This window comes from Polaromonas sp. P1_H6, from assembly GCF_056405195.1.
This window is the reverse complement of the sequence record NZ_JBFUCN010000022.1, coordinates 67672-123674: the sequence shown is the minus strand read 5'-3', so window position 1 is coordinate 123674 and position 56003 is coordinate 67672. Positions and strand designations below refer to the sequence as shown.

Genomic DNA, 56003 nt, shown 5'->3' with positions numbered 1-56003 from the left:
CACCATGCGCGCCGGCCGGCCGGGGCTCAGCCCGGCACAAGCTCGCAAGGCCACACTGCGCGAAATGGGGCGCCAGCCGAACGCCGTGCCGCACCGGAAAGGCGGCGACTTTGACAGCATCTATGTGGTGACCGTGCGGCGCTGCGCGGCGAGGGCATGGCCGTCGCTCGTCCCAGCCGCGAAGCTAGGCCGCGGCCAGTGCGCCGTCCTCAAACACCTTGAGTTCGCCCGGCGCGAACGCCGTCCAGGTTTCGTTGGTGGTCAGTGGTGCCGTGACCACCACGGCCACCTTGTCGGTGGAGCGCGTGTGCTCGGCGAAGTTCACGCTCACATCCTCATCACTCAACGTGGCATGTGCGAAGGGGTGCTTGCGTTCCACGTAATAAAGATTCGTGGAGGCATGCGCCCACAGCGCCTGGCCGTTGCTCAGCAGGAAGTTGAACGTCCCGTGGCCGGCGATCTGCGCGGCCAGCTCGCGCAGCGTGATGCTGAGTTCCTTCACGCTGGGCACACCCGCATGCGACTTGGCCATCTCCTGCATGATCCAGCAGAAAGCACGCTCACTGTCGGTGGTGCCGACGGGCCGGAAGCTGCCGTGCAGGCGCGGCGCAAAGTCCTTCAGGTCGCCGTTGTGCGCGAACACCCAATAACGACCCCAGAGCTCGCGTACAAAGGGGTGGCAGTTTTCCAGCGCAACGCGGCCCTGCGTGGCCTTGCGGATATGCGAGATCACGTTGCGGCTTTTGATGGGGTAGCGGCTGATCAGCTCGGCCACCGGCGAGCTGCAGGCCGGCTGGTGGTCGACAAAGTGGCGCAGGCCCTTGTCGCTGGCGCCGGCCACGCTGTCGTCGCCTTCAAAAAAAGCGATGCCCCAGCCGTCGGCATGGTGGTCGGTGTGGCCGCCGCGCTGTGCGAAACCGCGAAAGCTGAAGGTCACGTCGGTGGGCGCATTGCAGTTCATGCCCAGGAGTTGGCACATGGTCAGCCTGCTTTCTGTTCGTCGTTGGAGATGCCGGCCACAGGCACGCGAAGCTGCCAGGCCGCCACCATGGCCAGCAGGCACAGGGCGGCCAGCATCAGGAATGCCTCGTTGAAAGCCGCCAGCCGCGCCGGGCTGCTGGTGCTGTTGGCCAGGGAATCGCCATGCGCGGCGAGCCGCCACTCGAGCACGATGCCGCACAGGCTCACGCCGATCGCACCGCCCAGCATGCGCAAGAAATTGATGGCGCTCGCGCCTTGCGAGAGCAAATGCTCATGCAAGGGCCGCAGCGAACCCAGGTTCAACGATGGCAGGATAAAACCCAGGCCGATGCGGCCCAGCGTGGCCCAGGCCACCAGCATCCACAGGCCCGAGGCCAGGCTCACCGTGAGCATCAGCGCGAACGAAGCAGCCAGCAGCGCCAGCCCTGTGCTGACGAGCAGCCAGGTCGGGTGTTTGTCGGCCAGTCGGCCCACGCCGGCGATGGTGGCGGCCAGCACCAGGCCGGCGGGCAGCAGGATAGTACCGACGTGCGAGGCCGACAGATTCAGGCCCAGTTGCAGGTAGACCGGCAGCAGGTAGGTCGAGCCAAACAAGGCCGTGCCATAGATAAAGGCCACGATACTGCCCATGGCGAAAGGCCGGTAGCCGAACAGCGCCAGGTTCATCAACGGCGCACCGCCCGTGGCGGCCAGGCGGCGCTGCCACCAGACAAAGGCTGCCAGCGCGGCGACCGCGCCACCCAACAAGACCAGCGCCCGCGCGCCGCCGGTGCCGTGCAACTCGACCATGCCGTTGAGCAGGCACAGCGTGCCCACCGCGCCCAGCAACAGGCCGCGCCAGTCGATCATGGCGGTATTGCGGTTCGCCGGCACGCCGCCCGGCGCGGTGTCGGGCACATAGCGGTAGGCCATCCATAGCGAGAGGAGGCACAGCGGGATCACCATGAAAAAAATCGAGCGCCAGCCGAACAAATCGACCAGCACGCCACCTATGCTGGGCCCCACGGCGGGTGCCAGCACCACGCCCATGCCGAAGAGGCCGCTGGCGCGGCCCTGCTCATGCGGCCCGAAGGCTCGCATGATGATGATGGCGGGAATCGGCTGCACCACGCCGGCCGCCAGTCCCTCGGCCACGCGCGCGCCCAGCACCAGGCTGAAATGGTTGGCCAGGCCGCCGACGATGCCGCCGGCCATCAGCAGCAGCATGGTGCCCGCATAGGTTCGGCGGTAGCCGTAGCGCGCCAGCAGCCAGGGCGTGGTCAGCATGGAAACGGTCATGGCCACCATGAAGCCCGAACTCACCCATTGCGCGCGCTCCTGCCCCAGCGTGAAGTGGTGGCTCATGTCGGGAATCGCCACGTTGACGATGGTCGACGACATGATGGAAGCCATCGTGCCTATCATGACCGACAGCAGCAGCAGCCAGCGATAGCGCGGGCCGTGCCGCGCCTGCAGGTCGGCGAGGGAAGCGGGCACGCGCGAACCCGGGCTCAATCCCTGGGCTCGGACCAGAGCTTGCCGCCGGTGGCCCAGTTCTCGCGCTTGACGTCGGTGATCAGGATGTCCACCGAGTCGGGCTGGCCGCCCAGGATTTCAACGCTGACGCGGGTGATGGCCTCGACGAGCTTTTTCTTCTGCTCGATGGTCCGGCCTTCCATCATTTCGACGTGGTACGTGGGCATGTTTTCCTCTGGATGAAACGCTTGCGGCGGGATTGCCGAGGGGCGCGTGAATACCCGATGATAAAAGCAAGCGTAAAAGCAGGCGGCGGCCGCTGGCTTGTCGGCCTGCGCTGACAGGCGCACGGGGATTGCCGCCGCAGGCCCGCACGGCAAACCATGGGACACTGGTCTTCCTCTGGGCGTCCCGCACCCATGCCTGCGGGCTTCATCCGGGCCACACTTGTTTCTCACCACCTCCGTCCCTTCCACCGAGCCGCCCCTTCCCCTGCTGGCGGGCCGCAACTACCGCTGCCAGTGCGGGCAGCCGGTTTTCTTTCGCAACAGCAAGTGCCTGGCCTGCAACACGCCGCTGGGCTACGACTGCGAGCGCGGCCTGCTGCTGCCGCTGATGCCGGGGCCGCGCGAAGGGACCTGGCGCGAGTGGCAGGCGGGCGCCGCGCCAGCCGCGCCGCCGCCCGACGACACACAGCCACCCCGGCTCGAGGCGATTCCCGGCCAGGAGTCCGCGCCGGGCGCCGCCACGACCGAGGCGGCGCCACCCGCCGAAGCCGCTACCCCCCAAACCACCGAAGAAGACACGGACGACGGCGAGCCGACCTACAAACGCTGCCTCAACCTCTCCACCCCCTCCTCCTGCAACTGGCTGGTGGACGAGCACGACCCCGCCGACATGTGCCGCGCCTGCCGGCTGAACCGCACGATTCCCGACCTGACCAATCCGGAGCAACCCGACAACGGCTACCTCTGGGGACGCATAGAGCTGGCGAAGCGGCGGCTGGTGTCCTCGCTGATCCTGCTCGGACTGCCGGTCGCGTCGCGCATGAGCGAGGATCCGGAACGCGGCCTGATGTTCGACTTCCTGCGTTCACCGGTCAACGGCCCGCACATCATGACCGGGCACAACACCGGCCTGATCACGCTCAACATCGACGAAGCCGACGACGCCAAGCGCGAGGCGGTGCGCAAGGCCATGCGCGAGCCCTACCGCACCCTGCTCGGGCATTTCCGCCATGAAGTGGGCCACTACTACTGGGACCGCCTGGTGGCCGGCACGCCCTGGCTGGAGGGCTTTCACCAGCTCTTCGGCGATGAAACGCTGGACTACAAGGCCAGCCTGCAACGCAATTACGACGAAGGCCCGCCCGCGGACTGGCCCCTGCATTTCGTGAGCGCCTACGCCAGCACCCATCCGTGGGAGGACTGGGCCGAGTGCTGGGCGCACTACCTGCACATGCGCGACACGATCGACACCGCGCTGAGCTTCGGCCTGAGCGTGGACCGCTTCGACCTGGAGTTCACCCCCTTCACGCTGGACGCGCTCTACCAGCCCGAGCACCCCGATGCCGAGCAGTTCCTGGGCTTCATCAACCACTGGACCCGTTTGACCACCATGCTCAACGAGATGTCGCGCAGCATGGGCCAGCCCGACTTCTATCCTTTCGTGCTGCCGGCGGAAGCCGTCGGCAAGCTGCATTTCATCCACCTGCTGGTGAACTCGCGCAGCTGGCTTCAGCCTGTGGAAAGCGCCCCACAGGCACCATCGCAAATACAGGCACAGACGCAGGACAGCACCGAAGGCCATGCCGGCACACAGCAGGGTGCAGGGACCGCCGCTTCAAGCTGAAAGCGTCAAGCTCCTTCCAGCTTGTCCACCCCTTCCAGGTCCTTCATACCCCAGACGATGCGCGCGAACTCTTGCCTGAGCTGCAGGCGCGCTTCGGCATCCAGGCCGCGAAGGCTGGCGGCCGGGTTCATGCGGCGCGGTGAGATCGCGGCGCCGCGTGAAGCAAACACAATGCAGTTGCTTTTTTCAAGCGCACAGATTTCCACCGCGTTGCCGCCAAAGCTGCGCTGGATACGCCCAACCCAGACGGCATAGTCGGGGTCGTCGTAGTGCAGGTTCACGGCCAGGATACCGCCGGGCGCCAGCGCCGCGAAGCAATCGTCATAAAAGCCTTGCGAACACAGCTGGGCAGGCTGGCCTTCATGGTCAAAGCCGTCGACCAGCAAGGTGTCGAAAGTGCCCGTGTGCGAGGCCACGAACACCGCGCCATCCGCTTCAATCACCTGGAAGCGACCGTCATCTTCAGGAACCTGGAAGTCGGCGCGCAGGGCGATCACGTGCGGGTTGATTTCCACCACCAGGATCCGGGAGTCCGGCAACTGGCGGTAGCAGAATTTGGCCAGTGAGCCGCCGCCCAGCCCCACCATGGCCATACGCGCCGGCGCGGGCTTGAACAGCAGGAAACCCATCATCGTGCGCGTGTAGTCCACGTCCAGTTGCCAGGGGCTCAGCAGGTTCATCCGGCTTTGCAGCTCGCCCATCGTGAAATGCAGCGAGCGGGCCGTTCCGTCATCACGCACAAAAGGTTTGGGGCAACGTTGCACGGGAGTGCTTCCCGCGGCCGCGCCGGTTTCGCCGGGCGCAAGCACGGGAAGGCTCGGCCACGGCGTCATGCGCGCGCCGGGCAAAGGCTGAACAGACGGGAAGCGCAGAAAGTCAAAGGCATGCGGCAGGTTCCGGAAGACGGTTGAGTGGGGACCGCAAAGTCCTTCATTGTATTGGCGGGCTCGGTCACAATTGGCTATGGCTTCAGCAGCACTTTCACCCAGGCACCGGCCGGCAGCAATGATTGCGCCGCCGCGCTTGTCGGCGTAAAAAACGGCCATGGCAAGCAGGCAACGCGGCCACCACTACAGCGTCTACGTGATCGAGCTTGCGCCCGAGGTCTGGGACGTGGCGCGCTTTCGCCGCGCCAACCCGGACTACCAGCTGGGCAAACCCTTTGTCTACGTGGGCATGACCGGGCTGGACCCCGACGTGCGTTTCGACAAGCATAAGGCAGGCATCCAGTCCAACCGCTTCGCGCGCGATTTCGGTGTGCGCCTGCTGCCCCGGCTTTACGAGATGTACAACCCCATGCCCTATGACGCCGCGCGCGACATGGAGGTCGAACTGGGCATAGGCCTGCGTGAGGCGGGCTATGGGGTCTGGCAAGCCTGATCGCGGCCGGCCGCACAACCTTATTCCAGCGCGCTGACCGTGACGCCATGCCGGCCGGAGAACGCCTGCAGGATGCCGGCGATCTCGCCGTCGGGCAGCGTGGTGACCAGTTCGATGATCTTGTTGTCGCCGCCTTTGTGGCTGTCGCTCACCGTCACGGTGGCTGACGGGTCGCCTGCCGCAAACAGTTCTTGCAGCGACGGGCCCAGCGAGGCCATCACGCCGTCGCGTTCGCCCTTGCCGGCGGCCGTACCTTCCACATACTGCACTTCAAACGAGAAATTGGTTTTGGCACTCATGGATGTGTAGTCCGGTGTGTAGCCGTGAGGCTTATGTGCGCAGCGTGGCCACGAGGGTGATCTCCGGGACGCCGGCCAGCGCCTTAGAGAGCGGGCAGGCCTTCTTGGCGCCCTCGGCAAGCTCCTGGAATTTCGCCTCTTCAATACCCGGGATGGCGGCCTCCAGCGTCAGCGCGATGCGGTCGATCAGGAAACCGTCGCCTTGCGGCACCAGCCGGACCTGCGCCCGGGTATCGATCGAGCTGGTGGCGAAACCGGCCTTGTCGCAGGCAAAGGAAAACGCCATCGTGAAGCAGGCCGCATGGGCCGCGCCCAGCAATTCCTCCGGATTGGTGCCGCTGCGGTCGTCTTCAAAACGGCTGCCGAAGCCGTAGGGATAGCTCTTGAGCGCGCCGGTGTCGGTGCTGATGCGGCCCTGGCCTTTTTTGCCGGCGCCTTCCCAGTGAACGGAAGCGGTTTTTTCAATCATGGCAGCCCCTTGAAGATGAAAGATGAAAGCGAATTCATCAATGTGCGCGCCGGGCGTGCGCGGGGGCGTCAGACAGCGCCGCGTGCGGCACGCGGGGCGCTTCCTACAGAACCGGGGGGTTTACGCGGTTTCCGGCTCGGCCTGGCTGGCCGGCGCCGTCTGGGACGCGACTTCCGAAGCGACCGCGTCCAGCGCCTGCGCCACCACGCCCTGGTTGTCGACCGGCCTGAGCAGGCGCTCCCGGAGCAGGCGTTCGCAGCTGCGCTTGGTCATGGAATGCGGCTGGCCGCCGTGGCTCACGAACATGAACAGCGTGCCCCGGGTGCTGGCCCAGATCAGCTGCGCGCGCAGCCAGCGGCGGCGCGAGTACAGGTCGACCCAATGGCCGGCCCGCAGGCCCGCCAGCAGGCGCTCGGCATCGCTCTGGGCCAGGGCCGGCGCGGCATTGGCGGAAGCCTCCTGCTCGGCGAGGAGTTCGGCATGGGAAGAATCGACCTCTTCCTCGACGGGCTGCGCGGCCTGCACCGCGGCGGCAGCGGGTTGTTCGTGTTCTTCTTCCAGCGGCATGAGCTCGCCGGGCACTGTCGGCAGCGTGTCTTCAAAGCCCGCCGCATCGAGTTCGTCGCGCGCCAGCCAGGGATGGGCGGCGGCCTTGGCGCGGCGCTGCTCCGGCGTGGCCGGGAGTTCTTCGGGTTCCAGCGGCATGGACCCGGAGTCCAGCGGCGCCACGCCTGACTCTTCGGCATCGCGCTGGCTTTTCAGGCGGCGCAGCTTGAGCACCGGCCGGTGCAGCTTCATCAGGCCTTCAAAAAACGGCTCGCTCTCGCGCGGGTCCTGCCCCAGCAGGTCCAGCCCTTCGTGCAGCTTGGCCAGCAGGCTGGGAATCATTTCGATCAGCTTGGCCGGGCGCTTGAGGGTGACCTCGCGCTTGACGCTCCAGAGCAGGTCGGGCACCACCGAGCCGAAACCCATGGGGTCGATCTGGTTGCGCGTATCGGCGAGCTTGGCATGCGCCATGGCCAGCGCCCAGGGCCCGAACAGGAAATCGAGCACCAGGCCCGGCACCTTGTCCAGGTCCGAACGCGTGCTCAGTTCAAACGCGATCTGGTCGGCCTGGGTCTGCCGCTCTTCGGCAAAACGCAGGGCCTGCAGCACGTTGTTGCGGTTTTCCGCCTCGAGCTGGTCCTGCTCGTCCCAGCCGTATTCCAGCGCGGCCAACGCCATGCCGAAGGGCTGGGCATCTTCGATCGTCAGGCCGTTCAGTTCGTTGAAGGCACGCGTGACCGGCTCGAAGAAAGCCAGGAACTCGGGGCTGAATTCGTCGTTGTACTTGAAGCTGCGCTGGGCCACCCGCTCCATGACGCGGCGGCCGGCATGGCCTTCGTCGCTGAAGAATCGCGGGTCCACCATGGCCAGGCGCAGCAGCGAAGGCTCCAGCGCTACGATGGCCTCGCGCACCGGCACCAGCAGGCGCGGGTCTTGCGCCACCTGGTTGACCAGTTTGCGCACCACCTCCAGGCCCAGCACCTGGCCGACCTGGCGGGCCTCCTTCTTGAGCTGGGTGCGCACAATGGCGCGTTCCCGCGGCTTGGCATACGAACCCCAGACCTGCGAGCTGAGCTGGCTGCGCTCGTCGACCAGGCGCTGCGGGCGATCAACGGCCGGCATGTCCTCATAGTCGGACAGGTAGCCGGGGCGTGACTCGGCCAGCGGCGCGGAACCGGAGTCGGGCGCGGCGTGAAGGGCGGCCAGTTCTTCCTCAACGGTCTCGTAATAGGAGGGCGTCAGGCCGTGGTGGGCATTGCTGCCGCCGTGGAACAGGAAGTCCTGGAACAGTTCGTCGCGTATTTCGTAGTTGGACAGGTCGGCGTATTGCGGCGCCGGCTTGCCGCCACCCTCACCGAAGCCGCCTTCAGCGCCACCACCGGCACCTTCGCCGTTTCCGCCGCCCCCGGCACCGCCGCCGGATCCGGAAGCCGCCGCGCTCGAACCGTTGCCGCCCTGCCCGCGCCCACGGCCCACGCTGGCCGGCGTCTGCAGCACGCGGTAGGTCGCACCCTGCACGTTGGCGAGTTCAAGCTGGTTGACCAGCCGTTCATAGAGCCGCTTGAGCTCACGCCCCAGCGGGTCGGCCATGTATTTGAGCCACAGCGAGACCACCGCCGGCTCGGCCTTGCTCGCCACCGCCATCTCACGCAGGGTCTGTGCGAAAACCTCGGGGCGCAGCGGGTTGAGTTCGGGCCGCACGTTGGGCAGGCCCTGCACCGTGCTGATCAGCTTGTTGAGTTCGGCCAGGACCTGGTCGACGGCCGGCAGCACCAGCTGCAGCAGCCGTGAAGACTCGATCGCCTTCGACACGTCCCGGTCGTCGACGAGCGAGAAGCTGGCGTGCGTCAGGCTTGCGAAAGCGCTGGAGGAGGCCGCGGCCGGCTGTTCTCCGGAAGAGGATTCGGGGGCCCGCGCCGCCTGCGCCGCGGCGGCCGCATTGGCCTTGAAATGGACCATCAGGTCGGCCGGGTACTGCTGGGCCCAGGCGGGCTTGTTTTTCAGCAACTCGCGCCAGGCCGTGGCCAGTTCGTCGCGTTCGGCCACTTTCATGCTCTGCGTCTCGCCCACCTGCAGGCCCGCCACCGCATCCTCCATGCACTTTTCCAAAGCCGGCCGCGCCGCTGTGGCTGCCGACTGGAGGCAGGATTGAAGAACGTCAGGTTGCGAAGCCATCTGGAGCCAGGATTTCCGGAAATATGAGGTGAGAGCGCTCAGCCAGCCAGCTTGCAACCATACGTGCCGGGGGGCCAGAGAGATGTCTAGCGTAAAGGCCAACCGTGTTTCCATCGGGACGCTTGCAAAGTGTTTCACTTGGTTTCGCCTGCACACATATGATTCCTGCGGCGCTCTTCCCTCAACGCAGCGCAAGCTGCCGCTTAAATGCCCCGAATGCACGCTTGGAGGAGGGTTTTTTGTAAGATCGGCGCTTCTTTGTAAAGGTCGGTTTGGCGCAACACTTTTGGCGCCCGGACGGCCGTCCCCTTCCCCGGAGCGTGTTTTGGCGTCACTTGGGCCTATTTTTTTGGGTTTTCGGCCTCAATGGCTGCTGGCCGGTGCGCTGTGGCTCAGCTCCGGCGCCTGGTCCCACACCGTGCTGGAAAACACCGCCCTGCTGGGCATGAGCCAGGAACAGGTCGCGGCAACCCTCGCGGATGCGCAGCCCGTCAGGTCGCCGCGGCGCCTGTCATCGGGCGCGCTGGGTTCGCTGCGCGTGCCCGACGCGCTGTGCGAAGACGCGCATTTCGAGCAGACCCTGTTTTTTGCGCACGAGAAACTCGCGCAGATGGACCTCGTGCTGCTCAACCCCGTCTCCGGCCCCGGCGCCGAAGAAGCGCTGGGCCGGACACAGACAGCCTTGCTGCAATCGCTGCGCGCGAAGCTGGGCCCGGAACTCGCGGCCTTCGGCGCCGCGCCTGGCACGGCGCCCGACACCGCATCGTGGGCCGGCGTGGCCGCCGACGTGATGCTGTTCCGCTCGGGCCGGCCGGGGCATCCCAGCCTGCGCCTCGTGATCAGGCAGCGGCAGCTGGTGGATGCCGGCGAGCTTTAAGCGTCAGGCCGTCCCGGCCTTGACCTTCAAGCGCCAGGCATGCAGCAGCGGCTCGGTGTAGCCGCTGGGCTGCTCCAGGCCTTTGAAGACCAGGTCGCAAGCAGCCTTGTAGGCGGCTGAGGTCTCAAAGTTACCGGCCATGGGTTTGTACAGCGCGTCGCCGGCGTTCTGCTTGTCGACCACCGCAGCCATGCGTTCAAAGGTTTCCTTGACCTGCGCTTTTGTCACCACGCCATGCAGCAGCCAGTTGGCCATGTGCTGGCTCGAAATGCGCAGCGTGGCGCGGTCCTCCATGAGGCCGACGTTGTGGATGTCGGGCACCTTGGAGCAGCCCACGCCCTGGTCTATCCAGCGCACCACGTAGCCCAGGATGCCCTGGGCGTTGTTGTCGAGCTCCTGCTGTTTCGCCTCCAGGCTCCAGGCCGGCGTGCGCGTCACGGGGATTTGCAGCAGGCCGTTGAGCAGGGCGTTGCGCTCCTTGCTGGCGCTGGTCTTTTCGAGCTCTTTCTGCACCTTGCTGACCTTGACCTGGTGGTAGTGCAGCGCGTGCAGCGTGGCGCCCGTGGGGCTGGGCACCCAGGCGGTGTTGGCGCCGGCCTTGGGGTGGGCGATCTTCTGCTCCATCATGGCCTTCATGAGGTCGGGCATGGCCCACATGCCCTTGCCGATCTGCGCCTTGCCGCGCAGGCCGCAGGACAGGCCCACCAGCACGTTGTTCTTTTCATAGGCGGCAATCCAGGCGCTGGCCTTCATGTCGCCCTTGCGGATCATGGGGCCGGCATGCATGGCCGTGTGCATCTCGTCGCCGGTGCGGTCCAGGAAGCCGGTGTTGATGAAAGCCACACGGCTGGAAGCGGCGGCGATGCAGGCCTTGAGATTGACGCTGGTGCGGCGTTCCTCGTCCATGATGCCGAGCTTGACGGTGCTGTCCGGCAGGCCCAGCATTTTTTCGACGCGGCTGAAGAGTTCGGCGGCAAACGCTACCTCGGCCGGGCCGTGCATCTTGGGCTTGACGATGTAGACCGAGCCCTTGCGCGAGTTCTTGATGCCGGGTTTGCCCTTGCGCTTGAGGTCGTGGATGGCGATCGTGGTGGTGACCACGGCGTCCAGGATGCCTTCGGGGATTTCATGCGTGGAACCGTCCGCCGCCGTGTACAGCACCGCCGGGTTGGTCATCAGATGGCCGACGTTGCGCACGAACATCAGCGAACGGCCGTGCAGCGTGACGGGCAGGCCCTTGGGCGAGGTGTATTCGCGGTCCGGGTTCAGGCCGCGGGTGAAGGTCTTGCCGTCCTTGCTCACGCTTTCGGTCAGCGTGCCCTGCAAAATGCCCAGCCAGTTGCGGTAGGCCAGCACCTTGTCCTGGGCGTCGACCACGGCCACCGAGTCTTCCAGGTCCAGGATGGTCGACAGCGCCGCTTCGACGACCAGATCGCTCACGCCGGCCGCGTCGGTTTTGCCGATGGGCGTGTCGCGGTCGATGCGGATGTCCAGGTGCAGGCCGTTATGCCGCAGCAGTACTGACGAGGGCGCGGAGGCCTTGCCCTGGTAGCCGATGAACTGGGCGGCGTCTTCCAGCGTGGTGGTCACCGCGCCCTTCTTGCCGCCCTTGAGCGTGACGACCAGTTTGCCGCCCTTGACGGCGTAGCCGGTCGAGTCGATGTGCGAGCCCTTTTTGAGCGGCACGGTGCGGTCCAGCACGTAGCGCGCGTATTCAATCACCCTGGCGCCGCGCACCGGGTTGTAGCCCTTGCCTTTTTCGGCGCCATCGGTTTCGGCGATCACGTCGGTGCCATAGAGCGCGTCATAGAGGCTGCCCCAACGCGCATTGGCGGCGTTCAGCGCGTAGCGCGCGTTCAGGATGGGCACCACAAGCTGCGGGCCGGCCTGCAGCGCCAGTTCGTCGTCCACCCTGGCCGTGGTGATGCCGACCTTTTTGGGCTGCGGCACCAGGTAGCCGATGCTTTCAAGGAAAGCGCGGTAGGCCGGCATGTCGGCGATGGGGCCGGGCTTGGCCTTGTGCCAGCTATCCAGTTCGGTTTGCAGGCGGTCGCGCTCGGCCAACAGGGCGATGTTTTTCGGGGCCAGGTCGGCCACGACGGCGTCAAAGCCTTTCCAGAAGGCGCTGCTCGCCACCCCGGTGCCGGGCAGTACCTGGTCTTCGATGAAGCGGTAAAGCTCGGTCGCCACCTGGAGGCGATAGCTGGCGGTGCGCGCGGTGTTGGGGGCGGTGCTGGTGCTCATGTGATGTCCCTTTTTTCGTGAAACCAAAATAAAACGTCAAATCAATTCAATGGAAAGGCAGCGCGAGCACATCGCGCAGGCTGCTGCCGGTGTACACAGGCTGCGTGCCCAGCTCTTCAAACGGCAGCTGATAGCGGTTGACCCATAGCGTCTGGTAGCCGTACCAGGTGGCCGCCAGCGCGTCCCAGCCGTTGCAGCTCACAAAGGCGATCTGCCTGGCCTCGAGCCCGGTGGCTGCTAGCCCCAGTGCATAGGCCTCGGGGGCGGTCTTGTATTTGCGGATGCTGTCCACGCTGATCACGTGGTCCAGCAGGCCCTCAAGCCCGGCCGAGCGGACAGCCACCCCCAGCATGGCCGGGTCGCCGTTGGACAGGATGCCGGTGGCCACGCCGCGCGCCTTCAGCGCCTGCAGCACCTCCCGGTTTTCCGGAAAGGCCGACAGGTGGCGGTACTGGTTCATGAGCTGGTCTTCCTGGCCCGGGCCCAGGTCCAGCCCCAGCCGCTTGCAGGCATAACGCAGGCCGGCGCGTGTGAGGTCCCAGAACGGCTGGTAGTGTGCGCCGCCGTTGCTGGTGGTCACCAGGCGGGTGTATTCAATCTGTTTGTCGCGCCACAACAGGCCCAATGCCTGGCCTTTTCCCGGGAACAGCTGTTCGGCCAGCAGGCCCACGCTGTAGACGTCGAACAGCGTGCCGTAGGCGTCGAACAGCACGGCGCGCAAAGGAGCCGGGGAGCCGGGGCGGGTTTTTTCCATGGCTCCTACTTTATTTGATACAGCCTCGCCGATTAATGAACGCGAAATTGTTTTATTAATGACTTAAATATATGGAATGAAAAAGGGAATGCTTCCGAACGGAGCCCGACACGCTCGAAATCGAAGTTAAAGCAGGAGACAAGACAAGCGGCATGCGGATGGCACAGCTCTTGCATCTCATCTTGTACACAAGCATGGATGCCTTCAAGTGGTGCACACCTCCTCAACATTGAATCCCTCCACGGAGCCCCTTGCGCCTGGGCCGGCAACGCCCACCGCGGGCGCGGACAGCGCGCTCGCGCCGCAAGCCTGGATCACCAAAACGCCATCCCTCCTCCCCGGAAACAGCGGCGCACTCGCCGGCCTGTCCTTCGCGGCCAAAGACAACATCGACGTCTCGGGCGTGCCCACCACAGCCGCCTGCCCCGCCTTTGCCTATACCCCCAAGGCACACGCCGCCGTGGTGCAGAAGCTGCTCGATGCGGGTGCGCAACTGCTGGGCAAAACCAACCTCGACCAGTTCGCCTGCGGCCTCAACGGCACACGCTCCCCCTACGGCGCCGTTCCCAACGCGATCAACCCGGCCTATATATCAGGCGGGTCGAGTTCCGGCTCCGCCTATGTGGTGGCGACGGGGCAGGCGGACTTCGCGCTGGGCACCGACACGGCGGGCTCAGGGCGTGTGCCGGCGGGCCTGAACAACATCGTGGGCCTGAAACCCTCCAAAGGCCTGGTCAGCGCGCGCGGCGTGGTGCCGGCCGCGCAGAGCGTGGACTGCGTCTCCATCTTCGCGCGCACCGTGGCCACGGCCGCCCGCGTGCTCGAAACGGCCATGGGCTACGACCCGCTGGATCCCTACTCGCGCGTGCTGGCGATGGCCGACACCGCCTTGCCCGCGGGCTTTCGTTTCGGTGTGCCTTCAACACTGAGCTTCTGCGGCGACGCGCTGGCCGAGCAGGCCTTTAACGAGGCCATCACCCGCATGCAAGCCCTGGGCGGCGTGCCGGTGGCCATCAATTTCGCGCCGCTGGCCGAGGCGGCCGCGCTGCTCTATGAAAGCGCGCTGGTGGCCGAACGCTACACCGCCGTGCGCGATTTTTTCGACGCGCATGAAGACGCGGTGATCGAGCCGGTGCGCAGCATCATCGGCGCCGGCAGGCAATACAGCGCGGCCGACCTGTACGCGGCCCAGACAAAATTGCGCGCGCTAGGCCAGCAGGCGGCCGCGATGTGGCAAGACATTGACGTGCTGCTGCTGCCGACCGCGCCCACGCACTACACGCTGCAGGCCATGCAGCAAGACCCCGTCACGCTGAACCGCCACCTGGGCACCTACACCAACTTCGTCAACCTGCTGGACTACGCGGCGCTCTCCGTGCCCAGCAGCCTGCGGCCCGATGGCCTGCCTTTCGGCATCACGCTGGTGGGACTGGCGGGCAGCGACTGGCAACTGGCCGAGCTCGGCCAACGCTACCACCACGCCACCGGCTTGCCGCAGGGCGCATTGAGTGAAGCACTGCCCGCGCCCGTGGCTTTGCCGGGCATCAAGCCGCCGGCCACCGTCAGGCTCGCCGTCGTGGGTGCACACCTGTCGGGCATGCCGCTGAACAATCAATTGACCTCGCGCGGAGCCACCTTGACCGGCCCGGCGCGCACCGCGCCCGACTACCGCTTTTATGCGCTGCCCGGCACGGTGCCGCCCAAGCCGGGATTGCTGCGCGTGGCGGCCGGCGAAGGCGCGGGTATCGCGCTGGAAATCTGGGAGATGCCGGTGCAGCACTACGGCTCCTTCGTGGCGCTGATTCCCGCGCCGCTGGGCATAGGTACGCTGGCGCTCGAAGGCGGTGGCAGCGTCCAAGGCTTCCTCTGCGAGGCGCACGCCTTGCAAGGCGCCGAGGACATCACACACCTGGGCGGCTGGCGCGCTTATCTCGCATCACTGAAGTCCGCCGCACCGGTCTGAATTTTCCATTCACTTTCACCCCATCAATCCACCGCTTATCCATCACCTGCAGGAGCATTCCATGAAGCCCGTCCCCACACCGCTATCCGCCACCTCCGGCCCGGCACGCCGCACGCTGATCAAGGCCACGGCCGGCGCGGCGCTGGGACTGCTGGGCATGCCCGCCATCCTGCGCGCGCAGGGCGGGCCGAAGATACGCATCGGCTATTGGCCCATCGCGGCCGGTTTGCCGTTTTACTCGGCGATCGAGCTGGGCTACTTCAAGGAAGCCGGCCTGGATGTGGAACCGCTGAAGTTCGCCGGCGCGCAACAGGTGATGGAGGCGGTGCTCTCGGGCCGCGCCGACGGCACCGCCAACGGCACCGGCTCGGCCAACATCGCCATCGGCGAAATCGCCCAGCCCGGCACCTTCAAGATCTTCTGCTCCAACCCCAGCAACGTGAAGAACGTGCTCGACGAGGTCATCGTGCCGGCGGCCAGCCCTGCCAAGGTGATGGCCGACCTCAAGGGCAAGCGCGTCGGCTCCGGCCCCGGCATCCAGAACGTGACGCTGGCCAAGACCGTGCTGGAACGCGGCGGCGCCACCGGCGCGACCGTGGTCGAGCTGCCCATAGGCCAGCATGTGGCCGCGCTCGCCGCCGGCCAGATCGACGGCGCCTACACGCTGGAGCCCACCGGCACCATAGGCCGCATGAACGGCACCACCCGCGTGCTTGAAGCCGGCGTGATCGCGCGCTACGTGCTGGGCGACCCGATGGCGCCGTGGTTCGGCGGTTCGGCCTCGCTGTCCTCGGACTTCATCAAGAAGAACCCCGACGCCGCGAAGAAATTCGTCGCCGCCTACGGCAAGGGCGTGGCCTATGTGCGAAGCAAGTCGGTTGAGGCGCGCCAGTACCTCAAAGGCTACACCGCGATTGAAGGCCCGCTGACCGGCGAAGTGCCGCTGGCCGCCTACACCATGTACAACGAGTTCACGCCGGCCGACGTGGCGCACTTCCAGAAATTCTTCGACCTGTTCTCCGAAAAAGGCATCTTCAGCTCGCGCCTCATGGTCGACACCATGCTCTACAAGGGTTGAACATCATGGATACCGCCTCCTCAACAACGGCGACGCCCGCCAAACCCTGGACGCCTCCGGCCGCGCCGGCGGCCGCCGTGCAGCGCAAGCCGGCGCTGGACAAGGCCCTGCCCTTCATCGGCCCGCTGGTGCTCTTCATCATCTGGGACCTGGCCGTGCGCCTGGGCTTCATCAAGGCCATCCTGCTGCCACCGCCCATCGATGCGCTGGGCGCACTGCTCAGCGGCCTGGCCGGCGGGCCGCTGCTCAAGGACTTCGCGGTCACCGTGTGGCGCACGGTGCAGGCCTTCATGATCGCCGCCGCGGTCGGCATGCCGCTGGGCGTGCTGCTGGGCAGCAATGAAAAAGCCTATCGCAGCGTGGAGTTCCTGATCGACTTCTTCCGCTCCACGCCGTCCTCGGCGCTGATCCCGCTGTTCCTGATGATTTTCGGCGTGTCGGACATCAACAAGGTGGCGATTGCCGCCTTCGGCGCGCTGCTGATCGTGGTCTTCAACAGCGCTTACGGCGTGATCAACGCGCGCAAGCAGCGCGTGATGGCAGCGAAAGTCATGGGCGCCTCGCGCTGGCAGGTGTTCAAGGACGTGCTGATCTGGGAAAGCCTGCAGCCGAGTTTTGTCGGCCTGCGTTCGGCGGTGTCCATGGCACTCGTCATCGTGATCGTCGCTGAGATGTTCATCGGCGCCGACTCCGGCCTGGGCAACCGCATCATCAACTCGCAGCAGGTCATGAATGTGAAGGACATGTACGCGTCCATCCTGGCGGCGGGAGCTTTGGGGTACGCACTGAATATCCTGTTTTTAGTCGCGGAGCGCCGCATTGTTCACTGGAGCGGAAGATGACTGAAGTACTCACCATCCCCGGCGGCGTCTATGCCGACGTCCCGGTGCGCGAGTTCCAGCCCGGCCCGGCCGGCACGCACATCACCATACGCGGCCTGACCAAGTACTTCGCCGGCTGGCCGCTGTATGAAGACTTCAACCTCGACATCCCCAAGCACAAGATCGTCTCGGTGTTCGGGCCCAACGGCTGCGGCAAGTCCACGCTGATCAACATGATCGCGGGCCTGATCCCCATCGACGCGGGCGAAATCCTGTTTGACGGCAAATCGCTCAAGGACACCAAGATCGGCTACGTCTTCCAGAACTACCGCGAAGCCATGTTTCCGTGGATGCGCACCATCGACAACATCGCCTACCCGCTCAAGCTTGAAGGCAGGTCCAAGGCCGAAGTCGACAGGCGCATGGCGGAACTTGTAGCTTCCTTCGACGTGAAGTTCGACCTGAACCGCTACCCCTACGAACTTTCGGGCGGGCAGCAGCAGACGGCCTCCATCATGCGGGCGCTGGCGCCCAATCCCGAGGTGCTGTTCCTGGACGAGCCGTTCTCGGCGCTGGATTTCGAGATGACACTGTTCATCCGCGAAAAGCTGCAGGAGGTCTTCATGCAGACCGGCACCACCATGCTGCTGGTGTCGCACGACCTCGAAGAAGCCGTCTACCTGGCCGACCAGGTGCTGCTGCTGACCAAACGCCCGACACGCGTGGCCGAAATCCTGCCTTACGGCGATGCGCGCCCGCGCACGGTGGAGACCTTGTCCGAAGCGAGTTTCATCCGCACCAAAAAACTCAGCCTGGAAATCTTCCAGCGCGAAGTCAGGCGCTGAACCGCATGACGCCCGCGCAAACTGAGGCCTATGTCGACGCTGCCGCGGCCGCGCTGGACTTGCCGCTGAGCCCGGAGCACCGGCCCGGCGTGTTGCAGTACTTCGCGCTGGCCGCCGGCTTTGCAGAGCAATTGCAGGCGGTGCCGCTGGATGCGCATGACGACCCGGCGCCGGTGTTTGTGCCTGTTGAACCCTCCGCAAAGGCCGCCGGATGAGCAACGCCGCCGAATGTCTGCGCGGCGACGCGACGGCCATGGCCCATGCGGTAAGCACGCGCGAGATCAGCGCCGGCGCGCTGGTGGAAGCCAGTCTCGCGCACATAGCCGCCACCAACGGCCGCGTCAACGCGTTCACTGAAGTCACCGCTTCGCGTGCACGGCAACGCGCGGCTCTGCTGGACCGGCAACTCGCCGACGACTCGCCGGGCCTCGCGGCACAACCCCTGCTGGGCGTGCCTTTTGCCGTGAAGAACCTGTTCGACATCCAGGGCGTGACCACCCTGGCGGGCTCGGCCATCGAACGGCATCGTGCACCCGCCACCGCCGACGCGCTGCTGGTGCAGCGGCTGGAGGCGGCCGGCGCGGTGCTGGTGGGCGCGCTCAACATGGATGAATACGCCTACGGCTTCACCACCGAAAACAGCCATGCCGGCCCGACCCGCAACCCACACGACCTCACGCGCATCGCCGGCGGGTCGTCCGGCGGCTCGGGCGCCGCGGTGGCCGCGGGCCAGGTGCCGCTAGCGCTGGGCTCGGACACCAACGGTTCCATCCGCGTGCCGGCCTCGCTGTGCGGCGTGTTCGGCCTCAAGCCGACTTTCGGGCGGCTGCCGCGTACCGGCAGCTACCCTTTTATTTCCGGGCTGGACCACCTCGGGCCCTTCGCGCGCTCCGTGCGCGACCTGGCGCTGTGCTACGACCTCATGCAGGGGCCTGAAGTTGCGGGCCGCCGCGACCCCGGCTGCGCGCAGCGCACCGCCGAGCCGGTATTGCCCTCGTTGATGCAAGGCATGGACGGCTTGCGCGTGGGCATTCTGGGCGGCTACTTCCAGGACCACGCGCAGCCCCAGGCCTGGGCCGCCGTGCAACACGTGGCCAAGACGCTGGGCGCTCGGGACACGGTGGAGCTTCCTTGGGTCGAGGCCGGGCGGGCCGCCGCCTTCCTGATCACCAACGCCGAGGGCGGCGCCCTGCATCTGGACGACCTGCGGCGCCGCGCCGGCGACTTCGAGCCCCTGTCGCGCGACCGCTTCCTGGCCGGCGCCCTGCTGCCGGCCGCCTGGATAGACCGCGCCCAACGCGTGCGCCGCCTTTATGCGCAAGCCGTGGCCGGCCTGTTCGAACACTTTGACGTGCTGCTGGCCGCCGCCACCCCCTGCGCCGCCACGCCCATAGGTGCGCAATGGCTGGAGCTCAACGGCAAGCGCCTGCCGCTGCGTCCCAGCATGGGCCTGCTGACCCAGCCTTTCTCCTGCATAGGACTGCCGGTCTGCGCGGTGCCGGTATGGCCTGAAGAGGGCCTGCCCACAGGCGTGCAGCTGATCACCGCTCCCTGGCGCGAAGACCGCGCGCTGCGCGCGGCGGCAGTGTTGGAGGCCGCCGGCATCGCCCGCGCGCCGCTGGCTTCGCTGACAATCGGGGAATCATGATCGACACCATCAACCTGCCCGACGTTCATGTCGAAGTGGCGGCCGTGTTCGCCCGTTACGAAGACGCGCTGGTCAGCAATAACGTGAAAGTGCTTGACGAGCTGTTCTGGAACAGCGAACACACGCTGCGATACGGCGCCACCGAGAACCTCTACGGCTACGACGCCATACGCGCGTTCCGCGCCGGCCGGCCCTCGCAGGGCCTGGCGCGCACCTTGTCAAACACAGTGATCACCACCTACGGCCGCGACTTCGCCACGGCGAACACCGAGTTCGCGCGCGCCGGCAGCGACAAGACCGGCCGCCAGAGCCAGACCTGGCTGCGCACGCCGGATGGCTGGCGCGTGGTGGCCGCCCACGTGAGCCTGCTGGCATGAGCCGCGCACCGTCATCACCTGTTGCCGGCGCGGCCTTTCATTCGCGCGCCGACGAGGCCTATGCCGAACTCAAGCGCGACATCGCCGCCTTCAAGCTGGTGCCGGGTGACCGTTTCACCGAAACCGAGGTCAGCGAGCGCCTGGGCGTCTCGCGCACGCCGGTGCGCCAGGCGCTGTTTCGCCTGCAGCAGGAAGGTTTTGTCGAGGTGCTGTTCCGCAGCGGCTGGCGCGTCCTGCCCTTTGACTTCGACAAGTTCGAGCAACTCTACGACCTGCGCATGGTGCTGGAAACCACGGCCGTACAGCGCCTGTGCGCCGGCAGCCAGGCAGTGGACACGGCGCTGCTGGATGAACTGGCCGCCATCTGGCTGGTGCCGGTGGCCCAGCGCAGCACCGACCACGTGCAGGTGGCCCAGTGGGATGAAGCCTTTCATTGCGCGCTGGTGGCGGCTGCCGGCAATGCCGAGATGGCCCGGGTGCACCGCGACGTGACAGACCGCATCCGCATCATCCGCCGGCTCGACTTCATCAAGCAGCCGCGTGTCGACGCGACCTATGAGGAGCACGCCAAGATCCTCAAGGCGGTCCAGGCCAAGCGCGGCGACCAGGCGGCCATGCTGCTGCGCGCCCATATCGAGACCAGCCAGGCCGAGGTGCGCAAGATCACGCTGCACCAGGTTCACCTGGCGCGCCAGGCCGGGTCCGGAACGCCTCCTTGAAAGCCGGGTAGGCTTGCCTATCGCGCCCAGCGCAGCACCAGCGGGTCCAGCCGCCTGGCGGTCGCCAGCAAGCCTTCGCGTGTGTCCGGGTGCAGGGCCGGGAAAGGATGGCGAGGCGCCTCGCAGGCGATCACGCCCCCTTCCTTCATCAAGGCCTTGGCGGCCAGCAGCCCCGCCTGGCGGTTTTCGTAATTGATCAAGGGCAGCCACTGCTGGTAAAGCGCGTAGGCCTTGTCGTGGTCACCCGCGCGGTGTGCCTCGATGATGGGGCGGATGCCGTCGGGGTAGCCGCCGCCGGTCATGGAACCGGTCGCGCCGGCATCAAGGTCGGGCAGCAGCGTGATGGCCTCCTCGCCGTCCCACGGCCCTTCCACCGCATCGCCTCCCAGGCGGATCAGCTCGCGCAGTTTGGAGGCCGCGCCGGCCGTCTCGATCTTGAAATAGGCGATGTGCTCGATCTCGCGGGCCATGCGCGCGAGGAAGCAGGCCGACAGCACCGTGCCGCTGGCGGGGGCGTCCTGGATCATGATGGGAATGTTGACCGCATCCGACAGGCGCGCATAAAACTCGTAAATCTGCGGCTCGCTCACGCGAAAAGTGGCGCCGTGGTACGGCGGCATGACCATCAGCATGGCGGCGCCCATGTCCTGCGCGCGGCGGCTGCGTTCAGCGCAAATCTTCGTGCCGTAATGGGTGGTGGTCACGATCACGGGCACACGCCCGGCCACGTGTTCGAGAATGCTGCGGGTCAAGGTTTCGCGCTCTTCATCCGACAGCACAAACTGCTCGGAGAAGTTGGCCAGGATGCAGATGCCGTCGGAGCCGGCATCGATCATGAAGTCGATGCAGCGCTTCTGGCTTTCGAGGTCCAGCTCGCCGGACTCGGTGAAGGTAGTGGGGGCGACAGGGAAGATGCCGCGGTAGCGCGGCCGGCGGGAGGTGTTCATGGTAGGGGCGGGTTGGGTGATTCAGTGTGCGTGTCAATGGGAATGGCGAGGAACCTCGGAGCCGCGGCAACCGACCAGGAAATCGAAATCGCAGCCCTCGTCGGCTTGCAGCACGTGGTCCACATACAGGCGCTGGTAGCCGCCCCGCATGCCTTCGGGGGCTTTGCCGTCCAGGGCGGCGAGGCGTTCAGCCAGTTCCGCATCGCTGATGTCCAGGTGCAGCCGGCCGCCTTCACAGTCCAGTTCTATCCAGTCTCCGTCGCGCACGGCAGCCAGCGGCCCGCCGGCCGCGGCTTCGGGCGCCACGTGCAGCACCACGGTGCCGTAGGCGGTGCCGCTCATGCGGGCGTCCGAAATGCGCACCATGTCCTTGACGCCCTGGCGCAGCAATTTGGGCGGCAGGCCCATGTTGCCGACCTCGGCCATGCCGGGGTAGCCCTTGGGGCCGCAATTTTTCATGACCATGACGCAGCTCGCGTCGATGTCGAGGTTCTCGTCGACGATGCGCTCCTTATAGTGCTCCAGGTTTTCAAACACGACCGCACGGCCGCGGTGCTTGAGCAGTTCGGGCGAGGCCGCGGAAGGCTTGAGCACCGCGCCGCGCGGCGCCAGGTTGCCGCGCAGGATGCAGATGCCGCCGTCGGCGATCAGCGGGTTGTCGAGCGGGCGTATCACCTCGTCGTTGTACTGCGGGGCTTCGCGCACGTTGTCCCATATCGACCGGCCGTTGACGGTGAGCGCATTTGGATGCGGCAGCAGGCTGTTCTCACCCAGGCGGCGCAACACGGCGGGCAGGCCGCCCGCGTAGTAGAACTCCTCCATCAGGAAGCGGCCGGAAGGCTGCAGGTCGACCAGGGTGGGGGTGCCGCGTCCGATACGCGTCCAGTCCTCCAGGTCCAGCTGAACACCGATGCGGCCGGCAATCGCCTTGAGGTGGATCACCGCGTTGGTGGAGCCACCAATGGCGGCGTTGACGCGGATCGCGTTTTCAAAGGCTTCGCGCGTGAGGATCTTCGACAGCGTGAGGCCCTCGCGCGCCATCTCGACGGCCCGCGCGCCCGACATCTGCGCCAGCACATAACGGCGCGCATCCACCGCGGGGATCGCCGCGTTGTGCGGCAAGGAAGTGCCCAGCGCTTCGGCCATGCAGGCCATGGTGGAGGCCGTTCCCATGGTGTTGCAGGTGCCGGCTGAGCGCGACATGCCGCCCTCGGCCGCCAGGAACTGGTGCAACTGGATTTCGCCGGCCTTCAGTGACTCATGCAATTGCCACACGGCCGTGCCCGAGCCGATATTCTTTCCCTCAAGCTTGCCATTGAGCATGGGCCCGCCGGTGACCACGATGGCCGGGATGTCGCAGCTTGCCGCGCCCATCAGCAAGGCGGGGGTGGTCTTGTCGCAGCCCGTGAGCAGCACCACGGCATCAATGGGGTTGCCGCGAATCGCTTCTTCCACATCCATGCTGGCGAGGTTGCGCGTGAGCATGGCGGTGGGCCGCAGGTTGGACTCACCGTTGGAGAACACCGGAAACTCAACCGGAAAACCACCGGCCTCGGAGATGCCGCGCTTCACATGCTCGGCGATTTTCCGGAAGTGGGCATTGCAGGGCGTGAGTTCCGACCAGGTGTTGCAGATGCCGATGATGGGCCGGCCGTCGAATTCATGGTCGGGAATGCCCTGGTTCTTCATCCAGCTGCGGTACATAAAACCGTTTTTGTCGGCCGAGCCGAACCATGCGGTGGAGCGTAGTTTTCGTTTGGAGTCTGTCATGGGGAGTGTCTGGTCAATGAGGTTTCAGGAAGATTTGGGGCCGCGGTTTGCCAGCAGCCTTTGCAGCAGGCAAAAAACAAACAGCAGCACACCGACGACAATGCGTGTCCACCAGGAACTGAGGGTGCCGTCAAAAGAGATCAGGGTCTGGATGATCCCGAGCATCAGCACCCCGAACAGGGTGCCGGCCACATATCCCACGCCGCCGCTGAGCAGCGTGCCGCCGATCACCACGGCGGCAATGGCGTCAAGCTCCATGCCGGTGGCGTGCAGGCCGTAGCCCGAGAGCATGTAGAAGGTGAAGACCACGCCGGCCAGCGCCGAGCAAAAACCCGAAAGCGTGTACACCCCCACCAGCGTGCGGCGCACCGGCAGGCCCATCAGCAAGGCCGACTGCTCGTTGCCGCCGACGGCATACACGGCGCGGCCGAAAGGCGTGCAGTGCGCGATGAACACCGCGGCGAACAGCACCGCCATGGCGATGACGGCGCTGACCGAAAGCGAGGCGTCCGCCCACAAGGGAATACGCAGCTGCGAGACTTCCGAATAAAACTCGTTGGTGATGCTGATGGAGTCCACGCTGATCAGGTAACACAGGCCGCGCGCGAGAAACATCCCGGCCAGCGTGACGATGAAGGGCTGCAGGCGAAAGCGCTCGATCAGAAACCCCATGAAGGCACCGAAAGCCGTTCCCATGAACAGCACCAGCGGAATCACCGCGGCCGGGCTCCAGCCGTGGTGCTCCACCAGCGCGGCCGACACCATGGTGGTCAGCGCAATCACGGAACCGACGGACAGGTCGATGCCGCCCGAGAGAATGACAAAGGTCATGCCCACGGCGATGATGACCAGGAAGGCGTTATCAATCAGCAGGTTGAGAAAGACCTGCGCCGAGAAAAAACCGCTATAAAGCACCGAGCCCAGGGTCGCCATGGCGATGAAGAGCGAGACGGTGGCCGCCAGCGGCAGGTATTTCGGATTGAAACGGGACACCGGCGCCGGCGCTGCCGGTGGCACGGGCGCGGCGGCCCCAACGGAATTGGCCAGCACCCGGCTCATGGCCGCATCCCCCGCGCGGCCGGCCGCCGCATCCAGATGCCGACCTCGGTCCGGAATTCAGGCGACTGCAACAACATCACGGCAAACACCACCACGGCCTTGACCACCAGGTTGATCTCGGGCGGCACGCCCAGCGAATAGATGGCGTAAGTCAGGGCCTGGATGATCAAGGCGCCGATCACGCTTCCGACCAGGCTGAAACGGCCGCCGGTGAGCGCCGTGCCGCCCAGCGTGACCGCCAGGATCGCGTCGAGTTCCAGCAGCTGGCCGGCGTTGTTGCCGTCGGCGCTTTTGACGTTGGAGCTGATCAGCAAGCCCGCGATGCCCGCGCACACACCGCAGAAGGCGTAGGCCGCAACCACCAGCCGCCGCGCCTGCACACCGGCGACGCGCGCCGCGGTCGGGTTGATGCCCACGGCCTGGATGAACAGGCCCAGAGCCGTACGCGTCACTGCCAGGTAAAGCAGGGCAAACACCACCGCCACGATAAACAGCGAGAAAGGCAGGCCCAGCAGGTAACCGCTGCCCAGGAAGAAAAATGGCGCGTAGTAGATGGTGATGATCTGCCCGCCGGTGATGAGCTGTGCGATGCCGCGGCCGGCTACCATGAGGATCAGCGTGGCAATGATGGGCTGCATGCCCACCCTGGCAACCAGCAGCCCGTTCCACAGCCCGCACAGCAGCGCGATGCCCAGCGCCGCGAGGATCGCCAGCGGCATGGGGAAGCGGCTCACGCTTCCCGCCACCGATCCGCCAATCATCCAGGCGGCTACCGCCGCCGCGATGGCGACCACGGCGCCCACGGAGATGTCGATGCCGCGGGTGGCGATCACCAGGGTCATGCCCAGCGACACCAGCACCAGCGGCGCGGCACGGTTGAGGATGTCGATCAGGCTGCCGTACAGATGGCCGTCACGCCACTCGATGTGCAGGAAACTGGCGTTAAACACCGTGTTCACGGCGAGCAGCAGGAACAGCGTGATGAGCGGCCAGGCCAGGCGGTGCCGAAGCAGCGCTGTCAGGGGGGAGTGGGAAGCGTCAGACATGTTCAGCCGCAATCAGCTCATAGACGGTGTCTTCGCTGCTGCCGGCGGGCAACTCACCCACCTTGCGGCGGTCCCGCAGCACCACGATGCGGTGCGCCACGCGCACCACCTCGCTCATTTCGGAAGAGATGAAAATCACGGCCATGCCGGCCTGGGCCAGGCGCAGGATCTGCTCCATGATTTCCTGCTTCGCGGCCACGTCGACGCCGCGCGTGGGTTCGTCCAGGATCAGCAGGCGCGGCTCGGTCGCGAGCCAGCGCGCGATCATGGCCTTTTGCTGGTTGCCGCCCGACAGCAGGCCGATGGGGGTGTCCACACTCGCGGTCTTGATGCCCATCGCCTGGACAAAGCGTTCGGCCAGTATGGTCTGGTCGGCACGCGACAAAAAACGGCGCATGCCCATGCGGGCCTGCAGCGCCAGCACGATGTTTTCCCGCACCGAGAGCTCGGCCACGATGCCATCGGTCTTGCGCTCCTCGGGACACAGGGCGAGGCCCTGCCGGATCGCGTCGACGGGGTTGGAAAAAGTGACCGGCCGGCCGTCGATGCTGAGCACGCCGCGGTCCGGTTTCTCCAGGCCGAACAGCAGGCGCGCCAGTTCCGTGCGGCCCGCGCCCAGCAGTCCGGCCAGGCCCACGACTTCGCCGGCGCGCACGCGCAGGTCCACGGCCTGCAACTGGCCGGCCTGGCCCAGGCCTTCGGCTTGCAGAAGCGCCGGCGCGGCATCATCAAATTCCGGGGACACGGCGGCGGCGGTGGATTGCGCGGCCAGTTCCCGGCCCAGCATGGCCGCGATCAGTGCCTGCGGCCCCAGTTCACTGGCACGCCACTCGCCGACCCAACTGCCGTTGCGCAGCACGGTGATGCGATCCGACACCGCATACACCTGGTTCAGGAAGTGGGTGACAAAAACAATGGCCAGCCCCTCGCCGCGCAGGCGTCGCAGCACTTCAAAGAGTTTTTGCACCTCGTCGTCGTCGAGGCTGGAGGTCGGCTCGTCGAGGATCAGCACTTTGGATTCAATGCCGATGGCGCGCGCGATGGCCACCAGTTGCTGCACGGCGACGGGGTAGCTGGACAAGAGGCGCGAGACGTCGATGTCCAGGCCCATGCGCGCGACCAGTTCACGCGCGCGGCGGTTCACGGTGGTCCAGTCGATGCGAAATCCCTGCGCAAGGCCATACCGCGGATAGCGGCCCGCGAAGATGTTTTCCGCCACCGAGAGGTTGGGGCAGAGGTTGACTTCCTGGTAGACCGTGCTGATGCCCAGCCGCTGCGCGGCCAGAGGAGAGTCCGGCCATACCGGTTTTCCATCCAGCTGCATCCGGCCGCCGCTGGCTTCCAGCACGCCGGTCAACACCTTGATGAGCGTGGACTTGCCGGCGCCGTTTTGCCCCATCAGGGCATGGATCTCCCCGGGATACAGGCGCAAGCGCACATCCTGCAAGGCCGGAATACCCGCGAACTGTTTATGGATGCCCGCAAGCTCCAGCACGGGGGCGGCGTCGGCCACGGTCATGGAGCGGCCTTCGCGCCACGCGCCGCGGTATTCGCCCTCAGAACGGCCGGGTGGTTCATGCCTTGTTCTTGTTGTAGACGTCGACAAACACGGCGGCCAGCAACACCACGCCCTTGATGACCTGCTGGTAGTCGATGCCTATGCCCAGGATGGACATGCCGTTGTTCATCACGCCCATCACAAACGCGCCGATCACCGCGCCCATGACCTTGCCCACACCGCCCGAGGCCGAGGCCCCGCCGATGAAACAGGCGGCGATGACGTCGAGCTCAAAGCCCAGGCCGGCCTTGGGCGTCGCGGTATTCAGGCGCGCGGCGAACACCAGGCCCGCCAGCGCCGCCAGCACGCCCATGTTCACGAAGGTGTAGAAGGCCAGGCGCTCGGTCTTGATGCCCGAAAGCTTGGCGGCCTTTTCGTTGCCGCCCAGCGCATAGACGCGCCGCCCGATGGTGGTGCGGCCCGTGATGAAGTGGAACAGGAAAATCAGCGCGGCCATCACGATCAGCACATTCGGCAGCCCCCTGTAGGACGCCAGCAGGTAACTGAAATAGATCAGGAGCGCCGAGAACATCGCCGTTTTGACGAAGAAAATGGCGGCGGGCTCGGCCTGGATGCCGTGCTTGAGCTGCTTGGCCCGCGCGCGTATGCCGGCCACGGCGAGCACGGCGGCCAGCGCCACGCCCAGCAGCAACGAGGTCATGCGCAGGCCGTCGGTGCTCAGCAGGTCGGGCATGAAACCCGAGCTGAGCATCTGGAATGAATCGGGGAAGGGGCCAACCGACTGGCCTTGCAGCAGCGCCAGCGCCAGCCCCTTGAACACCAGCATGCCGGCCAGCGTGACGATAAAAGAAGGGATGCGGAAGAAGGCGACAAACCAACCCTGAACCCCGCCTATCAACGCGCCGCAGAGCAGGCACACCAGCGAGGCCGGCACGAAATGCCAGCCGTACTCCACCATCAGCACGGCCGCCAGCGCGCCTATGAAGCCGCACACCGAGCCTACCGACAGGTCGATATGGCCCGCCACGATCACCATCAGCATGCCCAGCGCCATGATGACGATGTAGCTGTTCTGCAGGACCAGGTTGGTGAGGTTGAGGGGCTGCATGAGCGTCCCCTCGGTCATGTACTGGAAGAAGACCATGATGGCCACCAGCGTGATCAGCATGCCGTATTCGCGGAAGTTGTGCTTCAGGTAGTCGAGAGGCGATTTGTCGCTTGCAGCGGCGGCTTTTGCGGCAATCGAGGTGGTGTTGGAAGACTCGTTGTTCATTTCAGCTTGCTTTCATGATCGCGCGCATGATCTTTTCCTGGGAGGCCTGGGCCGTCGGCATCTCGGCGATGAAGCGGCCTTCGTTCATGACATAGATACGGTCTGTCATGCCCAGCAGCTCGGGCATTTCCGAGGAAATCATGATGATGCATTTCCCTTCGGCCGCCAGCTGGGCCATCAGGGTGTAAATCTCGTACTTGGCGCCCACGTCGATGCCGCGCGTGGGCTCGTCGAGGATGAGCACTTCGGGGCTGGTGAACAGCCATTTCCCGAGCACCACTTTTTGCTGGTTCCCACCCGAGAGATTGAGGACTTTCTGGCCGACGCTTGAGCACCGGATGCGGAGTTTTTCGCGGTAGCTTTGCGCGACCTGGTATTCGCGGCCGCTGTCGATGACGGCGGCGCTTGAGACGCCTTTGAGGTTGGCCAGCGAGACGTTGAACTGGATGTCTTCGTTCAGTACCAGTCCGTTGCCCTTGCGGTCTTCGGTCACATAGGCCAGGCCGTGGCGGACAGCTTTCTCCACGGTGCCCACATCGACGGGCTGGCCGTTCAGCAGGACCTGGCCGCTGATACGGCGCCCCCATGAACGGCCGAAGATGCTCATGGCGAGTTCCGTGCGCCCCGCGCCCATCAGCCCGGCGATGCCGACGATTTCACCGCGCCGCACCTGCAGGTTGACGCCCTTGATGAACTGCCTGTCGGTGTGCAGCGGGTGGTAGACGTTCCAGTCGCGCACTTCGAACACGGTTTCGCCGATGTGCGGCTCGCGCGGCGGGTAGCGGTCGGCCATCTCGCGGCCCACCATGCCACGGATCACGCGGTCTTCGCTGATGGGGTCGGCGGCGCGGCAGTCCAGCGTTTCCACGGTGCTGCCGTCGCGCAGGATGGTGATGGCGTCCGCCACGCGTGAAATTTCGTTGAGCTTGTGCGAAATGAGGATGCAGGTGATGCCCTGGCCCTTGAGCTCCAGCAGCAGGTCCAGCAGCGCCTGGCTGTCGCCTTCGTTGAGGCTGGCCGTGGGTTCGTCGAGGATGAGCAGCTTGACCTGCCGTGACAGGGCCTTGGCGATTTCCACCAGCTGCTGTTTGCCCACGCCGATGTCCGTGATCAGTGTGGCGGGCGACTCCTTGAGGCCGACCTTTTTCAGCAGGGCCTGCGTCTTGCTGTGCGCGGCCATCCAGTCGATCACGCCACGCTGCGCGGTCTCGTTGCCGAGGAAGATGTTCTCGGCAATGGACAGCAGCGGCACCAGCGCCAGCTCCTGGTGGATGATGATGACGCCCAGCTGTTCGCTGTCGTGGATACCGAGGAAACGGCGTTCCTGTCCTTCGTAAACAATGTCGCCGCTGTAAGAGCCGTGCGGGTAGACACCGGAAAGCACCTTCATCAAGGTCGACTTGCCGGCGCCGTTTTCACCGACGATGGCGTGGATCTCCCCGGCGCGCACGCGCAGGTTGACCTTGTTCAGCGCGACCACCCCGGGAAAGGTCTTGCGGATGTCGCGCATCTCGAGAATCGTTTCCAATGCCTGTCCTTTTGGTACAAAAATCGCTCCGAAGGTGATTGGCACCCATGGGCGTAAACAGTCCCGTGCCCCCAGGGCACGAGACCGTCGTGCTTTCAAGCTTCAAGCAGGGTTACTTGATTTGCGACTCTTTGTAGTAACCGCTGCCAATCAGAACCTGGTTCCAGTTGGAGGCATCCACAGCCACCGGCTTGAGCAGGTAGGAGGGCACCACCTTCACGCCGTTGTTATAGGTTTTGGTGTCGTTGATCTCGGGTTGTTTGCCGGACAGCGTGGCGTCCACCATGTTGGCCGTGACCTTGGCCAGCTCGCGCGTGTCCTTGAAGACGGTCGAGTACTGCTCGCCTTTCAGGATGGACTTCACCGAAGGAATTTCGGCGTCCTGCCCGCTGACCACCGGGCAAGGCTGCTGCGCTGAGCAGTAGCCGACGCCTTTGAGCGAGGACAGGATGCCGATGGACAGGCCGTCATAAGGCGACAGGACCGCGTGGACTTTTTCCTTGCCGTAGTAAGCCGACAGCAGGTTGTCCATGCGTGCCTGCGCGACCGCGCCGTCCCAGCGCAGCGTGCCGACCTTGTTCATGCCCATTTGCTTGCTGCGCACCACCAGCTTGCCGCTGTCGATGTAGGGCTTGAGCACGCTCATGGCGCCGTCGTAGAAGAAGAAGGCGTTGTTGTCGTCGGGTGAACCGCCGAAGAGTTCAATGTTGAAAGGACCCTTGCCTTGCTTCAGGCCCAGCTTGTCGACGATGGAAGTGGCTTGCAGCACGCCGACCTGGAAGTTGTCGAAGGTGGCGTAGTAATCCACGTTCTTCGAGCCCTTGATCAGTCGGTCATAGGCGATGACCTTGACACCCTTGTCGGCCGCGTTTTGCAGGGCCTTGGACAAGGTGGTGCCGTCGATGGAGGCGATCACCAGGACCTTCGCGCCCTTGGTGATCATGTTCTCGATCTGGGCAAGCTGGTTCGGGATGTCGTCGTCGGCGTATTGCAGGTCGGTCTTGTAGCCGCGCTCCTTGAGCACCTTGACCATGTTGTCGCCGTCGGCGATCCAGCGGGCCGAGGATTTGGTCGGCATCGAGATGCCGATGCTGCCCTTGTCCTGCGCGTAGGCAAGCGGCGCAATACCCATGGCGCCTAGAACCAGGCCGGCCAGCAATGTCTTCAGAAAAGTACGCTTCATGAAATTGTCTCCTAGAGTGTTATGAATGAATTTTTCAGTATCGGTGCGCTATTGCAGCGCACAAATCAGTATTTACGCTTGGGGAACTCTTTGGCTGCCACTTCCATCGGGAAAATCCCCTCTTCGGTAACGATACGTTTCTGCACCGGCTTGCCGGCCTTGATGTCCTTGACCGCGGCCATCAGTTGCGGACCCAGCAAGGGGCTGCATTCCACCGACACATTGAGCTTGCCGGCCATCATGGCCTCAAAAGCGCCCTTGACGGCGTCGATCGAGATGATGGTGATGTCCTTTGCCGGCTTCATGCCCGCCTCTTCAATCGCCTGGATCGCGCCTATGGCCATGTCGTCGTTGTGCGCGAAGAGCACATTGATCTTCTTGCCTTCGGCCTTGAGGAAGGCTTCCATGACTTCCTTGCCCTTGGCCCGGGTGAAGTCGCCGGTCTGCGAACGGATGATCTTGAACTTCGGGTCGGCCTTGATGATTTCTTCAAATCCCTTTTTGCGGTCGATGGCCGGTGCGGAGCCCACGGTTCCCTGCAGCTCGACGATGTTGACCTGGCCGCTGGTGCCTTTCATGTTTTCGACCAGCCAGCGGCCCGCCTTGCGGCCTTCCTCCACAAAGTCGGAACCCATGAACGAAACATACAAAGAGGTGTCCTTGACGTTGACGGAGCGGTCGGTCAGGACCACCGGAATCTTGGCGGCCTTTGCCTCGCGCAGCACGGTTTCCCAGCCCGACTCCACCACGGGCGAGAACGCGATCACGTCCACTTTTTGCGCAATGAAGGAACGGATCGCCTTGATCTGGTTCTCCTGTTTTTGCTGCGCATCGGAGAATTTGAGCTCGATGCCGGCGTCCTTGGCGGCCGATTTGATGGATTCGGTGTTAGCGGTGCGCCACTCGCTCTCCGCGCCCACCTGGCTGAATCCCAGCACGATGGGTTTTTGCGCCCAGGCCGAAGCCGGCAGCAAGCCGGCAAGAGGGGCGCACGCGAGCGCGGCGGCGAGGGTACGGCGATTGATCTTCATGTTGTCTCCTTTGGTTGAAATTGAACTGACAGCTCTCCCGTGATCTTCATACGGCTCAGGCCAGCACGTAGCCGGTCTTGACGGTGGTGTAAAACTCCGCGGCGTAACGGCCTTGCTCGCGCGGGCCGTAGCTGGATCCCTTGCGCCCGCCGAAGGGCACGTGAAAGTCGACACCCGCCGTGGGCAGGTTCACCATGGTCATGCCGACCTCGGCGTGGCGCTTGAAATGCATGGCGTGCTTGAGGGAGGTAGTGCAGATGCCCGCGCACAGGCCGAAAGGCGTGTCGTTGGCCAGGGCCAACGCGTGGTCAAAGTCATCGGCCTGCAGCACGCATGCCACGGGGCCGAAAATCTCTTCACGCGCAATGCGGTGCTCCGGCCGGGCCAGGAAAAGCGCCGGGTTCATGTAATGCCCCGGTGTCGGGCGTTCCAGCAGTTCGCCGCCCCAGACATGCTCGGCGCCCTCGTTGCGCCCTATCTCAAGATACGACTGGTTCAGCTCAAGCTGGCCCTGGTCAACCACGGGGCCCATTTCTATGCCTTGTTCCAGCGCGTGGCCCACCTTGAGCGCGGCGATGCGGTGGCGCAGCCGGGCAACGAAGGCGTCGTGCACGGGCGCCTCCACGATGAGGCGGCTGGACGCGGTGCAACGCTGGCCCGTCGAAAAATACGAACCCTGCACCGCGCAGTCGACGGCCCGGTCAAGATCGGCATCGGCCAGCACCACCAGCGGATTTTTGCCGCCCATTTCAAGTTGCACCTTGGCGCGGCGCGCGGCGGCGGACTGGAGAATGCGTTCGCCGGTCGACACCGAGCCTGTGAAGCTCAGCGCATGGACCAGGGGATGGTCGACCAGCGTTTGCCCGACTTCCCGGCCGCTGCCCATGACCAGGTTGAACACGCCCGCGGGCAAGCCGCAGCGGCTGATGATCTCGGCCAGCGCCCATCCGCAGGTGGCGACCAGCTCGGCCGGCTTGAAGACCACCGTGTTGCCATAGGCCAAAGCGGGGGCGATCTTCCAGGCCGGGATCGCCAGCGGGAAATTCCACGGCGCGATGATTCCCACCACGCCGACGGGTTCACGTGTCACGTCGACCTGGATGCCGGGCCGCACCGAAGTCATGGTCTCGCCCTGCACACGCAGCGCTTCTCCCGCGAAAAACTTGAAGATCTGGCCGGCCCGCGCCGCTTCGCCCACACCTTCGGGCAATGTTTTTCCTTCTTCCCGCGCCAGCAGCATGCCCAGCTCATCCTTGCGCGCCAGGATCTCGCTGCCTATCTGGTCGAGTACGTCGGCGCGGCGCTGCGGGGTGCTGTGGCTCCAATGCGGCAAGGCCTCGGACGCGGCCCGGATGGCGAGTTCGGTCTGGTTGCGGTCGGCACGCGCGTATTCGCTCACCACCTCCCGGGTATCCGAGGGGTTGGTGCTGGTGCCTGTTGTTGTGCCGGTTTCCCAGCGCCCGTTGATGTAATGCCGGGCGCTTTGCTGCAGCTCGCCGAATTTCATGAAAGCCTCGTTTTTTGTCACGCTGCAGTCTATGATTCATTTTGATATCGATCTAATCGTTTTTTTGACAAAATAGATATCGTTCTACGCATTCTGGAAAACCCGATGAGTACTTATAACCACTGGTTCATACGCGCGCGGCTCAAAACCCGGCAATTGCTGCTGCTGGTGGCGCTCGCCGAAGAAGGCAACATCCACCGCGCGGCGCAGGTCCTCAGCATGACGCAGCCGGCCGCGTCCAAGCTGCTCAAGGACCTGGAAGACGTCCTGGAGGTCCCGCTGTTCGAGCGCCTTCCGCGCGGCATGCGGCCGACCTGGTATGGCGAGACCATGATCCGCCACGCGCGCATGGCGCTGGCCAGCCTGAACCAGGCGCACGACGAGCTCACGGCGCTCAAAACCGGGCACTTCGGCCATGTGGGCATAGGCGCGATCACCTCGCCGGGGCTGGCCCTGCTGCCCTCCGCGGTCGCCGTGGTCAAACAGGAGCACCCGAGCCTGCGCATCTCCCTGGACATCGAAACCAGCCCGGTCCTGCTGGAGCGGCTGGAGCAGGGCAGGCTCGACATCCTGGTGGCACGCCTGTTCGCCGAGCACGACAAGACGAACCTGCGCTACGAGCCCCTGGTCGAAGAGCCGGTCTGCGCCATGGCAAGGCCGGGGCATCCCTTGCTGGGCGTGTCGGGCCTCACCCTGCGCGACGTGGTGGCGGCCGCCTGGATCGTGCCGCCCGCGGGCAGCGTGCTGCGGCACCGGTTCGAGCTGATGTTCCAGGAAGACGGGCTGGCGCCGCCGATCAACGTGGTCGAGTCCTCAGCGCTGCTTTTCATCACGCGCATGCTGCAGCAAAGCGACATGGTGGCCGTGGTCGCGGCCGACGTTGCGCGGTATTACGCCGCGCACGGCCTCGTCTCGGTGCTGCCGCTGGACATGCCCTGCCACATGGACGCCTTCGGCATCATCACCCGCACCGACCGGCTGCCTTCGCCCGCCGCCAAGGTCATGATGAAGGCCCTGAAAACGGCGAGCTTCACACTCTACGGGCGCAAGCTCGAAGCGGATTAGGGCACAAAGTCAGACCCAGCCGGCATCCACCTTGAACTCCTGCGCTGTGCACATGGCGGCGTCATCGGAGGCGAGGAACAGCACCATGCGGGCGATGTCGTGGGGCAGCAGTTTGTCGGGCAGGCACTGGTTGCGCTCGAGCTCCTTCTCGCCTTCGGCATTCAGCCAGAGCTCGATCTGCCGCTCGGTCATGACCCAGCCCGGCGAGACGGTGTTGATGCGGATGCGGTCGCGGCCCAGTGTTTTCGCCAGCCCGCGCGTCAGGCCGTTCACCGAAGACTTGGCGATGGCGTAGCACGGGTAGCCCGTGCCCTTGCCCTGCCAGCCGGTGGAACCCAGATTGATGATGGAGCCGGCGCCCAGCCGCTGCATGCCCGGCACCACCGACTGGATCGCAAAAAAAGCCGGCCGCTCGTTGATCGCGATGCGGTCGTCATAGTAGGCGGGGGTCACGGACTCCAGGCTGTGGCGGTCATCGCTGGCAACGTTGTTGACCAGCACCGAGAAATCGCCCAGTGCGCCCGCCGCCTCGGCGATGGCAGCCTGCAGCGCGCCCACGTCCCGCACGTCGCAAGCGCGCCACCACGGGCGGGTGTGCCCGGCATCCGCGAGTTGCTGCGCCAGCGCTTCGCTGGCCTCCTTGGCGACATCAATAAAGGCAACGCGCGCGCCCTGTTGCGCAAACGCGGTCACGATGGCTGCGCCTATGCCGCTTCCTCCGCCGGTGACAAACACCGAGCGCTGGTTCAGGCTGGGAAAAACGGACAGGGTGCCGGCGGCGGGAGCGGTGCGCACGGGAAGGGAGCTGGAAATGTTTGACATTGCAATTTATGTATCAATGAATTTATAAATAATAAGTTTTCAACATCACTATGCATTGATATTATCCATCGCGTCAAGAAAAAAGGCTGCGGTCTCAACGCCGGCCCGCAACAACAGGGGACATCAGTGACATCGATTCTGGACATGCCCACGACCCTGGCGGTGCCCGACAGGGCGCATTGCGTTCATCCGGCCGGGGCCCTGCTCGGTGAAGGCACGCTGTGGTCGCCGCGCGAGCAGTCCCTGTACTGGGTGGACATCCTTGGGCGCCGCCTGCACCGCTTCCGCCCGGCCACCGGTGCGCGCAGCAGCTGGTCTTTTGACGAGGAAATTTCCGCGCTGGCTGAACGGGCTTATGCGCCCGGCCTGATCGTGACCCTGCGGCGCGGCTTCGCGCTGTTCGACCCCGCGTCGGACACCGCGCCGACCTACCTGCACCAGCCCGAAGCCAACTTGCCGGGCAATCGCTTCAATGACGGCAAGTGTGATGCACAAGGCAGTTTCTGGGCGGGGACCATGGACTTTGATTGCGTGGCCCCGACCGGCGCGCTGTATCGCTACGACCCCGACGGCCGATGCACGCGCCATGATGAAGGTTTTGCGGTGACCAACGGCCCCACCTGGTCCATCGACGCGCGCACCCTGTATTTCAACGACACCGTCAACGGCCGCATCTATGCTTATGACTTCGATACCGGCGCCGGCAGCTTGTCGAACAAGCGTCTCTGGCTGGCTTTTGCGCCGGGTGACGGCGTGCCCGACGGCATGACCACCGATGCCGCGGGCCGCCTGTGGATTGCCCACTGGGGCGGCGCCTGCGTCAGTTGCCATGACCCGGTCACCGCGCAAGAGCTGTGCCGCGTGCCGCTGCCGACCAGCCATGTGACCAACTGCGCCTTTGGCGGGCCGGACATGCGCACGCTTTTTATCAGCACCGCCCGGACCGGGCTCACGCCGGAACAGCTCGCCGACCAGCCGCTGGCCGGCGGCCTGTTCGCGGTGGCCATGGAAAGCCCGGGCCTGCCCGCCGGTTTGTTCGGCGGCTGATGGCATGGACGACGGCACCATGGACTACCCCCAACCGTGAAAGATCGCCATGACTGATTCCGCGCATCCCGTTGCCTGGCTGCGCCACGCCGGCCAGCGCCTGGGGCTGCTGCCCTCGCTGGGCGGCAGCGTGGCAGCCTGGCAACTTGACCGTCCGCAAGGGCCGCTGGACCTCTGGCGGCCCTGGGACGGCAAGACAGAAGACCTCTACCAGACCGCTTCATTTGCCATGGTGCCGTGGTCCAACCGCATCAGTAGCGGCGGCTTCACGCACGCGGGGCGGTTTCACGCGATGCGGCCCAACCGAAAGGGGGAACCCTATCCCATCCATGGCGACGGCTGGCTGCAACCCTGGCAGCTTTCGCAGCCGGCCGCCGACACACTGGTGATGACGCTGGTGTCGTATGGCTTCGACGGCAACCCGTATGACTATGAAGCCGTGCAGACTTTCCGGCTGGTAGACGGCGGGCTGGACCAGCGGGTGCAGGTGCGCCACCTGGGCGTCACGCCGCTGCCCTACGGCCTGGGCGTCCATCCCTGGTTCCCCCGCACCCCACAAACGCGGATTAGCGCGCCCGTGCAAGGTGTTTGGCTCTGCGGCGACGATCCGCTGCCGATTGGGCACACGACGGACTTTCCGGCCGGCTGGAACCTGAATGAAGGCGCGCCGGCCAACGGCCCGCTCATCGACAACGGCTACACCGGCTGGGGCGGCGAAGCCCGCATCACCTGGCCTGAACTGGGCCTGCAGCTCACGGCCCGCATGCCGGACTTCGAGGAAGACGGCGGCGCGGCGCAGCACTTTTGCCTGGTCTACCGGCCGCCGCAAGGGCCTGCGTTTTGTTTTGAGCCGATCACGCAGCCCATCGATGCCTTCCACCTGCCGGGGCAACCCGGCCTGCGTGTGCTGGGGCCGGGGGAGCAGCTTTCGCTCAACATCCAGTGGCGTATCGAAGGCGCGGCCGCGCAGGGCTGAAGCGAGACAGGTTTAGACCGTGAGCAGGTTCTAAACCTGGCCTGTCAGGCGGCGGGCGGCTTCAAGTACCGGCTTGACATGGGTTTCGCTGTAACGATTGGCGGGCATGGTCAGCGTCACCGCACCCGCCAGTATGCCGTCGGCCCTGAACACCGGCGCTGAAATTCCGGCCACCTCGGCCAGCCGGTCGCCAACAGCCGTGTAGTAACCCTGTTCGCGGATCCTGGCGTAAAGCTGATGGTCTTTTCGCGCGGCGGCTCTTGCCCTGTCGGTGTCGAACGCGATCAGGATGCGGGCACCCGTACCGCGATCAGCGGGCAAAAGGTCACCGGCCCGGATGTGGTCGCGGATCGGCTGCGGCGAGTCCACGCGATACAGGCACAGGCGGGCCTCGCCCTGGCGCACGTGGTAGGCCGCGCTCTCGCCGGTGGCCGCGACCAGCTCGCGCAGCACCGGCAGCACCACGCGATCCAGCGAAAACGAGGCGGCGTACACCGCGTTGAGGCGCGCCACCTCATTGCCCAGCCCGTAGCTGCCGTCGTCCAGGCGCTGCACCAGGCGCGCGTGCTCAAGCGAGGCCAGCAGGCGCAGCACCGTGCTTTTGTACAGCTGCGTGCGGATCGCAAGTTCCGCCAGGCTCAGGGAGGTGTCGCCCGCGCGGAAAGCCGAAAGCAGGGTCAGGGCGCGGTCCACCGCGGCCGCGCCGCCGGGCGCCGCATGGCTGTCGGCGAGGGATTCGATCTGGGCTTTGCGGGGCATGGCCACCTTTCAAGGCTTGCGCGCCGCGCGGCTTGACAAGCCGGCGGTTAACGCGGAACATTTCACAAGAAAGAACTACATTCTATCTTACAGAACATTGAACATGAACACAAGCCCAGCCCACTTTACCCGCCCGGACGTGCTGGTCAGCGAAGTCGGCCCGCGCGACGGCCTGCAGTCGGTCAAAACCGTCATGCCGACGGACGACAAACTTCGCTGGATCACAGCCCTTTACGACGCCGGCCTGCGCGAAATCGAGGTCGCATCGTTCGTGCCGGCCAGATTGCTGCCGCAGATGGCCGACGCGGCCGAGGTGGTGCGGCACGCCCTCACCTTGCCGGGCCTCACGGTCATGGCGCTGGTGCCCAACCTTCGCGGCGCGCAGGCGGCTCTGGCGGCCGGCGTGCACAAGCTGACGCTGCCGGTGTCGGCCAGCGCCGCGCATTCGCTGGCCAATGTGCGAAAGACGCGCGAAGAGATGGTCGAGGAAGTGCGCGCCATTGCGGCGCTGCGCCGCGACACCGCGCCCCAGGTGAAAGTCGAGGCCGGCATTTCCACCGCCTTCGGCTGCACCTTGCAGGGCGAAGTCGCGGAGGATGACGTGATCCGCCTGGCCGCGCAGTGCATTGCCGCGGGCGCCGACGAATCAGGCCTGTCGGACACCACGGGTTATGCCAACCCGGCGCAGGTCAGGCGCCTCTTCAGGCGGCTGCGCGCCGAGATCGGCGAACACGCCGGCGCGGCGCATCTGCACAACACGCGCGGCCTGGGCCTGGCCAACTGCCTGGCCGCCTACGAAGAAGGCGTGCGCACCTTCGATGCCTCGCTGGGCGGCCTGGGCGGCTGCCCCTATGCGCCGGGCGCGTCGGGCAACGTGGTCACCGAAGACCTGGTCTTCATGTTCGAGGCCATGGGTGTTTCGACCGGCGTGGACCTGGGCCGGCTGATGGCCGCGCGTGAGCCGCTGCGGGCCGGGCTGCCGGGCGAGGCGATTTACGGCATGACGCCCGAGGCGGGTTTGCCCAAAGGTTTTGTACAGGGAGGTACGCATGCCTGAAGCCGATTCCACAGCCAGGCCACTGCCCTATGCGGGCCTGCGCGTCGTCGAGTTCACCCACATGGTCATGGGGCCGACCTGCGGCATGCTGCTGGCCGACCTGGGCGCGGAGGTCATCAAGGTCGAGCCGATTACCGGGGACAACACCCGCAAGCTGATCGGTTCGGGCGCGGGGTTTTTCCCCATGTTCAATCGCAACAAAAAAAGCATCGCCGTCGACCTCCAAAAACCCGAGGGTCGCGAGCTGGTGCTCAAGCTCATCGCCACGGCCGACGTGGTCAGCGAAAACTTCAAGCCCGGCACCATGAAGAAGCTGGGCCTGGACTACGCCAGCCTGTCGCAGCTCAACGAGCGCTTGATTTACGTGAGCCACAAGGGTTTCCTGCCCGGCCCTTACGACCACCGCACGGCACTCGACGAAGTCGTGCAGATGATGGGCGGCCTGGCCCATATGACGGGCCGCGCCGGCGACCCGCTGCGCGCCGGCAGCAGCGTCAACGACATCATGGGCGGCATGTTCGGGGCCATAGGCGCCATGGCCGCGCTAGCCGCGCGCGAGAAAACGGGGAAGGGCCAGGAAGTGCAGTCCGCGCTGTTTGAAAACAACGTTTTCCTGGTGGCACAGCACATGATGCAGTTCGCCGTGACCGGCCAGCCTGCCGCGCCCATGCCCAGCCGCATTTCGGCCTGGGCGGTTTACGACGTCTTCACGGTCCGGGACGGCGAGCAGATTTTCCTGGCCATCGTGAGCGACACGCAGTGGGCGGTTTTCTGCGAAGCCTTCGGCCTGCAGGAGCTACGCGCCGACCCGCGGCTGCACAGCAACAACGACCGCGTGCGCGCGCGCGACTGGCTGATGCCGCTGCTGCGCTCGCACCTGGCCGGGCACAGCGCCGCCGAACTGGGTGCCGTGTTTGAAATGCATGCGCTGCCCTTCGCGCCCATCACCCGGCCGCAAGACCTGTTCGAGGATCCGCACCTCAAGGCCACCGGCGGGCTGGCGCCCATCACCCTGTGCGACGGCGAGCGCGCGGGACAGGTGACGTCCACCGTGCTGCTGCCGCTCACGCTGGGCGGCGAGCGGCCCGGCGTGCGCATGAACCCGCCCCGGCTCGGTGAGCACACGCAGGAACTGCTGCGGGAACTCGGTTATGCCGAAGAGGCCATCGCGGCCTTCCAGGCTGCGGGAATTACGCGCTGAGCATTACGACGACACAACACCAACGGAGACAAGCATGAAGCAGAACCTGAAACACCTTTTGATCGCGGCGGGCCTGGGCCTGGGCCAACTCACAGGCTGGGCACAAAGCGCATGGCCGGAAAAGCCGGTGCGCATCATCGTGCCCTATGCGCCCGGCGGCACCACCGACTACGCGGCACGGCAAATCGCGCAAAAACTCACCGAGCAGACCAGGCAATCGTTTTACGTCGAGAACAAGGCTGGTGCCAGCGGCACCATAGGCACGGACCTGGTGGCCAAGGCCGCGCCCGACGGCTACACCCTGCTGACCAACGACACCACCTACGCCATGCTGCCCTCGCTGTTCAGCAAGCTGCCCTGGGACCATGCCAACGGCCTGGTGCCGGTGACAACCATCGCACAGACACCCGTGGTGCTGGTGGTGGGGGTCAACTCGCCCTACAAGACGCTGGCCGAGCTGCTGGCTTTCGCGCAGAAAAATCCGGGCAAGCTCAATTTCGGCTCGGGCGGCCCCGGCAGCTCCACTCACCTGTCGGCAGAACTGCTGAAGAAGGAAGGAAAATTCTTCATGACGCACATTCCTTACAAGGGTGCCGGCGAGGCCATGCTGGGCGTGGTGTCGGGCCAGGTCGATGTGCTGGTGACCGCCAGCCCCACGGCGATCCCGCAGGTCAAGGGCGGCAAGCTGCGCGCGCTGGCCATCACCGGCGACAAGCGCCTGCCCAGCCTGCCCGACGTGCCCACCTTCAAGGAAGCGGGCCTGCGCGGCTACACGGTCACCAATTGGTTCGGCCTGGTGGCGCCCAAGGGCACGCCGCCCGAAGTGGTCAACAAGCTGCAGGCGGAAGTCAAAAAAGCGCTGGCCGATCCGGCCCTGCGCGAGCGCCTGACACAGCAGGGCGCGCAGCCCGGCGGCATCTCGCCGGCCGACTTTGCCGGCTTCATCAAGCAGGAAACCATGATCTGGGGCGCGGTGGCCAGGCTGGCCGGCGTGAAACCCGAGTAAGAGTCGCAACATGTGGAACCTCTCGTTCACGCCGCCGCAAATCATTGAAGCCCGGGTGCTGACCCGCCTGCCGGACAGCATGCGCCAGCCCCGGCCCACGGCCTGGGTGGATGCCAACAAACCCGGCCACGTCATGGACAGCTTCCTCGAAGGCCCGGCCTTCGACCGCGCCGGCAACCTTTACCTCACCGACATTCCTTACGGCCGCATCTTCCGCGTCAGCCCCGACCTGCAATGGACACAGGTCGCGCAGTACGAGGGCTGGCCCAACGGCCTGGCCGTGCACAAGGATGGCAGTGTCTGGATCGCCGACTACCAGCGCGGCATCCTCAAGCTGGACCCGGCCTCGGGGCGTGTGGACACGCTGCTGGGCCACCGCAACAGTGAAGCCTTCAAGGGCGTGAACGACCTCACCTTCGACGCCGAGGGCCAGTGCTATTTCACCGACCAGGGGCAGACCGGCCTGCACGACGCCACGGGCCGCGTCTACCGGCTGCGCGAAAACGGCCAGCTCGACCTGCTGCTTGGCAATGCGCCCAGCCCCAACGGCATCGCGCTGAGCGCCGACGGCAAGGTGTTGTTCGTCGCCGTGACGCGCGGCAATGCGGTGTGGCGAGCGCCGCTGTTGCCCGACGGCTCCATTTCCAAGATGGGCGCCTTCCAGACCTTCTTCGGCGCCAGCGGCCCCGATGGCATGGCGATGGACGTGGAGGGCCGGTTGGTCGTCGCGCATGCCAGCCTGGGCGGCGCTTTTGTGCTCAATGCGCGCGGCGAGCTGACCCATTTCGTACGCAGCCCCGTGGGCGCGACCATTACCAATGTCGCCTTCCGGCCGGGCACGCGCGAGCTGCTCATGACCGAATCGCAGACCGGTAGCGTGCTGATGGCGGAGCTGCCCGCGCAAGGCCAAGCCTTGTATTCGCACGGCGCATCAAAATAGGCGACGGAATAAGCAGGGATTCTCTGTTGATTACTGACATTCATGCGCATAATGAACATGCATGGACAAACTCAAGCAGCTGGAATCCTTTGTCTCGGTGGTGGCGCGCGGCAGCCTGACGGCGGCAGCCAAATCCGAGGGCGTGGCGCCCGCCATCATGGGCCGCCGGCTGGACGCGCTGGAAGAACGCCTGGGCGTGAAGCTGCTGGTGCGCACCACGCGGCGCATCGCACTCACGCATGAGGGCAGCGCCTTCCTCGAGGATTGCCAGCGCCTGCTGGCCGACCTGGCCAACGCCGAAGCCAGCGTGTCGGCCGGCGGCGTCAAGGCCAGCGGCCATTTGCGCGTCACGGCGCCGGCGGGGTTCGGGCGGCGCCACGTCGCGCCGCTGGTGACCCGCTTCCGCGAGCAGCATGCCGACGTCACCATCTCGCTGAACCTCAGCGACCGCGTGGTGGACCTGGCGGGTGAGGGCTTTGACTGCGCGGTGCGCGTGGGCGACCTGCCCGACTCCTCATTGGTCAGCGTGCGCATGGCCGACAACCGGCGTCTGTGCGTGGCCACGCCGCGCTACCTGAAAACTCACGGCACGCCGCAACACCCCAGCGAACTGGCGCGCTTTGACTGCCTCACGCTGTCCAGCGACGCCTCGCAGACACGGGGCTGGGCCTTCCAGGTGGGCGGCGAGCTGGTGCACCTCAAACCGGGCGGGCCGCTCGATTGCTCCGACGGCCAGGTCCTGCACGACTGGTGCCTGGCCGACTGCGGCATCGCCTGGCGCAGCACCTGGGAGGTCGAATCGGAAATCGCCGCCGGCCGGCTGACGGCGGTGCTGGAAGACTTCGCCGCGCCGCCCAACGGCATTTACGCGGTGTTCCCGCAGCGCAAACATTTGCCGCTGCGGGTGCGCCTGTGGGTAGACTTCCTGAAGCACCACTACAGCCAGGCGGAGTTCTGGCGCACCCCGGCAGCCCCCGTTGCCCCCAAAGCCTGACCATCCCAAACCCACGAGACTGAAAAAGGATCTTCCGATGACTCTCGAATCCCTGTTGGCCTATGCCCACCTGCTGGCCATCCTCACCATGGTGGTTTTTCTCGCGAGCGAAGCGGCGCTGTGCCGCGTCGAATGGCTGAACGCAGCCGTGGTCGAGCGGCTCGGCAAGATCGACATGGTGTACGGCATCTCAGCGGGCCTGGTCCTGCTGACCGGCCTGGCGCGCGTGTTCCTGGGCAGCAAGGGCGCGGCCTGGTATGCCCACAACCCCCTGCTCTATTTGAAGCTGGCGATGTTCCTGGTGATAGGCCTGGTCTCGATCAAGCCGACCCTGATGTTTGTGCGCTGGCGGCGCGCCCTGCGCGCCAGCGGCGCCCTGCCCGACGCGCCGGAGATCAAGAAAGCGCGCCGGCTGGTGATGGTGCAGGCGCACATCCTGCCGTTTATTCCGCTGGCGGCGGTGTTCCTGGCACGGGGGTTTGGCTAGGAGCCTGGGCGGCCCAGGCTCCTAGGGCCTAAGACAGGAAGGGGACCGCAAAACTGGCCGGCGGTTCTCCGCGCTGGTGTCTTTCCCACATCAATGTGTACGCGGACTCCATGTGGGCACAAAAGCGCTTCGTGTCGAACAGCGGATATTCAGACCGGTTGCGCGATAGCCTGGCACGAATATCGGACAGCAGGTCCGCAGACCTTGCCAGCTTGAGGGCAAAGGCCTCATAGTCCGCCAGGCTTTCAGTGACCAGTTCCGGCAATCCCACCGCATTCAACAAACTGGCGGCCACCCGGCCAGGAAATGTCGTGCCCATACAAGTCAGAACGGGCAGCCCGGCCCACAAGGCATCGCTGGCAGTGGTATGCGCGTTGTAGGGAAGTGTGTCCAGAAACAAATCCGCCAGTTTGTGCCGCGCCAGGTGCTTGTCCAGCTCGACCCGCGGCGCAAAGACCAACCGTTCCGCTGCGACGCCGTGCCGCAATGCCTCGGAGCGCAGGTTCCGCGCGACGGCCGCATTGTCTTCGAGCAACCACAATACGCTACCGCCGACCTTGGTCAGCAGGCGCATCCAGACGTCGAATACATCGGGCGTGATTTTGTAGTTGTTGTTGAAGCAGCAAAAAACAAAACCAGACGCCGGCAAGCCGCATTCCACCCGGGCAGGCGTTGTTTCTGCAATCCGCCGCTGCGCATCGTTGGGCTGGTAACTGTCCGGCAGCCACACGACTTTTTCAGAATAAAAATACTGGTGCTCATCGGGAATAACGCAACGGTCCGCAAGGATGTAATCGATATATTCCACGCCCATGCTTCCGGGAAAGCCCAGGTAATTGACCTGAACAGGTGCAGGCCTGTGGGCCAGAATTCCCGGCCGGCCATCCGTGGTGAATCCCTTCAGGTCAACCGCGACGTCGATCTCCATTTCCCTGAGCAAAGCGGCCGCTTCCCGGTCGCTCTTTGTTCGAACGTCGACAAACCGGTCAAACGAACGCAACAAGCGCTGGCGCATGGCCCCCTGGGAATCAGGGCCAAACGACAGCGCGACGATCTCAAAGCGTTCGTGATCATGAAGTTCAAACAGTTCGGCCATCAAATAAGCGGTGGCATGGTCATGAAAATCCGCAGAAAGATACGCCACCCGAATCCTGTCATGCGCATAGCGCTCACCGTTCCACAAGGGCCTGTCCGAGGGCGGGCACGCCTCGGCGGCGTGTGTCCGCGCGCACTGCAACAGTGCGGCCGCCGACTGTGTCGCCGCCAGAAATGTGAATGGCTCGATCGCTTTTCTCCCCTTCATGACCGCAGTATTCAATCGCTCCAGGTCCAACTCATACTGCGACCAGTCACACGAGTACCTTTTTGAATAAAACAATGCGCCAAGGGCATAGGGATATTCCGGCTCAATGTCGATCAGCCGCGAAAAGGCACGCGCAGCCTCATGGTGGCGGCGCAAGCACCCCAGCATTTCACCGAGGTTACCCAAGGCCTTCGCATGCCGCGGCTCCAAGGCCAATGCCAGCTGAAAGGACGCCAACGCGTCTTCATGCCGGTCCAGCCCTCCAAGCGCAATGCCGCGGTTGTTGAATGCCTCCGCGGAGTTCGGGTCCAGGGCGACCAGCTTGTCATAACTCGCCAACGCATCCTCAAACCTGTTGGACCTGCGGAACACTTCTCCCAGCCGGCCATGAACCTGCGCATGATCCGGTTGAAGCTTCAACGCTGCCTGAAAACAATGAATGGCCCGCTCCAGATCGTTCTCGTACGCATACAGGCTGCCGAGCTGCGCGTGAAGATCCATCATCTCCGGGTAGGCGGCAATTCCCTTGAGGACAATTTCCCTGGCGCGCCCGATTTGCCCGCTTTCCACCAGCATCTGGCACAAATCGCCATACACAAGCTCGAAGTCCCGCTTGAGGTCGAGCACCCGAATGAAGTTTTCTATGGCGATCTCTGGTTTGCCCTGCCTTTTGGCCATCAAACCGAGAAAATAAAAAGCGTCAGCCTGTCCCGGTTTGATGTCCAGGCTCCGCTGGAGCGCATGTTCCGCTTCTTGGTAACGCTGTTGTTCACTGAGGGCGAACCCAAGATTGAGGCAGGCATCAGCGTCCTGCGGGTTGAGGGCAATGGCCTCACGGTAACTGCTTGTGGCCTCGTCCAGCTTGCCTTCAGCGAGAAGGGCATTTCCGCGGCGCCTGAGGATATCGCCCGGCGGTGTTTGGTCGATTGCCGTCGATGTGCCGTGCGCACCTTCCAGCGCTTTAACGGGGCTCGCCTGCGTCCCTGCATTGAGGACGGCTTTCCTCAACCAATTGAACACCCCCATACGCTTCCTATTTGTGACCAGGGACTCACACTGTATCGTGCGCAGTGCGCCTCACCTTTTAAAGCAGGCCGCGCACCAGCCAGAAGGCCGTGCCCCACATCATCAGCGCGACCAGCAAATCCATGGCGCGCCACACCACCGGTGAATTGAGCCGGCGCCCCACGCACCACAAGGCAACACCCAGGCCGGTGAACCACAGCAGCGAACCGGTGATGGCGCCCAGGCCGAAGACCGCATTGTCGGGCTGCGCATAGGCTAGCGAGGCCGTGCCTATCACCACCGCCGTATCCAGCCAGGCATGGGGATTGAGCCAGGAGAGCGCGAGCGCCAGGCCGATGGCCTTGCGGCGCGAGATGGCCTGGTCGGCGAGCGGCGCGCCGTCGGCCGCCTGCGGCGCCGGCTGCAAAAAGCGCCGCATCGCCTGCGCGCCATAAACCATCAGCACCAGCGCGCCCGCGCCCGTCATCGCGCCCAGCAGTTTGTCGGACAGGCCGCCCAGTTGCGCCAACCCCATCACGCCCAGGCCGATTAACGCCACGTCGGTCAGCACGCAGACGGCGACCGTGAGCCACAGGTGCTGGCGCAACAGGCCCATGCGTATCACGTGGGCGTTTTGCGGGCCTATGGCCATGATCAGCGAAAGGCTCAGGACCATGCCGGTCAGGAAAGCGGGGGCGGCAAGGGGGTTCATGGCGGTTCTTTGAATAGATGTCGGTTCTGTACGCAGTGTCCCGTAAAGCCGATAATGCTTAAACAAAGTTAACTAAAACTAGCTTTGATCAATTAATACTTGATTAATCAAATATGCTCGACGCCCGACAACTGGACGCCCTGGCCGCCGTGATCGAACACGGCAGCTTCGGCGATGCCGCCAAAGCCCTGAGCCTGACCCTGGCCGCCGTGTCCCTGCGCATCAAATCGCTGGAAAACGCGCTGGGCCAGCGCCTGCTGGTGCGGGGCAAGCAGGTGCGCGCCACGCCGGCCGGCCAGGCCTTGCTCGGCCATGTGCGGCAGCTGCGGCTGATGGAGTCTGATTTGCTGGCGGGCCTGCAGGGCGGTGGCAAGGCCGGGCGCCTGCAAAGCCTCAGCGTGGCGGTGAATGCGGATTCCCTGAGCAGCTGGTTTTTACCGGGCGTTGCACCGGTGCTGCATGGGCATGGCCTGTTGCTGGACGTGGTAGTGGACGACCAGGACCACACCCACGATGCGCTCAAAAGCGGCGACGTCACCGGCTGCGTGACCACGCTGGCCCAGGCCATGCGCGGCTGCGTGGCCGAACCGTTGGGCGTGATGCGCTACCGCTGCATGGCCTCGCCGGCGCTGGTCGCGCAGTGGAGCGAGCCCGCGGCGGGCGGCCAGGCGGCGGGGCCCAATCGCCTGGCCCACCGCCTGCTGGCCAGCCCGGCCGTGATCTTCAACCGCAAGGACGCGCTGCAGGACGCCTTTCTGGCCCAACATTTCAAATTGAAGGATGCGCTCTACCCGCGCCACTTCGTGCCGGCCGTCGATGCCTTCGAGCTCGCGCTGGAACTCGGCATGGGCTGGGGCATGGTGCCCGACATCCTGCTGGCGGCGCGCACCCACCGCCCGCCGCTGCAGGAAGTGTTGCCGGGCTGCGCGGTCGACGTGCGGCTGTACTGGCAGCACTGGGCACGCGAGCCGCTGGCGGCGCAGCGGCTGACGCAGGCCGTCAAGCAGGCGGCGAAGCAGCAGTTGCTGCAGGATTGACGCGGGCAAAAAAAACAGCCTGCCGGGTCGTCCCTGGCAGGCTGCCGTGCTGAAACTGGGCTGGTTTACTTGCTCAGGCACTCTTTCATGAAGGCCTTGCGCTCGTCGCCTTTTTTGCCCTTGGCGTCGGCGTTGCAGGTTTTCATCTTGGTTTGCTGGGTGGGTGCCGCGGCCTTGGCGCTCAGGCATTCCTTCATGAAGGCCTTGCGCTCATCGCCCTTCTTGCCCTCGGCGTCCTTGTTGCAGGTGCCCATCTTGGTCTGCTGCGCGGTCTTGGCGGGAGCGTCCGCGGCATGCGCCACCGGAGACAGGATGGCGGCGGCGGCAAATGCGAAGGCGGTCAGGGATAACAGCTTTTTCATGATGGCTCCATGGGTTGGGAATCGGGATTGAGTTCCGGCTGGAATTCCAACACATAACGCCGGGCCGGGCAAATTCGATGACCGGGTATCTGCGGGCCCCGGACGGCGCATGGCTTAACCGTAAAATCAGCCGATGCTCTCGATTAAAAAAGACCTGCTCACGGCCCTGGCCGCGGGCCTGGAAGAACTTTCCCCCGGCGCGGGCGACAAGGCCGCGTTTGAATCCCCCAAGGTGGCGGCCCACGGCGACCTCGCCTGCACGGCCGCCATGCAGCTGGCCAAGCCGCTCAAACTGAATCCGCGCCAGGTCGCCGAAAGCCTGCGCGGCATTTTGCTCAAGGCCCCGGCTTTCGAGCGCTGGGTGGACGCCATCGAGATCGCCGGCCCCGGCTTCATCAACATCCGCCTCAAGCCCGCCGCCAAGCAGGAAACCGTGCGCGAGGTGCTGCAGGCCGGCGCCACCTACGGCACGCAAGCCGAGGGCAGCGGGCGGCGCATGATCGTCGAGTTCGTCTCGGCCAACCCGACCGGCCCTCTGCATGTAGGCCACGGCCGGCAGGCCGCGCTGGGCGATGCGATCTGCAACCTCTTCGCCACCCAGGGCGCGCAGGTGTGGCGCGAGTTCTATTACAACGACGCGGGCGTGCAGATTCAGACCCTGGCGGCCAGTACCCAGGCGCGCGCCAAGGGCCTCAAGCCCGACGACGCCGGCTGGCCCGAATCGGCCTACAACGGCGACTACATCGCCGACATCGCGGCCGACTTCCTGGCGAAAAAGACGGTCAGCTCGGACGACCGCGAATTCACCGCCTCGGGCGACGTGGAAGACATGGACTCGATACGCCAGTTCGCCGTGGCCTACCTGCGCCACGAGCAAGACCTGGACCTCAAGGCCTTCTCGGTGAAGTTCGACAACTATTACCTCGAGTCCAGCCTGTACAGCTCGGGCCGCGTCGACGCCACTGTGGCCAAACTCAAAGACGCCGGCAAGACCTATGAGCAGGACGGCGCGCTGTGGCTGAAGTCGACCGACTACGGCGACGACAAAGACCGCGTGATGAAAAAGAGCGACGGCAGCTATACCTACTTCGTGCCCGACGTGGCCTACCACCTGGCCAAATGGGAGCGCGGCTTCGGCAAGGCGATCAACATCCAGGGCATGGACCACCACGGCACCATCGCCCGCGTGCGCGCCGGGCTGCAGGCCGCCGGCGAGGGCATCCCCCAGGGCTACCCCGACTACGTGCTGCACACCATGGTGCGCGTGATGCGCAACGGCGAAGAGGTCAAAATCTCCAAGCGCGCCGGCAGCTACGTCACCCTGCGCGACCTGATCGAATGGACCAGCGCCGATGCCGTGCGTTTCTTTCTGCTCAGCCGCAAGCCCGACACCGAATACATCTTCGACATCGACCTGGCGCTCGCCAAGAACAACGAGAACCCGGTGTACTACGTGCAGTACGCGCACGCGCGCATCTGCTCCATCCTGACCACCTGGGCCGGCCAGGGCGGCGACGAAGCCAGCCTGAAGTCTGCTGACCTGTCGGCGCTGGACAGCCCGCAGGCCCAGGCGCTGATGCTGCTGCTGGCCAAATACCCCGAGATGCTGGCCAACGCCGCAGCCGGCCTGGCGCCGCACGACGTGGCGTTTTACCTGCGCGAGCTGGCCGCGAACTACCACAGCTATTACGATGCCGAACGCATCCTGGTCGATGACGAGGCCGTCAAGCGCGCCCGGCTGGCACTGGTCGCGGCGACCGCGCAGGTGTTGCACAATGGCCTCGCGGTGCTGGGCGTGAGCGCCCCGCGCAAGATGTAATGCAAGCATGCCGGTAGCACCCTAATTTTCAGGACAAGACAATGAACGTGGGCAAGGGAATGAACACTCAAAGAGGCGGAACCCTGCTGGGTTTGGTGATTGGCGCCTTGATCGGCCTGGGCGCCGCGCTGGCCGTGGCGGTCTACATCACCAAGGTGCCTGTGCCTTTCATGAACAAAAGCCAGGCACGCAGCCCCGACAGCGATGCCGCGGAAGCCAAGAAGAACAAGGACTGGAACCCGAACGCGCCGCTGGCCGGCAAGAACCAGCCCAAGCCGCCGGCGCCTGCCCAGGGTCCCGCCGAAACGCCCAGCGTCGCCGTTCCCGACCCGTCCGCCAGCCCCAAGGCCGCCGCCTCGGCGCCCGCCAGAACCGCCGCCAAGCCCGCCCCCGCGGCCGATCCACTGGGCGACCTGGCCAAGGCCAAGGTCGAAGGCCTGTCGTCCAGCCCGGGCGTGGACCCTTTCAGCTACTTCATCCAGGCCGGCGCCTTCCGCACGCCCGAAGATGCCGAACAGCAGCGCGCCAAGCTGATGCTGCTGGGCATGCAGGCCAAGGTTACCGAGCGCGAACAGGCCGGCCGCACCGTGTACCGTGTGCGCCTCGGGCCTTTCGACAAAAAGGAAGACGCCGACAAAGCCAAGGAGCGGCTGGACAACAATTCCATCGAAACGGCGCTGGTCCGCGTGCAGCGCTGACGATAAGCTGAACTTTTCACGAGGCGGGTGTACAAACCCCTGTGCCCCGCACCCTGAGGGCCGCCGTCCGGAGGGGCGGCTTACCCACCATTTCTGTCATACCAGGAGAAGAATCTGATGCAACGCCGTGAGTTTTCGTTTACAGCCGCCTCGGCTGCCGTCGCCACCCTGGGCGGCATCGCCCTGCCCACCGTGGCGCAAGCCCAGGCCAAGGCCTTCAAAGAAGGCGCCGATTACCTGGCGCTGGACAAGCCGGCGCCCACCGAAGTCCCCGCCGGCCAGGTGGAGGTGGTCGAGTTCTTCTGGTACAGCTGCCCGCATTGCAATGCCTTTGAGCCTCAGCTCGAAGCCTGGATGAAGCAGGCGCCCAAGGATGTGACCGTGCGGCGCGTGCCGGTGGCCTTCCGCCCCGATTTCGAACCCCAGCAGCGCCTTTTTTACGTGCTGGAGGCCATGGGCAAGGTCGAGGAACTCCACAAAAAGGTGTTTTACGCCATCCACGTGGAAAAACTCGCGCTCGCCAATGCCGACTCGATTACCGCCTGGGCCGAGAAGCAGGGCATCGACAAAGCCAAGTTCGTCGAGATGTACAACTCCTTCACGGTGACCACCAAGGCCCGCAAGGCCACGCAGCTGCAGGACATCTACAAGGTCGACGGCGTGCCGGCGCTGGGCATTGCCGGGCGGTATTACACCTCGGCCACCCTGGCCCAGAGCATGGGCCGCGCCCTGCAGGTCACCGACGCGCTGATCGCGCAGTCGCGCGGCAAAGGCAAATAAGACGCTCCGGGCCCATAGCGGACCGCCGCCCCAAAACCCGCCTCGTTCCAGGCGGGTTTTTTTATGCCCCTAATATTCCCCGTGCAAGCCATTCCCGCGGCTTGCATGGCTACAATGGCCGAACCCCAAAGCAGCAAGATTCGTGCCTTATGAAACACCCCCTTTATTCCCTCATCCTGCCGGCCGCTTTGGCGCTGGGGGCGGCGTTTCCGGCCTGGGCTGAAAAAGCCGACCGGGACAAGCCCATGAACGCGGAGGCCGACGCCCTGCGCTATGACGACCTCAAGCAGACCAGCGTGTTCACCGGCAACGTGGTGATCACCAAAGGCACGACCATCGTGCGCGGCGCGCGCGTCGACGTCATGCAGGACCCCGAAGGCTATCAGCAGGCGGTGTCCATCGCGGCGCCCGGCAAGCTGGCCTTCTACCGCAAAAAACGCGACGGCGTGGACGAATACATCGAAGGCGAAGGCGAGCGCATTGAATACGACAGCCGCGCCGACCTCGTCAAATTCATCAAGCGCGCCGTGGTGCGCCGCTACAACGGCGCCACCCTGGTGGACGAAACCACCGGCGCCGTGATCGTCTACGACAACAACACCGACGTCTTCACCGTGGACGGCGGCGCACAGAACCAGACCGCCGCCAACCCGAGCGGCCGGATACGCGCCATGCTGTCGCCGCGCGCCGCCGCGTCGGCGCCGGCCACCGCTCCCGCGGCCCCGCCCGCCGCCCTGCGCCCCAGCACCACGCTGGGCACTGAAAAGAACTAGAAAGAACCTTTCACAGATGGATGTGGTGACTGACACTTCGGCGGCCCCGGCCGCGACCCCCAGCCGCCTCGTTGCGCAAGGGCTGCAAAAATCCTACGGCAGCCGCAAGGTCGTTCAGGACGTCTCGGTGGCCGTGCAAAAAGGCGAGGTCGTGGGCCTGCTGGGCCCCAACGGCGCCGGCAAGACGACTTCGTTCTACATGATCGTGGGCCTGGTGCGCGCCGACGCGGGCGAGATCTCCATCGACGGCCAGTCGGTCGAGCACATGCCGATTCACCTGCGCGCGCGCCTGGGCCTGAGCTACCTGCCGCAGGAAGCCTCGATCTTTCGCAAGCTCACGGTGGAGGAAAACGTGCGCGCCGTGCTCGAACTGCAGCTGGGCGCGAACGGCAAGCCGCTGGGCCGCGCCGAGATCGAGTCGCGCCTTGACGGCCTGCTGCAGGACCTGCGGGTGGACCACCTGCGCAATTCGCCGGCCCCGGCGCTGTCGGGCGGCGAGCGCCGCCGCGTCGAGATCGCCCGCGCCCTGGCGACCCAGCCGCGCTTCATCCTGCTCGACGAGCCTTTTGCCGGCATTGACCCGATCGCCGTGATCGAGATCCAGCGCATCATCGGCTTCCTGAAGTCGCGCGGCATCGGCGTGCTGATCACCGACCACAACGTGCGCGAAACGCTGGGCATCTGCGACCACGCCTACATCATCAGCGACGGCCACGTGCTGGCCCAGGGCACGCCCTCCGAGATCGTGAACAACGCCGATGTGCGACGCGTGTACCTCGGTGAACACTTCAAGATGTAGGATGACACTCCCCCTGTTGTCGCTCACTTCGTGTAGCTCCCTCCCCCCCGAGGGGGCGGCGCCTGCGGCCTGGCAAAGCCAGTTCCGCGGCCCCTGCTCGCACTTTTTCTGCGCTTCGATCAAAGCTCCTTGACATGAAGCAGGGCCTCTCGCTCCGCGTCTCGCAGCACCTTGCGCTGACGCCCCAGCTGCAGCAGTCGATACGGCTGCTGCAGCTGTCGACGCTCGAGCTGAGCCAGGAGGTCGAGCAGATGCTCGACGAAAACCCGTTTCTCGAGGTGGCGGAAGAAACCGCCGTGCGCGAAGAGTTCGGCCTGGAGCACCTCAACACGCCGGTCAGCCAGGACAGCCGCGAGTTTGAATCCGCGGCGGATTCGACGGGCGGCGGCGCGGAGGATGCCGGGACTTCGGCCCCCGCCGATGCCGAGGTCAGCGCCGAACCCAAGCTCGAGGAAAGCTGGGAAGGCGACGGCACGGTGGAGACCACGCCCGACGACAGCGAATGGGGCAGCGATGCGCCGGCGCGCAAGAACAACAACGACGAGGGCGACACTGAGGCCTCCGACCTGACGGGCGCCCACGAGTCGCTGCAAGACCATTTGCACCGCCAGTCGTTGGGCCTGCGCCTGTCCGAAGAGGACCGCGCGGCCCTGCATTTCCTGATCGAGTCGCTCAATGACGACGGCTACCTCGAAGACAGCCTGGCCTCGCTCGCGGCGGGCCTGGCCGGGGATGACCTGGAACAGGCCGAGGACCTTGAGCAGCGTTTTGCCATGGCGCTCAAGCTGCTGCACCACATGGAGCCGGCCGGCGTGGGCGCGCGCAACCTGGCCGAATGCCTGGGCCTGCAGTTGCTGGACTGCAAGGACTGCGAAGAGACCCGCGCCGCTATCGCCATGTGCAAGCAGCCCATGGAGCTGCTGGCCAAACGCGACCTGAAGCGCCTGTCGCACCTGTGCGGATTCACCGAAGCCGCCGTCCGGGGCGCGATTGCCGTGATAGGCCGGCTCGACCCCAAACCCGGCCGCCGCTTCGTGAACGTGGAGCGCAACCTGATCGTGCCCGACGTCATCGTCGTGAAGTCGGGCCGGGGTTTCAAGGTCTCGCTCAACGGCGACGTGATGCCGCGCCTGCGCGTGCACGACATCTACGCCAACGCCCTCAAGCAGCACAAGGGCCAGGGCGGCCAGGCGCTACAGCAGCGTCTGCAGGAGGCGCGCTGGTTCATCAAGAACATCCAGCAGCGCTTCGACACCATCCTGCGCGTGAGCAGCGCCATCGTCGAGCGGCAGAAAAACTTCTTCACGCACGGCGAACTCGCCATGCGCCCGCTGGTGCTGCGCGAGATCGCCGACGAACTGGGCCTGCATGAGTCCACGATTTCGCGCGTGACCACCGCCAAGTACATGGGCACGCCCTTCGGCACTTTTGAGCTCAAATACTTCTTCGGCTCCGCGCTGGGCACCGAAACCGGCGGCAACGCTTCCAGCACCGCCGTGCGCGCGCTGATCAAGCAGTTCGTCTCCTCCGAGAGCCTGAAAAAGCCGCTCAGCGACAACCAGATTTCCGAAATGCTCAAGGAGCAGGGCATCGAATGCGCGCGCCGCACCGTGGCCAAGTACCGAGAGGCTTTGCGCATCGCGCCGGCTAATTTACGCAAATCACTGTAAATCCGATTCTCGGGCGCATGGCGGCGTTGCGCGGTGCTCGGAATCCTCATGCACCCAAGTGCATTCCGGTTCCTGCGCTCCGTGCGCCTTGCCCTGCATCCCGATAATCGAATTTCCAGCAGCCCTTTTGAAGAGTCCGACATGAACCAGCTCCAATTGTTTTTACCGTGCGCCGCCGGCGTCGAGGCCTTGCTGGCCACCGAGGTGCAGCGCGTCACCGGCATCCAGGGCAAGGCCTGGCGCGCCGGCGTGCAGTTGCAGGCTTCCTGGCGCGACGCGCTGCAGCTCAACCTGCACAGCCGCCTGGCCCAGCGCGTGCTGATCGAGTTGCAGCACAACCAGTACCGCAGTGAACAAGACCTTTACAACGCCGCCGCCAACGTGGCCTGGGAAATCTGGTTCACGCCCAAGCAGACCTTCAAGGTTGAGATCACCGCCCAGCACAGCCCGCTGCAGAGCCTGAACTTCGCGGCGCTGAAGATCAAGGACGCCATCGCCGACCGCTTCCGCGCCAAGTTCGACGACGTGCGGCCCAGCGTCGATACGCGCTGGCCCGACGTGCGCGTCTATGTGCACCTGACGACGGACACCGTCACGATTTACATCGACACCTCGGGTGAGCCCCTGTTCAAACGCGGCTGGCGCGAAGACAAGGGCGATGCGCCACTGAAAGAAACCCTGGCCGCCGCGATGATCGCCGCCAGCGGCTGGGACCAGCTGTGCAAGGACGGCGTTCCGCTCTACGACCCCTGCTGCGGCTCGGGCACCATCGCCATCGAGGCGGCGCAGATCGCCTGCAACATCGCGCCAGGCATCAACCGCCGTTTCGCCTTCCAGAAATACCTGCCCTTCCAGGGCCATGTGTGGGACGGCCTGCTGGACCAGGCCGAGGCCGCCATCACCGAACCCACGGCGCCGGTGTTCGGCAGCGATGTGTCCTTCCGCATGGTCGATTTCGCCGAACGCAATGCCGAGCGCGCCGGCGTGGCCAATGCGGTGGAATTCCGCGGCGGCGACGCGCTGCAGCGCATGCCACCCGCGCCCTCGGGCGTGATGCTGGTGAACCCGCCCTATGGCGAACGTATCGATGTAGCCGGCGTGGCCGGTATCACCGGTGTGCAGGGCCGCGACCAGCGCCGCCAGCAGAGCCGGGAAGTCCAGCACGACCACCGCAACCAGCCCATCGACGAGTTCGGCCAGCCGCTGAACCAGGACAGCGGTGACACGCGCGAAGAGCCGGCCTTCGAAACCCCGCGCGACCGCTCGGCCAACCCGGGCCGCGAGCAGGCGCAGAACGCCTGGGGCGAGGAAGCGGCCGACTTCTTTCCACAGCTGGCCGCGCACTG

The 56003-nt window shown here is 65.3% G+C and carries 52 protein-coding genes (1 of these 52 running past the window's edge); 28 read left to right on the top strand and 24 right to left on the bottom strand.

All coding sequences use genetic code 11. The features are described 5' to 3' along the window. Positions 1-184 precede the first annotated feature (184 nt). From AC1D1F_RS18785 to AC1D1F_RS18775, 3 genes are read right to left on the bottom strand one after another with little or no spacing between them, the layout of a single operon-like run. Positions 185-979, bottom strand: a complete 795-nt coding sequence (locus AC1D1F_RS18785) for a class II glutamine amidotransferase (RefSeq protein WP_477675477.1) — start codon at positions 977-979, stop codon at positions 185-187. A 2-nt stretch (positions 980-981) separates the two neighbouring features. After that, positions 982-2457 carry an MFS transporter gene (locus AC1D1F_RS18780; protein WP_477675478.1) on the bottom strand — a complete coding sequence of 492 codons (1476 nt, stop codon included), beginning with the start codon at positions 2455-2457 and terminating at the stop codon, positions 982-984. A 14-nt stretch (positions 2458-2471) separates the two neighbouring features. Further along, complete coding sequence (locus AC1D1F_RS18775; protein WP_436156996.1) at positions 2472-2663, bottom strand: 4-oxalocrotonate tautomerase; 192 nt, start codon at positions 2661-2663, stop codon at positions 2472-2474. 220 nt (positions 2664-2883) lie between these two features. Between AC1D1F_RS18775 and AC1D1F_RS18770 the strand changes: the two genes are divergently transcribed. Then, positions 2884-4287 (top strand): zinc-binding metallopeptidase family protein, encoded by a 1404-nt coding sequence (locus AC1D1F_RS18770; protein WP_477675479.1) that lies wholly within the window; start codon positions 2884-2886, stop codon positions 4285-4287. Between the two features lie 5 nt (positions 4288-4292). On the opposite strand, the gene AC1D1F_RS18765 is transcribed toward AC1D1F_RS18770, so the two are convergent. Continuing rightward, on the bottom strand, positions 4293-5120 hold the full coding sequence (locus AC1D1F_RS18765) for a spermine/spermidine synthase domain-containing protein (RefSeq protein ID WP_477696203.1): 828 nt from the start codon (positions 5118-5120) through the stop codon (positions 4293-4295). 211 nt (positions 5121-5331) lie between these two features. Between AC1D1F_RS18765 and AC1D1F_RS18760 the strand changes: the two genes are divergently transcribed. Beyond that, entirely contained in the window at positions 5332-5667 is a 336-nt protein-coding gene (locus AC1D1F_RS18760; RefSeq protein WP_477675481.1) for a hypothetical protein, read from the top strand. A 20-nt stretch (positions 5668-5687) separates the two neighbouring features. Here AC1D1F_RS18760 and AC1D1F_RS18755 read toward each other — a convergent pair whose 3' ends face one another. From AC1D1F_RS18755 to AC1D1F_RS18745, 3 genes are all read right to left on the bottom strand, one after another. Continuing rightward, a complete protein-coding gene (locus tag AC1D1F_RS18755; protein WP_477675482.1) occupies positions 5688-5966 on the bottom strand; it encodes a hypothetical protein in 279 nt (92 codons plus the stop codon). Between the two features lie 31 nt (positions 5967-5997). Next, positions 5998-6435 (bottom strand): OsmC family protein, encoded by a 438-nt coding sequence (locus AC1D1F_RS18750; RefSeq protein WP_477675483.1) that lies wholly within the window; start codon positions 6433-6435, stop codon positions 5998-6000. A 120-nt stretch (positions 6436-6555) separates the two neighbouring features. After that, on the bottom strand, positions 6556-9156 hold the full coding sequence (locus AC1D1F_RS18745; protein ID WP_477675484.1) for a DUF1631 family protein: 2601 nt from the start codon (positions 9154-9156) through the stop codon (positions 6556-6558). Between the two features lie 349 nt (positions 9157-9505). On the opposite strand from AC1D1F_RS18745, the gene AC1D1F_RS18740 reads away from it, so the two are divergent. Further along, positions 9506-10033 (top strand): hypothetical protein, encoded by a 528-nt coding sequence (locus tag AC1D1F_RS18740; RefSeq protein ID WP_477675485.1) that lies wholly within the window; start codon positions 9506-9508, stop codon positions 10031-10033. Between the two features lie 3 nt (positions 10034-10036). Here AC1D1F_RS18740 and AC1D1F_RS18735 read toward each other — a convergent pair whose 3' ends face one another. Beyond that, positions 10037-12277, bottom strand: coding sequence for a malate synthase G (locus AC1D1F_RS18735; protein WP_477675486.1), 2241 nt, complete (start codon positions 12275-12277; stop codon positions 10037-10039). Between the two features lie 46 nt (positions 12278-12323). Beyond that, the gene (locus tag AC1D1F_RS18730; RefSeq protein WP_477675487.1) at positions 12324-13031 is read right to left on the bottom strand and encodes a haloacid dehalogenase type II; all 708 of its coding nucleotides are present in this window, start codon (positions 13029-13031) and stop codon (positions 12324-12326) included. 229 nt (positions 13032-13260) lie between these two features. Here AC1D1F_RS18730 and atzF point away from each other — a divergent pair, with 229 nt between their 5' ends. The 8 genes from atzF (at position 13261) to AC1D1F_RS18690 (ending at position 20482) form a co-directional block, all read left to right on the top strand. Next, a complete protein-coding gene (gene atzF, locus AC1D1F_RS18725; protein ID WP_477696201.1) occupies positions 13261-14994 on the top strand; it encodes an allophanate hydrolase in 1734 nt (577 codons plus the stop codon). Between the two features lie 61 nt (positions 14995-15055). Beyond that, positions 15056-16072, top strand: a complete 1017-nt coding sequence (locus AC1D1F_RS18720; protein ID WP_477696200.1) for an ABC transporter substrate-binding protein — start codon at positions 15056-15058, stop codon at positions 16070-16072. A gap of 5 nt (positions 16073-16077) precedes the next feature. Next, entirely contained in the window at positions 16078-16914 is an 837-nt protein-coding gene (locus tag AC1D1F_RS18715) for an ABC transporter permease (RefSeq protein ID WP_477675490.1), read from the top strand. Further along, complete coding sequence (locus AC1D1F_RS18710) at positions 16911-17738, top strand: ABC transporter ATP-binding protein (RefSeq protein WP_477696199.1); 828 nt, start codon at positions 16911-16913, stop codon at positions 17736-17738. The genes AC1D1F_RS18715 and AC1D1F_RS18710 overlap by 4 nt, the downstream gene beginning before the upstream one ends. 5 nt (positions 17739-17743) lie before the next feature. Then, the gene (locus tag AC1D1F_RS18705) at positions 17744-17953 is read left to right on the top strand and encodes a DUF4089 domain-containing protein (protein ID WP_477675492.1); all 210 of its coding nucleotides are present in this window, start codon (positions 17744-17746) and stop codon (positions 17951-17953) included. Continuing rightward, positions 17950-19386, top strand: coding sequence for an AtzE family amidohydrolase (locus AC1D1F_RS18700; protein ID WP_477696198.1), 1437 nt, complete (start codon positions 17950-17952; stop codon positions 19384-19386). Before AC1D1F_RS18705 ends, AC1D1F_RS18700 begins: the two co-directional genes overlap by 4 nt. Further along, positions 19383-19763 (top strand): oxalurate catabolism protein HpxZ, encoded by a 381-nt coding sequence (gene hpxZ / locus AC1D1F_RS18695; RefSeq protein ID WP_477677643.1) that lies wholly within the window; start codon positions 19383-19385, stop codon positions 19761-19763. The genes AC1D1F_RS18700 and hpxZ overlap by 4 nt, the downstream gene beginning before the upstream one ends. Continuing rightward, positions 19760-20482 carry a GntR family transcriptional regulator gene (locus AC1D1F_RS18690; protein WP_477677642.1) on the top strand — a complete coding sequence of 241 codons (723 nt, stop codon included), beginning with the start codon at positions 19760-19762 and terminating at the stop codon, positions 20480-20482. The genes hpxZ and AC1D1F_RS18690 overlap by 4 nt, the downstream gene beginning before the upstream one ends. Before the next feature lie 17 nt (positions 20483-20499). Here the strand turns inward: AC1D1F_RS18690 and AC1D1F_RS18685 are convergent, their stop codons facing one another. The 10 genes from AC1D1F_RS18685 to AC1D1F_RS18640 all read right to left on the bottom strand — a co-directional run bounded on the left by AC1D1F_RS18685 (position 20500) and on the right by AC1D1F_RS18640 (position 33345). Further along, positions 20500-21429 carry a dihydrodipicolinate synthase family protein gene (locus AC1D1F_RS18685; protein WP_477677641.1) on the bottom strand — a complete coding sequence of 310 codons (930 nt, stop codon included), beginning with the start codon at positions 21427-21429 and terminating at the stop codon, positions 20500-20502. 33 nt (positions 21430-21462) lie between these two features. Beyond that, positions 21463-23199, bottom strand: a complete 1737-nt coding sequence (locus AC1D1F_RS18680; protein WP_477677640.1) for an IlvD/Edd family dehydratase — start codon at positions 23197-23199, stop codon at positions 21463-21465. A 24-nt stretch (positions 23200-23223) separates the two neighbouring features. Continuing rightward, positions 23224-24258 carry a galactofuranose ABC transporter, permease protein YjfF gene (gene yjfF / locus AC1D1F_RS18675; RefSeq protein WP_477677639.1) on the bottom strand — a complete coding sequence of 345 codons (1035 nt, stop codon included), beginning with the start codon at positions 24256-24258 and terminating at the stop codon, positions 23224-23226. Continuing rightward, the gene (locus tag AC1D1F_RS18670) at positions 24255-25304 is read right to left on the bottom strand and encodes an ABC transporter permease (protein ID WP_477677638.1); all 1050 of its coding nucleotides are present in this window, start codon (positions 25302-25304) and stop codon (positions 24255-24257) included. The genes yjfF and AC1D1F_RS18670 overlap by 4 nt, the downstream gene beginning before the upstream one ends. After that, entirely contained in the window at positions 25297-26823 is a 1527-nt protein-coding gene (locus tag AC1D1F_RS18665; protein ID WP_477677637.1) for a sugar ABC transporter ATP-binding protein, read from the bottom strand. Before AC1D1F_RS18665 ends, AC1D1F_RS18670 begins: the two co-directional genes overlap by 8 nt. Before the next feature lie 55 nt (positions 26824-26878). Further along, complete coding sequence (gene mmsB, locus AC1D1F_RS18660) at positions 26879-28096, bottom strand: multiple monosaccharide ABC transporter permease (RefSeq protein WP_477696196.1); 1218 nt, start codon at positions 28094-28096, stop codon at positions 26879-26881. A gap of 1 nt (position 28097) precedes the next feature. After that, positions 28098-29606 (bottom strand): multiple monosaccharide ABC transporter ATP-binding protein, encoded by a 1509-nt coding sequence (gene mmsA / locus AC1D1F_RS18655; RefSeq protein ID WP_477696205.1) that lies wholly within the window; start codon positions 29604-29606, stop codon positions 28098-28100. Between the two features lie 130 nt (positions 29607-29736). Further along, positions 29737-30807: a multiple monosaccharide ABC transporter substrate-binding protein gene (chvE, locus tag AC1D1F_RS18650; RefSeq protein ID WP_477677635.1), complete on the bottom strand. Its 1071-nt coding sequence runs from the start codon at positions 30805-30807 to the stop codon at positions 29737-29739. A gap of 65 nt (positions 30808-30872) precedes the next feature. Then, on the bottom strand, positions 30873-31838 hold the full coding sequence (locus AC1D1F_RS18645) for an ABC transporter substrate-binding protein (RefSeq protein WP_477696195.1): 966 nt from the start codon (positions 31836-31838) through the stop codon (positions 30873-30875). 55 nt (positions 31839-31893) lie between these two features. After that, complete coding sequence (locus AC1D1F_RS18640; protein WP_477696194.1) at positions 31894-33345, bottom strand: aldehyde dehydrogenase family protein; 1452 nt, start codon at positions 33343-33345, stop codon at positions 31894-31896. A 105-nt stretch (positions 33346-33450) separates the two neighbouring features. Here AC1D1F_RS18640 and AC1D1F_RS18635 point away from each other — a divergent pair, with 105 nt between their 5' ends. After that, entirely contained in the window at positions 33451-34410 is a 960-nt protein-coding gene (locus tag AC1D1F_RS18635; protein WP_477653917.1) for a LysR family transcriptional regulator, read from the top strand. A 9-nt stretch (positions 34411-34419) separates the two neighbouring features. Here the strand turns inward: AC1D1F_RS18635 and AC1D1F_RS18630 are convergent, their stop codons facing one another. Continuing rightward, the gene (locus AC1D1F_RS18630; protein WP_477674934.1) at positions 34420-35232 is read right to left on the bottom strand and encodes an SDR family NAD(P)-dependent oxidoreductase; all 813 of its coding nucleotides are present in this window, start codon (positions 35230-35232) and stop codon (positions 34420-34422) included. Positions 35233-35376: 144 nt separating this feature from the next. On the opposite strand from AC1D1F_RS18630, the gene AC1D1F_RS18625 reads away from it, so the two are divergent. Both AC1D1F_RS18625 and AC1D1F_RS18620 read left to right on the top strand, forming a co-directional pair. Beyond that, complete coding sequence (locus AC1D1F_RS18625) at positions 35377-36279, top strand: SMP-30/gluconolactonase/LRE family protein (RefSeq protein WP_477674935.1); 903 nt, start codon at positions 35377-35379, stop codon at positions 36277-36279. Between the two features lie 49 nt (positions 36280-36328). Then, a complete protein-coding gene (locus AC1D1F_RS18620; RefSeq protein WP_477674933.1) occupies positions 36329-37255 on the top strand; it encodes an aldose 1-epimerase in 927 nt (308 codons plus the stop codon). 30 nt (positions 37256-37285) lie between these two features. Here the strand turns inward: AC1D1F_RS18620 and AC1D1F_RS18615 are convergent, their stop codons facing one another. Beyond that, on the bottom strand, positions 37286-38014 hold the full coding sequence (locus AC1D1F_RS18615; protein ID WP_477674932.1) for an IclR family transcriptional regulator: 729 nt from the start codon (positions 38012-38014) through the stop codon (positions 37286-37288). Positions 38015-38117: 103 nt separating this feature from the next. On the opposite strand from AC1D1F_RS18615, the gene AC1D1F_RS18610 reads away from it, so the two are divergent. From AC1D1F_RS18610 to AC1D1F_RS18585, 6 genes are all read left to right on the top strand, one after another. Continuing rightward, positions 38118-39071: a hydroxymethylglutaryl-CoA lyase gene (locus AC1D1F_RS18610; RefSeq protein ID WP_477674931.1), complete on the top strand. Its 954-nt coding sequence runs from the start codon at positions 38118-38120 to the stop codon at positions 39069-39071. After that, positions 39064-40272: a CaiB/BaiF CoA transferase family protein gene (locus AC1D1F_RS18605; RefSeq protein WP_477674930.1), complete on the top strand. Its 1209-nt coding sequence runs from the start codon at positions 39064-39066 to the stop codon at positions 40270-40272. Before AC1D1F_RS18610 ends, AC1D1F_RS18605 begins: the two co-directional genes overlap by 8 nt. A gap of 34 nt (positions 40273-40306) precedes the next feature. Further along, positions 40307-41278: a Bug family tripartite tricarboxylate transporter substrate binding protein gene (locus AC1D1F_RS18600; protein ID WP_477674929.1), complete on the top strand. Its 972-nt coding sequence runs from the start codon at positions 40307-40309 to the stop codon at positions 41276-41278. Between the two features lie 10 nt (positions 41279-41288). Continuing rightward, positions 41289-42218, top strand: a complete 930-nt coding sequence (locus AC1D1F_RS18595; RefSeq protein ID WP_477674928.1) for an SMP-30/gluconolactonase/LRE family protein — start codon at positions 41289-41291, stop codon at positions 42216-42218. A 61-nt stretch (positions 42219-42279) separates the two neighbouring features. Next, positions 42280-43212, top strand: coding sequence for a LysR family transcriptional regulator (locus AC1D1F_RS18590; RefSeq protein WP_477674927.1), 933 nt, complete (start codon positions 42280-42282; stop codon positions 43210-43212). A 37-nt stretch (positions 43213-43249) separates the two neighbouring features. Then, a complete protein-coding gene (locus tag AC1D1F_RS18585) occupies positions 43250-43699 on the top strand; it encodes a DUF2214 family protein (RefSeq protein ID WP_477683573.1) in 450 nt (149 codons plus the stop codon). 28 nt (positions 43700-43727) lie between these two features. Here the strand turns inward: AC1D1F_RS18585 and AC1D1F_RS18580 are convergent, their stop codons facing one another. Both AC1D1F_RS18580 and AC1D1F_RS18575 read right to left on the bottom strand, forming a co-directional pair. Continuing rightward, entirely contained in the window at positions 43728-46028 is a 2301-nt protein-coding gene (locus AC1D1F_RS18580; RefSeq protein ID WP_477674925.1) for a tetratricopeptide repeat protein, read from the bottom strand. 58 nt (positions 46029-46086) lie between these two features. Further along, positions 46087-46719 carry a LysE/ArgO family amino acid transporter gene (locus AC1D1F_RS18575; RefSeq protein WP_477653930.1) on the bottom strand — a complete coding sequence of 211 codons (633 nt, stop codon included), beginning with the start codon at positions 46717-46719 and terminating at the stop codon, positions 46087-46089. Between the two features lie 113 nt (positions 46720-46832). On the opposite strand from AC1D1F_RS18575, the gene AC1D1F_RS18570 reads away from it, so the two are divergent. Continuing rightward, entirely contained in the window at positions 46833-47756 is a 924-nt protein-coding gene (locus AC1D1F_RS18570; protein WP_477674923.1) for an HTH-type transcriptional regulator ArgP, read from the top strand. Positions 47757-47821: 65 nt separating this feature from the next. Here AC1D1F_RS18570 and AC1D1F_RS18565 read toward each other — a convergent pair whose 3' ends face one another. Next, positions 47822-48118, bottom strand: a complete 297-nt coding sequence (locus tag AC1D1F_RS18565) for a PsiF family protein (RefSeq protein WP_477674922.1) — start codon at positions 48116-48118, stop codon at positions 47822-47824. A gap of 133 nt (positions 48119-48251) precedes the next feature. Here AC1D1F_RS18565 and argS point away from each other — a divergent pair, with 133 nt between their 5' ends. The 7 genes from argS to AC1D1F_RS18530 form a co-directional block, all read left to right on the top strand. After that, the gene (gene argS / locus AC1D1F_RS18560) at positions 48252-49937 is read left to right on the top strand and encodes an arginine--tRNA ligase (protein ID WP_477674921.1); all 1686 of its coding nucleotides are present in this window, start codon (positions 48252-48254) and stop codon (positions 49935-49937) included. A 59-nt stretch (positions 49938-49996) separates the two neighbouring features. Then, entirely contained in the window at positions 49997-50635 is a 639-nt protein-coding gene (locus AC1D1F_RS18555) for an SPOR domain-containing protein (protein ID WP_477674920.1), read from the top strand. Positions 50636-50752: 117 nt separating this feature from the next. Then, positions 50753-51415 carry a thiol:disulfide interchange protein DsbA/DsbL gene (locus AC1D1F_RS18550; protein ID WP_477674919.1) on the top strand — a complete coding sequence of 221 codons (663 nt, stop codon included), beginning with the start codon at positions 50753-50755 and terminating at the stop codon, positions 51413-51415. Positions 51416-51564: 149 nt separating this feature from the next. Further along, entirely contained in the window at positions 51565-52188 is a 624-nt protein-coding gene (gene lptA, locus AC1D1F_RS18545) for a lipopolysaccharide transport periplasmic protein LptA (RefSeq protein WP_477674918.1), read from the top strand. A gap of 16 nt (positions 52189-52204) precedes the next feature. After that, complete coding sequence (gene lptB, locus AC1D1F_RS18540; RefSeq protein WP_477653937.1) at positions 52205-52987, top strand: LPS export ABC transporter ATP-binding protein; 783 nt, start codon at positions 52205-52207, stop codon at positions 52985-52987. A gap of 134 nt (positions 52988-53121) precedes the next feature. Continuing rightward, entirely contained in the window at positions 53122-54657 is a 1536-nt protein-coding gene (locus AC1D1F_RS18535; RefSeq protein WP_477674916.1) for an RNA polymerase factor sigma-54, read from the top strand. 141 nt (positions 54658-54798) lie between these two features. Continuing rightward, positions 54799-56003, top strand: the 5' portion of a protein-coding gene (locus AC1D1F_RS18530; RefSeq protein ID WP_477674915.1) for a THUMP domain-containing class I SAM-dependent RNA methyltransferase. It continues 202 nt past the right edge of the window; the window shows 1205 of its 1407 coding nt (coding positions 1-1205); the start codon lies at positions 54799-54801; its stop codon lies off the right edge, out of view.

Bases quoted from the DNA above. Each gene is read 5' to 3' on its own strand.
- AC1D1F_RS18785 (WP_477675477.1), bottom strand. From the start codon at position 979: ATGTGCCAACTCCTGGGCATGAACTGCAATGCGCCCACCGACGTGACC.
- AC1D1F_RS18775 (WP_436156996.1), bottom strand. From the start codon at position 2,663: ATGCCCACGTACCACGTCGAAATGATGGAAGGCCGGACCATCGAGCAG.
- AC1D1F_RS18765 (WP_477696203.1), bottom strand. From the start codon at position 5,120: ATGACGCCGTGGCCGAGCCTTCCCGTGCTTGCGCCCGGCGAAACCGGC.
- AC1D1F_RS18760 (WP_477675481.1), top strand. From the start codon at position 5,332: ATGGCAAGCAGGCAACGCGGCCACCACTACAGCGTCTACGTGATCGAG.
- AC1D1F_RS18755 (WP_477675482.1), bottom strand. From the start codon at position 5,966: ATGAGTGCCAAAACCAATTTCTCGTTTGAAGTGCAGTATGTGGAAGGT.
- AC1D1F_RS18750 (WP_477675483.1), bottom strand. From the start codon at position 6,435: ATGATTGAAAAAACCGCTTCCGTTCACTGGGAAGGCGCCGGCAAAAAA.
- AC1D1F_RS18745 (WP_477675484.1), bottom strand. From the start codon at position 9,156: ATGGCTTCGCAACCTGACGTTCTTCAATCCTGCCTCCAGTCGGCAGCC.
- AC1D1F_RS18735 (WP_477675486.1), bottom strand. From the start codon at position 12,277: ATGAGCACCAGCACCGCCCCCAACACCGCGCGCACCGCCAGCTATCGC.
- AC1D1F_RS18730 (WP_477675487.1), bottom strand. From the start codon at position 13,031: ATGGAAAAAACCCGCCCCGGCTCCCCGGCTCCTTTGCGCGCCGTGCTG.
- AC1D1F_RS18720 (WP_477696200.1), top strand. From the start codon at position 15,056: ATGAAGCCCGTCCCCACACCGCTATCCGCCACCTCCGGCCCGGCACGC.
- AC1D1F_RS18715 (WP_477675490.1), top strand. From the start codon at position 16,078: ATGGATACCGCCTCCTCAACAACGGCGACGCCCGCCAAACCCTGGACG.
- AC1D1F_RS18710 (WP_477696199.1), top strand. From the start codon at position 16,911: ATGACTGAAGTACTCACCATCCCCGGCGGCGTCTATGCCGACGTCCCG.
- AC1D1F_RS18705 (WP_477675492.1), top strand. From the start codon at position 17,744: ATGACGCCCGCGCAAACTGAGGCCTATGTCGACGCTGCCGCGGCCGCG.
- AC1D1F_RS18700 (WP_477696198.1), top strand. From the start codon at position 17,950: ATGAGCAACGCCGCCGAATGTCTGCGCGGCGACGCGACGGCCATGGCC.
- hpxZ (WP_477677643.1), top strand. From the start codon at position 19,383: ATGATCGACACCATCAACCTGCCCGACGTTCATGTCGAAGTGGCGGCC.
- AC1D1F_RS18690 (WP_477677642.1), top strand. From the start codon at position 19,760: ATGAGCCGCGCACCGTCATCACCTGTTGCCGGCGCGGCCTTTCATTCG.
- AC1D1F_RS18685 (WP_477677641.1), bottom strand. From the start codon at position 21,429: ATGAACACCTCCCGCCGGCCGCGCTACCGCGGCATCTTCCCTGTCGCC.
- AC1D1F_RS18680 (WP_477677640.1), bottom strand. From the start codon at position 23,199: ATGACAGACTCCAAACGAAAACTACGCTCCACCGCATGGTTCGGCTCG.
- yjfF (WP_477677639.1), bottom strand. From the start codon at position 24,258: ATGAGCCGGGTGCTGGCCAATTCCGTTGGGGCCGCCGCGCCCGTGCCA.
- AC1D1F_RS18670 (WP_477677638.1), bottom strand. From the start codon at position 25,304: ATGTCTGACGCTTCCCACTCCCCCCTGACAGCGCTGCTTCGGCACCGC.
- AC1D1F_RS18665 (WP_477677637.1), bottom strand. From the start codon at position 26,823: ATGACCGTGGCCGACGCCGCCCCCGTGCTGGAGCTTGCGGGCATCCAT.
- mmsB (WP_477696196.1), bottom strand. From the start codon at position 28,096: ATGAACAACGAGTCTTCCAACACCACCTCGATTGCCGCAAAAGCCGCC.
- mmsA (WP_477696205.1), bottom strand. From the start codon at position 29,606: ATGCGCGACATCCGCAAGACCTTTCCCGGGGTGGTCGCGCTGAACAAG.
- chvE (WP_477677635.1), bottom strand. From the start codon at position 30,807: ATGAAGCGTACTTTTCTGAAGACATTGCTGGCCGGCCTGGTTCTAGGC.
- AC1D1F_RS18645 (WP_477696195.1), bottom strand. From the start codon at position 31,838: ATGAAGATCAATCGCCGTACCCTCGCCGCCGCGCTCGCGTGCGCCCCT.
- AC1D1F_RS18640 (WP_477696194.1), bottom strand. From the start codon at position 33,345: ATGAAATTCGGCGAGCTGCAGCAAAGCGCCCGGCATTACATCAACGGG.
- AC1D1F_RS18635 (WP_477653917.1), top strand. From the start codon at position 33,451: ATGAGTACTTATAACCACTGGTTCATACGCGCGCGGCTCAAAACCCGG.
- AC1D1F_RS18630 (WP_477674934.1), bottom strand. From the start codon at position 35,232: ATGTCAAACATTTCCAGCTCCCTTCCCGTGCGCACCGCTCCCGCCGCC.
- AC1D1F_RS18625 (WP_477674935.1), top strand. From the start codon at position 35,377: ATGCCCACGACCCTGGCGGTGCCCGACAGGGCGCATTGCGTTCATCCG.
- AC1D1F_RS18620 (WP_477674933.1), top strand. From the start codon at position 36,329: ATGACTGATTCCGCGCATCCCGTTGCCTGGCTGCGCCACGCCGGCCAG.
- AC1D1F_RS18615 (WP_477674932.1), bottom strand. From the start codon at position 38,014: ATGCCCCGCAAAGCCCAGATCGAATCCCTCGCCGACAGCCATGCGGCG.
- AC1D1F_RS18610 (WP_477674931.1), top strand. From the start codon at position 38,118: ATGAACACAAGCCCAGCCCACTTTACCCGCCCGGACGTGCTGGTCAGC.
- AC1D1F_RS18605 (WP_477674930.1), top strand. From the start codon at position 39,064: ATGCCTGAAGCCGATTCCACAGCCAGGCCACTGCCCTATGCGGGCCTG.
- AC1D1F_RS18600 (WP_477674929.1), top strand. From the start codon at position 40,307: ATGAAGCAGAACCTGAAACACCTTTTGATCGCGGCGGGCCTGGGCCTG.
- AC1D1F_RS18595 (WP_477674928.1), top strand. From the start codon at position 41,289: ATGTGGAACCTCTCGTTCACGCCGCCGCAAATCATTGAAGCCCGGGTG.
- AC1D1F_RS18590 (WP_477674927.1), top strand. From the start codon at position 42,280: ATGGACAAACTCAAGCAGCTGGAATCCTTTGTCTCGGTGGTGGCGCGC.
- AC1D1F_RS18585 (WP_477683573.1), top strand. From the start codon at position 43,250: ATGACTCTCGAATCCCTGTTGGCCTATGCCCACCTGCTGGCCATCCTC.
- AC1D1F_RS18580 (WP_477674925.1), bottom strand. From the start codon at position 46,028: ATGGGGGTGTTCAATTGGTTGAGGAAAGCCGTCCTCAATGCAGGGACG.
- AC1D1F_RS18575 (WP_477653930.1), bottom strand. From the start codon at position 46,719: ATGAACCCCCTTGCCGCCCCCGCTTTCCTGACCGGCATGGTCCTGAGC.
- AC1D1F_RS18570 (WP_477674923.1), top strand. From the start codon at position 46,833: ATGCTCGACGCCCGACAACTGGACGCCCTGGCCGCCGTGATCGAACAC.
- AC1D1F_RS18565 (WP_477674922.1), bottom strand. From the start codon at position 48,118: ATGAAAAAGCTGTTATCCCTGACCGCCTTCGCATTTGCCGCCGCCGCC.
- argS (WP_477674921.1), top strand. From the start codon at position 48,252: ATGCTCTCGATTAAAAAAGACCTGCTCACGGCCCTGGCCGCGGGCCTG.
- AC1D1F_RS18555 (WP_477674920.1), top strand. From the start codon at position 49,997: ATGAACACTCAAAGAGGCGGAACCCTGCTGGGTTTGGTGATTGGCGCC.
- AC1D1F_RS18550 (WP_477674919.1), top strand. From the start codon at position 50,753: ATGCAACGCCGTGAGTTTTCGTTTACAGCCGCCTCGGCTGCCGTCGCC.
- lptA (WP_477674918.1), top strand. From the start codon at position 51,565: ATGAAACACCCCCTTTATTCCCTCATCCTGCCGGCCGCTTTGGCGCTG.
- lptB (WP_477653937.1), top strand. From the start codon at position 52,205: ATGGATGTGGTGACTGACACTTCGGCGGCCCCGGCCGCGACCCCCAGC.
- AC1D1F_RS18535 (WP_477674916.1), top strand. From the start codon at position 53,122: ATGAAGCAGGGCCTCTCGCTCCGCGTCTCGCAGCACCTTGCGCTGACG.